The following is a 56,508-nucleotide window of genomic DNA, read 5'->3' on the forward strand; positions in this document are numbered from 1 at the left end:
GGCTGCAGGCTTCGATCTTCGTCGTGCGCGAGCAGAAGCGGGCGACAGGAAAACAGGTGAGCGAGATCGGCCAGCGGCTCGCCGGCGGCGAGATCGTGGTGCTCTTCCCCGAAGGCACGACCTCGGACGGCAACCGCCTGCTTGAGATCAAGACGTCGCTGTTCGGCGCTGCCGCCTCTGCCGTGCCGCATTCCCCGACCGGTCTGGTGCACGTCCAGCCGGTGGCTATCTCCTATACGGGCATTCACGGAATGCCGATGGGGCGCTTCAACCGCCCGATCGCCGCATGGCCCGGAGATACCGGCCTTGCGCCCCATCTGCTCGGCATCTTGCGTGAAGGCGCCATCGAGGTGGATGTCGATTTCGGCGAGGCCGTCGACTACGACCACCACACCAATCGCAAGGAAGTCAGCCGCATCATCGAGCAGCGCATCCGTTCGATGCTGTCGGACCGCCTGCGAGGGCGGGCCGGGCCGAGAGCATCGTGACCGGACGGCCGGTGAAAATACTTCAATTCCGGCCCGCTTTGCACTAAAGAACCGGCATGACCCAGGAAACAGCTCTTCTGACGACGCCCGTAACGGGCGACGAACGCACGCCGGCCCGCAAGGTTTTCGTAAAGACCTACGGCTGTCAGATGAACGTCTACGACAGCGACCGCATGTCGGATGCGTTGACGCGCGACGGCTATGTCTCGACGGATGTGCTTGAGGATGCCGACTTCGTCCTGCTCAACACCTGTCACATCCGCGAGAAGGCGGCAGAAAAGGTCTATTCCGAGCTTGGCCGCCTGCGCGATCTGAAGAAGGCGAAGGCGCTCGAAGGCCGCGAGATGGTGATTGGCGTTGCCGGCTGCGTCGCGCAGGCCGAGGGCAACGAGATCCTGCGCCGGGCGCCGGCCGTCGATCTCGTCATCGGCCCGACCACCTATCACCGCCTGCCGGAAGCGCTGAAGCGCGCCCGCAACGGCGAGCGTGTCGTCCAGACAGATTATGCGGTCGAGGACAAGTTCGAGCATCTGCCGGCGCCCGACAAGGCCAGGACCCGGGCGCGCGGTGTGACGGCGTTCCTGACGGTGCAGGAAGGCTGCGACAAGTTCTGCACCTTCTGCGTCGTTCCTTATACGCGCGGATCGGAGGTTTCCCGCCCCGTCGCCCAGATTCTGTCCGAAGCGCAAAAACTGGTCGAGGCCGGCGTGCGCGAAATCACCCTGCTCGGCCAGAACGTCAACGCCTGGCATGGTCTTGGTCCCGATGGTCGCGAATGGGGGCTCGGCGATCTTCTGCAGTGTCTTGGCGACATCGAGGGGTTGGCGCGGCTGCGCTACACCACCAGCCATCCACGCGACATGGATGACAGCCTGATCGAGGCGCATCGCTCCATGCCGAAGCTGATGCCCTATCTGCACCTGCCGGTGCAGGCGGGCTCCGACCGCATCCTCAAGGCGATGAACAGGCGGCATACGGCGGCCGAATATCTCGCCCTGATCGAGCGTATCCGCGCGGTGCAGCCCGACCTCGCTTTGTCGGGCGATTTCATCGTCGGCTTCCCCGGCGAGACCGACGAGGACTTCGAAGACACGATCCGGCTCATCGAGGCCGTGGGTTATGCACAGGCATTTTCGTTCAAATATTCCACCCGTCCGGGCACGCCCGGCGCCGAACTCGACGAACAGGTTCCAGAGGACGTCAAAGCCAAGCGTCTGGAAAGATTGCAGGCTTTGCTGATTTCCCAGCAACGCGCCTTCGCCGAATCCTGCGTCGGGCGCGAAATCGACCTGCTTCTGGAGAAGCCGGGCCGCATGCCCGGGCAACTCGTCGGTCGTTCGCCCTGGCTTCAGCCCGTGAATGTTGATGCAAAAGCATCGCAAATCGGTGACATTATCAAGGTGCGAATCATCAAGGCAGGATCCAACAGTCTGTTTGCCGAGATGATCGGGTAAGGACCGAAAACAGGAGCCTGAACCGCTTGAACGGACACGAACTGATCTCTTCATCATCGCGCCAGTCGAAAACAACTGCGACAGACGCCAATCACTTCGTGCTCACTTTCGAGAACAACCGGTTCGCGAGCGAACTCTTCGGGCAGTTCGACCAGAACCTGAAGCTCCTCGAGCAGCGGCTTCGGATCGAAGCGCATCCGCGCGGCAATTCCGTTGCGATCTCGGGCGACGTCGTCGCTACCAATCAGGCGCGTCGCGCCCTCGATTTCCTCTATGGACGGTTGCAGAGCGGCGGCTCGATCGATACGTCGGATGTGGAAGGCGCGATCCGGATGGCGGTCGCCGCCGATGATCAGCTACAATTGCCGACCATGGAGAAAAAAGCCAAATTGACGATGGCGCAGATTTCAACGCGCAAGAAGACGATCGTTGCCCGCACACCGACGCAGGATGCCTATATCCGCGCGCTGGAGCGTTCCGAACTCGTCTTCGGCGTCGGTCCGGCCGGTACCGGCAAGACCTACCTCGCGGTTGCCCATGCGGCCCAGCTGCTTGAGCGTGGCGCCGTCGACCGCATCGTGCTTTCCCGTCCGGCCGTTGAAGCCGGCGAGCGCCTCGGCTTCCTGCCGGGTGACATGAAGGAGAAGGTCGATCCCTATCTTCGGCCACTCTATGACGCGCTCTACGACATGATGCCGGGCGACAAGGTGGAGCGGGCCATCACGGCAGGCGTCATCGAAATCGCACCGCTCGCCTTCATGCGCGGTCGAACGCTTGGCAATGCCGCCGTCATCCTCGACGAGGCACAGAACACCACGTCGATGCAGATGAAGATGTTCCTGACCCGTCTTGGCGAAAATGGCCGGATGATCGTGACGGGTGACCCGAGCCAGGTCGACCTGCCGCGCGGCGTCAAGTCGGGTCTGGTCGAGGCCTTGCAGATTCTTCGCGGCGTCGAAGGCGTTTCGGAAATCCGTTTCAAGGACGTCGACGTCGTGCGCCATCCGATGGTGGCGCGCATCGTCAGGGCCTACGAGGCGCAGACGGCCGTGCACGACGAAAGCGAGCAGGGCGACCGCTGATTGGCGGTCGTTGCGATCATGACCGCATTGGATATCCAGATCAGTGTCGAAGAGGGCGATTGGCCCGACGAAGACACGCTTCTCGCCTTTTCGTTGCCGGTGCTTGAGGCAGCGGCGGCCTTCCTGTTGACGGAAGAGCGCCAGCCGTTTCCGAAGATGCAGCCCGAGCTGTCGCTGGTTTTCACCGACGACGCCTCCATTCGCACGATCAATGCCGAATGGCGCAGCCAGGACAAGCCGACCAACGTCCTGTCCTTCCCGGCCTTCCCGATTACACCAGGCAAGATGCCGGGACCGATGCTCGGCGACATCATCGTGGCACGCGAGACGCTGGAGCGCGAAGCTGCAGATCTCGAAAAGACCTTCGATGCGCATCTGACGCATCTTCTCGTGCATGGATTCCTGCATCTTTTCGGTTATGATCATATGGTAGATGATGAAGCCGAAAGAATGGAAAGCCTGGAGACTCGCATTTTAGCGCGTCTTGGCTTATCTGATCCCTACGGGGACCGATCCCCGGATTAACAGTTTGGACCAATGAGCGACTTTAAAACACAGCCCGTCGCAATGGCGACCGAGGAGGCCGATGCCTCCGGAGAGGCGGAGGCGGGCAGTAGTAGCACCGCCACTCGACAAGAGGGCACCAAATCCACTTCGTCCTTCTGGAGCCGTGCGGCGCGCATTTTGCGTGGCGCCAATCCTTCGAGCCTCCGCGAGGACCTTGCCGACGCACTGCTGACGGACGCCGACAGCAACACGGCATTTTCGCCCGAAGAGCGGGCGATGCTAAACAACATCCTGCGCTTCCGCGAAGTGCGCGTCGAGGACGTCATGGTTCCGCGCGCCGACATAGAGGCCGTCGACCAGAGCATCACCATCGGTGAACTGATGGTGATCTTCGAGGAGTCCGGCCGCTCGCGCATGCCGGTCTATAATGAAGGTCTCGACGATCCGCGCGGCATGGTGCACATCCGCGACCTGCTCGCCTATGTCACCAAGCAGGCCCGCAACCGCCGTCGCAACGGCAAGGCACAGACCGCTGCCGCGTCCGGTTCAGCCGAGAAGGCGCCGCGATCGCCCAAGGCGACCTTCGATCTGTCGCGTGTCGATCTCGGCAAGTCGCTGGAGGAGGCGGGCATCATCCGCCAGCTTCTGTTCGTGCCGCCGTCGATGCTCGCGTCGGACCTGATGCAGCGCATGCAGGCGGCCCGCATCCAGATGGCGCTCGTCATCGACGAATATGGCGGGACCGACGGTCTCGTTTCGCTCGAAGACATCGTCGAGATGGTCGTCGGCGACATCGAGGACGAGCATGACGATGACGAGGTCATGTTCGCCAAGACCTCCGAGGATATCTTCGTCGCCGATGCCCGCGTCGAGCTGGAGGAGATCGCCGAGGCGATCGGCTCCGATTTCGACGTGCGCGAACAACTCGAGGATGTCGATACGCTCGGCGGCCTGATCTTCGCCTCGCTCGGACGCATTCCGGTCCGGGGCGAGGTGGTGCAGGCGCTTCCCGGCTTCGAATTCCAGATCCTTGATGCCGATCCACGACGCGTCAAGCGCGTGCGCATCATGCGCAAGCGTCCGCCGGCCCGTCGCCGCGTGGTGCGCCCGGAGGGCGAACTGGCACAGGAACAGCTGCCCGCCAATCGCGGTAACGGCACCGAGCCGCAGCAAGCGTCGGCCAGCGAACAATAGCCCTGTTCACCAACTGCATTCCCAGCGAAGCTCTCGATCTCGATCTCGATCTTCGCCGGGAACGGTAACCGGTCATCGACCGGTGGCGTCCAATGTGTGCATCAAATTCGACGCCTGGTGCTGCAAAGGGGACAAGCAGCTACTTTTTTGGAACACTGCCGGCAACTGATTCGGTTGTTCTTCCCGCGCAGCGTCCGTGTTCTGCGGCCTGCGCCAACAGGAGGCTGCATGGAAAGACTGGCTGGCAGGATCATGCTTCTGTCGGGCGCGCCCCGGCTATTTCTGGCCTTTGTCGCGGGGCTCCTGGCTGTTCTGACACAACCGCCGTTCGGCATCTTTGCGGCCGCCTTCCTCTCCTTTCCGATCCTGGTCTGGCTGCTCGACGGAGCGACCGGTCACCCGGATGGCGGGTTGATCCGCCGGCTCTGGCCGGCGGTGTCCATCGGCTGGGCCTTCGGCTTCGGTTACTTCCTCGGAGGGCTCTGGTGGCTTGGGAACGTGCTGCTGGTGGAGGCGGACAGCTTCGCCTGGGCGCTGCCGCTCGCGGTCGTCGGGCTTCCGGCCTGCCTTGCCGTGTTCTACGCACTCGCAACCCTGATTGCCCGCATCCTGTGGTCGGATGGCGTGGGGAGGATCGCGGCATTGGCATTGGGCTTCGGTCTTGCCGAATGGTTGCGCTCCTTCATCTTCACCGGGTTTCCCTGGAACGCTATCGGCTATGCGGCGATGCCGATGCCGGTAATGATGCAGTCGGCCAGCGTCGTCAGCCTCGCGACCATCAACATGCTGGCGGTATTCGTCTTCGCGGCCCCGGCCCTTGCCGGGACGGGCAAGGGCGGCTGGATTGGTCTCAGCCTTGCCGTCGCGCTCTGTGCCGCACATATCGGCTTCGGATTTTATCGGCTTGCGCTGCCGGCGCCGGCCGGACCGGATCAGCCGTTGGCCGTTCGCCTCGTCCAGCCGGTGATCGATCAGGCCAAGAAGCTCGATGACAACGAGCGCGGCGCGATCTTCGAGGAACATCTCGCCTTGACCGCAGTACCCGCCGAAGGCGGCGCCAGGAAGCCCGACATCGTCGTCTGGCCGGAAACCTCGATCCCTTTCGTCCTCACAGACAGCCCCGATGCGCTCGCGCGCATTGCCGAAGTCCTCGACGACGAGCAGATCCTCATTGCCGGCGCGGTGCGCGCGGAAGATGCAGGAGCCGGCCTGCCGCCGCGCTATTACAATTCGATCTACGTCATCGACGGGCGTGGCCAGATCATCGGCGCCGCCGACAAGGTGCATCTTGTTCCCTTTGGTGAATACCTTCCGTTCGAAGATCTGCTGATGTCCTGGGGCTTGAGTTCGGTGGCTGCCGCCATGCCGGGCGGCTTCTCGGCCGCCAAGACTCGCTCCCTGTTGACCTTGCCGGGTGGTCGCACCTTTTACCCGCTCATCTGCTACGAGGCGATCTTCCCCGGCGAGATCGGCACGGACGCACGCGGCGTCGACGCACTGCTCAACATCACCAATGATGCGTGGTTCGGCGACACGCCAGGCCCGCGCCAGCACTTCCATCAGGCGCAGTTGCGTGCAGTGGAAACGGGAGTACCCCTTATCCGTGCAGCCAATAATGGTATATCAGCGATTGTTGATGCACGTGGGGTTTTAGTGGTAGGATTAGCGTACAATTATAGGGGAGTGGTCGACACAATTCTGCCGGGAAGGCTTCCTACGCCCACGAATGAGGTCATACGTAGCCGAATTTTCGGGTTGTGCGCAATCTTCCTCCTGCTGGTTGCAGTCTTCTCGCGTGTTAGTTTTAATATTAGGAAGAATTGACCTAAAACCCCTAAAATTGCATAGTGGTCCGCACCATCGGTTTCTGCTGTGGCGACTCTTTTGTCTTCACCGTTGCGGTTGCAGCGGTGGGCGGTGTCCCCCTGTCAGTCCGTGGATGATTGAAAACAGCGTGTTTAGGAACGCAGATATGATGGAAAACAAGAAGAAGCCGAACCCGATCGACATTCACGTCGGTAGCCGGATTCGTCTTCGCCGCACGATGCTTGGCATGAGCCAGGAAAAGCTGGGCGAAAGCCTGGGCATCACGTTTCAGCAGATCCAGAAGTATGAAAAAGGCACGAACCGCGTTGGTGCCAGCCGGTTGCAGAACATTTCCGGCATCCTGAATGTCCCTGTTTCCTTCTTCTTCGAAGACGCTCCCGGTGAAAACACCAGCGCTTCCGGCCTGGCCGAAGCCTCGAGCTCGAACTACGTCGTCGACTTCCTCTCCTCCTCGGAAGGGCTTCAGCTCAATCGTGCTTTCGTCAAGATCACCGATCCCAAGGTGCGTCGCAAGCTCGTCGATCTCGTCAAGGCGCTGGCTGCGGAAGCAGAGAGCGAATAGTCCCAAAACCCATCGGAATTGGAAAACAAAGCGGCCATTGGTGCCGCTTTTTTCTTGCCCGCCGTTTCCCTCTGATATTCGAAGTGATTGGCGCCGTTGTTGATATAAAGATATATTTATGTCGTTGTTCGCTTGTTTTTCGGGCGCAAAACCACTAACACGATGCCAGCGCTTATCTTCTTGAGGGGAATTCCCGCATGCGTTCAAACTACCTGTTCACGAGTGAATCCGTGGCCGAGGGCCATCCGGACAAAGTATGTGACCGTATCTCCGACGAGATCGTCGATCTGGTCTACCGTGAAGCTGCCAAGACCGGTGTCGATCCCTGGGGCGTACGCATTGCCTGCGAAACGCTGGCGACGACGAACCGCGTCGTGATCGCCGGCGAAGTCCGTCTGCCGCCGAGCCTTCTGAAGAAGGACAAGAACGGCAACGACGTCATCAACCCCTCGAAGTTCAAGTCCGCCGCGCGCAAGGCGATCCGCGACATCGGCTACGAGCAGGACGGTTTCCACTGGAAGACGGCGAAGATCGACGTTCTCCTCCACTTCCAGTCCGCACATATTGCTCAAGGCGTCGACAACGCGTCTGACAAGCAGGGCGAAGAAGGTGCAGGCGACCAGGGCATCATGTTCGGTTACGCCTGCCGCGAAACCTCTGAGCTGATGCCGGCGCCGCTCTATTATTCGCACCGCATCCTGCATCTGCTCGCTGCGGCCCGCAAGAAGGGCGACGGTGAAGTCGCCAAGCTTGGTCCTGATGCCAAGAGCCAGGTTACCGTCCGCTACGTCGACGGCAAGCCGGCGGAAGTCGTCTCGATCGTTCTGTCCACCCAGCATCTCGACGAGAGCTGGGATTCGGCCAAGGTTCGTGCGGTTGTCGAGCCCTATATCCGCGAAGCGCTCGACGATCTGAAGATCGCCGCCGATTGCACCTGGTACATCAACCCGACCGGCAAGTTCGTCATCGGCGGCCCGGATGGTGACGCCGGCTTGACCGGCCGCAAGATCATCGTCGACACCTACGGTGGTGCCGCTCCGCACGGCGGCGGCGCCTTCTCGGGCAAGGACACGACCAAGGTCGACCGTTCGGCTGCCTATGCAGCGCGCTACCTTGCCAAGAACGTCGTTGCTGCCGGTCTTTCCGACCGTTGCACGATCCAGCTGTCCTACGCCATCGGCGTTGCTCAGCCGCTCTCGGTCTATGTCGACCTGCACGGCACCGGCAAGGTCTCCGAGGACCAGGTGGAAGATGCGATCCGCAAGACGATGGACCTGTCGCCGACCGGCATCCGTCGCCACCTCGACCTCAACAAGCCGATCTACGCCAAGACCGCAGCCTATGGCCACTTTGGCCGCAAGGCCGGCCGTGACGGCTCGTTCTCCTGGGAGAAGCTTGATCTGGTCAAGCCGCTCAAGGAAGCCATCGGGGCTTGACGCTTCGACATTTGCCGGACACAGAACGTCCGGCCGCTAAAGCTGAAAGGCGGATGCCCCCGAAAGGGGTGTCCGCCTTACTCGTTGAAGGAAGTTTGTCATGACTGAACCGCGCCGCAGCCGCGCAACGGAAGCCTTCTTCGGACGCCGCAAGGGCAAGCCCTTGCGCGAGCGCCAGGCGGCCCATCTCGAAACGATCCTGCCGAGGTTGAAGCTCGATCTCGGTGCGGCCGCGCCGCGGGACATGAAGTCGCTCTTTCCCGAGCCGATCGATCGCATTCGGCTGGAGATCGGCTTCGGCGGCGGCGAGCATCTGATCCACCGCGCGGCCGAAGATCCCTCGACCGGTTTCATCGGTGTCGAGCCTTTCGTCAATTCCATGGCGAAGTTGATCGGGCAGATCGAGGAGAAGGGTGTCTCCAACATTCGTCTCTACAATGATGACGCTACGCAGGTGCTGGACTGGATGCCGGCGGCCTGTGTCGATCAGATCGACCTGCTCTATCCGGATCCATGGCCAAAGCGCAAACACTGGAAGCGGCGCTTCGTCTCAGCCGTCAATCTCGACCGCTTCGCCCGCGTGCTGAAGCCTGGCGGTCATTTCTGCTTTGCGTCCGATATCGATACCTACGTCAACTGGACGCTGCTGCATTGCCGCGACCACGCCGCCTTCGAATGGACGGCCGAAGAGGCGTCGGACTGGTTGACGCCGTTCGACGGCTGGCCGAGCACGCGCTACGAGGCCAAGGCACGCAGGGAAGGGCGGAGTTCCGCCTATCTGACGTTCCGCCGCGTTTCAGCGACGGTCCACCTCACAAATTATGCAGTAACCTGAAAGCGTCTGGTGCGCGTCAGATCTGACGCGCGGCGCTTTTGCATTCCCGTGGCGAAGGGTCGCCGCGGTCGACGGTCAGTGCAGGCTGACAGTCCGCAGTTCGTCCTCAGCCGCCTTGTAGAAGGTGCTGGAGCGATTGTCGGTCAGAAGGATCGGCGTGCCGTCCGCACCGAACAGGGCCCACAGATCGATGCCCGGTCCCATTTCCGGCGCTTCCGGGAAGCAACGGGAAACCTCTTCCGATCGCATCTTTCTGATATAGCCGACTTCGCCCTCGCCGAGATGTGCGAGGTCGTTCATGGACAATGACGAGGTGATGGCTTTCAGTCCCATGGTGGTACTCCGTGGTCGCCGGCCAGGGGAAAATCCCGCCGGTTATCCTACTCTGGGACTGAAATGTTAATTTTCTTTACCATACGCACCGGTTCCGGACGAACGAGATCGACCGAAAGCAGGCCGTTACGCAATTCGGCCCCGAGGACCTTCATGCCGTCGGCGAGCACAAATGTGCGCTGGAACTGCCGGGCGGCAATGCCGCGATGCAGGTATTCGCGATCACCGGTGTCGACCTGGCGGCCACGAATGACGAGCTGGTTCTCCTCGGTCGTAACATCGAGATCGTCTTCGGAGAAACCGGCGACTGCAAGGGTAATGCGCAAACGCTCCGGTGCGTCGACCGAATCGTCGCCGCGAATGCGTTCGATATTGTAGGGGGGGTACCCGTCATTTCCCTTGGCGATACGCTCGAGGGTTTTTTCCATCGTGTCGAAACCCAGCAGCAGTGGGCTCGTGAAAGGCGTAATTCGGCTCATTCCCAAGTCCTTGTAAGATCAAGCGACCATTAACCGGACCTGCCAAGCAGCATCCTTCCCTTAATATGGTAGCTGTGCGCAATGAGCGCAAGCCGCTTGCCTCCGGCGTGCACGCAAATCATAGTCCGCCAGCGAGAATCCCAAGGAGGAACACAAGCGTGCCTGCGCCGAGAAAAATAATCATAGACACTGATCCCGGGCAGGACGATGCCGCCGCCATCATGCTCGCTTTCGGGAGTCCGGAAGAGATCGACCTCCTGGGAATCACGACCGTTGCCGGCAATGTTCCCTTGGCAATGACGGCGCGCAATGCCCGCATCATCTGCGAATTGTGCAACAGGACGGACGTCAAGGTCTTCGCCGGCGCCGACCGGCCGATCGCCCGGCCGCTCGTCACTGCCGAGCACGTACACGGCAAGACCGGCCTCGACGGCCCTGATCTCGACGAGCCGACGATGGCGCTCGAAGCCCAGCATGGCGTCGACTTCATCATCGAGACGCTGCGGGCAGAGGCGGAAGGTACGGTGACGCTCTGCACGCTCGGACCGCTGACCAACGTCGCGCTTGCGCTGCAGAAGGCGCCTGACATCGCCCTGAGGGTGCGCGAACTTGTGATGATGGGCGGTGGTTTCTTCGAGGGAGGCAACATCACGCCGGCCGCCGAGTTCAACATCTATGTCGACCCGGAAGCGGCCGACGTCGTCTTCCGCTCGGGCATTCCGATCGTCATGATGCCGCTCGACGTCACCCATCGGGTGCTGACGCACAAGGCGCGCGTCGCAAAGATCCGCGAGATCGGCAGCGCGCCGGCAATCGCCATGGCTGAGATGCTGGAGTTCTTCGAGCGGTTCGACATCGAGAAATACGGCACCGACGGCGGCCCGCTGCACGACCCGACCGTCATCGCCTATCTCCTGCGGCCGGAGCTTTTCATCGGGCGCGACTGCAATGTCGAGATCGAGGTTCAGTCGCCGCTGACGACGGGCATGACCGTGGTCGACTGGTGGCAGGTGACGGGCCGCAAACACAATGCCAAGGTCATGCGCCACATCGACGATCAGGGTTTCTTCGATCTCCTGACGGAGCGGCTGGCGCGCATCTGATCGTTGTATGCCAGGACCACAAATGAAAACGGCGCCCCGAGAGGCGCCGTTTTTTTGTGTTTATGGACTGCCGATCAGAACTCTTCCCAATTGTCCTGGGCGAGCGCGTTGGCGCCGGAGGTCTGCGTTAACGCGCGCTGGGTCGACGGCGTGTAGCTGGCGCGTGCTGCGCTCGAGGCCGGACGGGCGTCGCGGGCAGGGGCCGCGGCGGGAGCGGGGCGCTCCGCCGTGCGCATGCGCTCGGCCGTGCCGCGCAGCATCTCCGCCGAACTCGGCTGAGCCGTCGTTCCCGAACGCTGTGCGACGCGGAAGCGGGCGACCAGCGTGCTCAGCGCACGGGCTTCTTCGTTCAGCGCCATGCCGGCGGCGGTGGTTTCTTCCACCATCGCGGCGTTCTGCTGGGTCACCTGGTCCATCTGGTTGACGGCCGAGTTGATCTCCTTGAGGCCGACGGCCTGCTCGGAGGCCGAACTCGAGATCTGGCGGATGAGGCCGTTGATCTGCACCACCTGGTCGGCGATCTTTTCGAGGGCGCCACCGGCGCGACCGACGAGATCGACGCCTTCGCGCACCTGGCCGGCCGAGGTGTTGATCAGCGTCTTGATCTCCTTGGCGGCGTTGGCGGAGCGCTGAGCGAGTTCGCGGACTTCCTGGGCGACGACGGCAAAGCCCTTGCCGGCATCGCCGGCGCGGGCTGCCTCAACGCCGGCGTTCAGCGCCAGCAGGTTGGTCTGGAAGGCGATTTCGTCGATGACGCCGATGATGCGGCTGACTTCGTGCGACGACTGCTCGATGCCCTTCATCGCGGCAATCGCCTTCTGCACGACTTCACCCGACTGCCCGGCATCGCTGCTCGCCACATCAACCGACTTGGCGGCGACCTTGGCGTTCTCGGCGCTGGCGTTGACCTGCGAAGTCAGCTCGTCGAGGGCTGCCGCCGTCTCTTCCAGGCTCGCTGCCTGCTGTTCGGTGCGGTGCGACAGGTCGTTGGCGGCACTGCTGATCTCGCTGGTGCCGTTGCCGATATTGACGACCGAGTGGTTGACGGTGCGGATCGTCTCTTCGAGGCTGTCCATCGTCGCGTTGAAGTCGCGCTTCAGCTGGGCATATTCACCGGGGAATTCGTCAGTGATGCGGAAGGCGAGATCGCCGGAGGACAGATGCGACAGACCCTTGCCGAGGCGGGCGACGATGTCGCGCTGAAGCGCACTCGATGAGGCCCGCTCGGTCTCGGAACGGCTGCGCTCATGCTCTGCCTGCTCGCGTTCATGGCGGGCTTCGCCCTCGAGGCGTTTGGTGTCGGCCAGCTGGTGGCGGAAGCCTTCGAGCGCCTTTGCGACCTGACCCGTCTCGTCGGAGCGGTCCTGGCCGGTGATCGAATTGCCGTAGTCGCCGTTGCTTAGGTTGCGGACGTCCTTGACGAGGCCTGCCAGCGGCTTCTGAACGAAACCACGGACAGCGAAGTAAAGGCCGAGCAGCACCGCGCCGAGGACGACGAGGCCGCCGACGATCATCATGTAGGTCTGGTCGCGGACCGGAGCGTTGATCGCCGAGCGCGGTACGTCGACGAGCACGATCCAGCTGGTGTTCACGCCGGATAGGGCAAAGGGATAGACGACGCGGTCGAACGGCTCGTTGCCGTCATAGGACAGGTTCTTGATGACGCCCGACGTGCCGGAGGCCAGTGCTTTCTTGACGATCTCGTTGCCTTCGCCGTCATAGTCCTTGAGCAGCAGGTCCGGGATCGGCGCCACCAGCCACTTGCCGGATTCAGAGAGCAGGTAGACGCGGCCGGTATCAAACGGCTTCAGCTTGGAAAGGCCGTCCGCCAGCGAAGCGAGCGAAATGTCGACACCGGAAACGCCGACCAGCTTGCCATTAGACATGACCGGGTAGGCGATCGAGCTCATCGCGGTCGGGACATCGGTGTCCTGCGCGGTGTAGGGCGGTGTGATCGCGCCCTTGCCGCTCTTTGCGGCAAGGCTGTACCACTCCGCAGCGTAGTCGGCGCGGAAGGTCGAGAACTGGATCTCGTTGTTGCGGTTCTTCGACCAATAGGGTGCGAAGATGCCTTCTTCGTTGGCGCCCAGCTCCTTGTTGTTGGCGATTTCCTCCTTGCGGCCGTCGAAGGCCTTCGGCTCCTCGGCGAACCAGCTGCCAAAGGCAAAGGGGTTCTGCTCGAGGTTGGCCCTGAGGACGTTGATCACGCCAGCGCGTTCCATCGATTTTTCTGCGTGGCTGCGGCCAAGAATGCCGGCCATCGAACGCGACGCGCTTGCGAGCTCGCCGATGCCGCCGGCGATATCGGAGGCAATGGCTTTTGCCTCGCCGCTTGCCTGATCGAGCACCAGCGTTTCGACGCGGTCCTGTGTCTGGGAGATGAGAACGAAGTTCGAGGCAAGCAACACGAGCGCAATCGTGCCGCCTGTCACCGCGATCAGCTTGGTCGCCAGCGATTTGGCTTGGAACTTGAACATGAAATCCTCACGTGCTGGGAGGTCCGCAGGCGAAAACCTGCGGCGAACGCATTTCACAATGTGGGTGAAACTCCATCATGGAGCGCCAGATGCCGACCGGCATTAAGGAGGCTGCCCGTCCCCTGGGGAACGGCTTTCTCATGGTCTTGAATAGACGAGCAAATCTTAAGATAGGCCCAACGCAACGGCTAATTCATGCCCTGCTCATGGAGAATCTGGACGCAAAGTTTTACCTCCGCGACAAAGACTGTCCGGATTGCGCAAAGGCGGGCGACGGGGGGATTTTCAACAAGGCCACCCGCTTGAGGTGGAGCTTTCAGTTCGGCAGCTTCGGGAAGGCGCGTCGCACCATACGGCTTTAACACAACGATCGCCAAGGCATGCCGCGACGAGAAAACTGGCGATGGGCTGCCTGCGCCGAAAGGCAGAGCTTGAAGTGCGATCAACGAGGGATCGCACTTCAAGCTCGAAGCGGCGAGGTCAGATGCGCGGCTCTACTTCCGAGGCGAGCGGGATCGATGGCTGTGCACCCCGCTTGAGGCAGGCTAGCGATCCGGCAACGGCGGCGCGGCGGAGCGCGTCGGGAAATGCGAGCTTCTCGTCGAGACTTGCGGCGAGATAGCCGCAGAACGTATCGCCGGCGCCGACGGTATCGACCGGATCGATCTTCAGGCCGCGGGCGCGATGGACCTCGCCCTCGTGCACGGCGACGACGCCTTCGGCACCCAGCGTGACGATAACCGTATGACCGGTTTCGGCATGCAGTTTCTTCATCGCCTCTTCCCGCTCGGCGCTTTCGATGCCGGTCTTGCCGGCCAGAAGTTCGAACTCCGTCTCGTTGGCGATGACGATATCGGCCAATCTGCCGAGACGTGCGGCCTCTGGGGTCAGGGGCGCGATGTTGATGACCGAGCGGATGCCCTTGCGCCGCGCCTCGCCGAGCGCCTTTTCCACCGACGCCGCCGGTATTTCCAGCTGCAGCATCAAGGTATCGCCGGCGTGCATGCCATCGACTGCGGCAACGGCGTCAGCTTCGTTGACGGTCGCGTTGGCGCTGGCAACGACGACGATGACATTCTCGCCGTCATCGCCGACGAGGATGTGGGCCGTCCCTGTCGGCTCGTCCACCGTTTTGGTGAGCGACAGATCGGCGCCAGCTTCCTTCAGCAGTTCGAGCGCACCATCGGCAAAGCTGTCCGAGCCGACGGCGCCGGCCATATGAACGATGGCGCCGGCGCGCCGGGCGGCCAGCGCCTGGTTGGCGCCCTTGCCGCCGGCGGCGGTCGAAAAACCCGATCCGGCAACGGTTTCACCCGGTTTGGGCAGGCGCGCGGTCGTGGCGATCAGGTCCATGTTGATAGACCCAAAAACAGTGATCATGTGAGGATGTCCCGTCGATTTGCTGATTTTGGCCGGAGAGTGCCCGAGACCGTCAGTCCTCGTCAACCACCCTGAGCCGCAATTGCCCGACGCGACCGTCGACGGCGTGGCGCGGTTCTTCCGGTCGCGTCGCACCTTCCGCCTCGAGTTCCAGCGCTTCGATCTTGGCGCCGCGGCGGGAAAGCTTGCCCGAGGAGATGAGTATCTCTTCGACATCCTTCTGGCTCATGGCGAAGTGGCCCTGCAGCTTGCGTACCCTTTCGTCGAGGCGTGTCAGGTCCTCCATCAGTCGCGCGACCTCGCCCTGGATGAGATGCGCCTGCTCGCGCATGCGGGCGTCCCGCAGGATCGACTGGATAACCTGGATCGACAGCAGCAGCAGCGATGGCGAGACGATGACGATGCGCTGCCGGTGCGCTTTCTGGACGATCGCTTCGAAGTGCTCGTGAATCTCGGCGAAGATCGATTCGGAGGGAACGAAGAGGAAAGCCGTCTCCTGCGTCTCGCCGGGGATCAGGTATTTGCTGGCGATATCGCGGACATGCACCTCCATGTCGCGGCGGAAGAGCTGCACCATCTGCTGGCGCCGCTCCGGGGCGGCCGCGTCGCGCATGCCGTTCCAGGCTTCGAGCGGAAACTTTGCGTCGATCACCAGCGGCGGCTGGTCGTTGGGCATGCGGATGGTGCAATCCGGGCGGGCACCGTTGGAAAGTGTCGTCTGGAAGGCAAAGGCCCCCATCGGCAGGCCGTCGGCGACGATCGTTTCCATGCGCGACTGGCCGAAGGCACCGCGCGTCTGCTTGTTCGTTAGGATGGCCTGCAGCCCGGCCATGTCCTTTGCCAGAGACTGGATGTTGTTCTGGGCGGTGTCGATCACCGCCAGGCGCTCCTGCAGTCGCCGCAGGTTTTCATGCGTCGCCTTGGTCTGTTCGCTGATCGAGGCGCCAATCCGATGTGTCATGCCGTCGATCCGCTGGCTCAGCGTCTGGTTCAACTCCGCCTGGCGGGTGCCGAAAACGTCGGCCATGGCCGCGATCCGGCCCTGCATTTCCGTCTGCGCTGCCAGAAGCATGGCCATCTGTTCATGGCGTTCGTCGTCACCCGCCCTGCGCCGCCGAGAAGCCGACATCAGCACGAGGCCGACTGCGAGCGCCGCCAGGATCATGCAGAGATAAGCGACGGTCACGGGTGTTGTGCCGATGAGAAAAACGGGCTGATCGAGCGAAATGGGCGCAGGTTCCATGCGGCGAGCCTAACAGATTCTCTTTTGAAGACTAGATCAAACCAAGAACATTCGCGTCGAGCGGTTAACGAGATCCGGGCATTGGCGCTGAGCACTTGGGAGTGCGCGCCAATTTTCTTGCACCGGCAAGGAAAGATCGGTTATGGGAGCAATATGACGATCAAGCCGCTAATCATTCTCCCCGATCCTGTCCTGCGTCAGGTCTCGACCCCGATCGAAACCATCGACGCCGACATCCGTCGCCTGGCCGACGACATGCTCGAGACCATGTATGATGCCCCGGGTATCGGGCTCGCCGCCATCCAGATCGGCGTGGCGAAGCGCATGTTGGTGCTCGACGTCTCCAAGGAAGGCGACGAGAAGACCCCGCACGTCTTCATCAATCCCGAGATTGTCGCTTCGTCCGACGACTTCTCGGTCTATGAGGAAGGCTGCCTTTCCATTCCGGATTATTATGCCGAAGTGGAGCGCCCGGCGGAGGTGACCGTCAAGCATCTCGATCGTGACGGCAAGGAACAGATCGTCAAGGCCGATGGCCTGCTTGCGACCTGCCTGCAGCACGAGATCGATCACCTGAACGGCGTACTGTTCATCGACCATATCTCCAAGCTCAAGCGCGACATGGTGATCCGCCGGTTCACCAAGGCCGCCAAGACCCGCGGCGCCAAGGCGATCTGATCCCCGAGCAAAGGGCGGCAGCAGCGCTTTGTCATTGAAGGGCTTGATTTGAGGCGCGTAAACCCGTTTGAAGGGGCCTGATTTCAAACGGTCGGAGTACGCGCCTTGTCGCTTCGCATCATCTTCATGGGAACACCGGAGTTTTCCGTGCCGACGCTGGCAGCCCTTGCGGGCGCCGGTCACCAGATCGTTGCCGTCTATACCCAACCGCCAAGGCCGGGCGGACGCCGGGGCCTCGATCTGCAGAAATCGCCGGTGCACCAGGCGGCAGAGCTGCTCGGCATTCCCGTGCTGACCCCCGTTAATTTCAAGGACGAGGCCGACCGACAGACGTTTCGCGAATTCGATGCGGATGTCGCCGTCGTCGTCGCCTATGGCCTGTTGCTGCCCGAGGCGATCCTCACCGGAACGCGGCTCGGCTGTTACAACGGCCACGCATCGCTGCTGCCGCGCTGGCGCGGTGCGGCTCCGATCCAGCGCGCCATCATGGCTGGCGACCATGAGACCGGCATGATGGTGATGAAGATGGACAAGGGGCTCGACACCGGCCCGGTCGCGCTCACCAAGACGGTGCAGATCGGCGAGGCGATGACATCAGGCGAGCTGCACGACAAGCTGATGCAGGTCGGCGCGACGCTGATGAAGGAGGCGATCGGCAAGCTCGAAGCCGACGATCTGCCACTAACCGCGCAACCCGAGGAAGGCGTCGTCTACGCCCAAAAAATCAGCAAGGCCGAGACCCGTATCGAATTTGCCAAGAGCGCGCGCGAAGTGCACGACCACATTCGCGGCCTGTCGCCCTTTCCCGGTGCCTGGTTCGAGCTTGAGATCGCCGGCAAGCCGGAGCGCGTTAAGGTTCTGAATTCTGAGCGTGTGGCGGCCGAAGGACCTGCAGGAACCATGCTCGACGACCACTTGACCATTGCCTGTGGCGAAGGGGCCGTTCGGCCGACGCGGCTGCAGCGGGCAGGCGGCAAGGCGCTTGGGCTTGCCGACTTCCTGCGCGGAACACCTGTTGCCGTCGGCACGAGGATCGGCTGATGCCGCGTTTTCGGCTGACCGTCGAATATGACGGCTCGAATTATGTCGGCTGGCAGCGGCAGGACAACGGCGCCTCCGTCCAGGGCGCCATCGAAAAGGCGATCCTGTCCCTGACCGGGGAAACCGTCTCGATCCGCGGTGCCGGGCGCACCGATTCCGGGGTCCATGCCGTCGGCCAGGTGGCGCATGCGGACCTCACGCGCCAGTGGAAGCCCCACACGCTGCGCAACGCCCTGAACGCCCATCTGGGCATGGCCGGCGAGGGCGTCTCGATCCTCGAGGCCGAGGAGGTCACAGACGCCTTCGATGCGCGGTTTTCGGCGCTGCGTCGCCACTACCTCTATCGCATCATCTGTCGGCCGTCGCGGCTGGCTCTGGAGGAGAAACGCGCCTGGTGGGTGACGAAGCCGCTCGATCACGAGGCGATGCACGAAGGCGCGCAGCGGCTCGTCGGTCATCACGACTTCACCACCTTCCGCTCCGTCCATTGTCAGGCGACGAGCCCGATGCGCACGCTCGATCGGCTGGACGTGACCCGCACCGGCAATCTGATCGAGATTCGCGCCACGGCCCAGAGCTTCCTGCACAATCAGATCCGCTCGTTTGCCGGCTCGCTGAAGCTGGTGGGCGAGGGCAAATGGACGCCGGACGACCTGCAGGCGGCGCTCGAAGCGCGCGATCGCAAGGCCTGCGGCCCGGTGGCGCCGCCCGACGGGCTCTATTTCATGCAGGTCGATTACTGAGAAAGAGACCGCCGCGCGGACGTCGAGGTTGGCGTACTGTTTGTCAGCTCGGGATCAGGCCGAAAAACCGCTGCAGCAATTCACCCAACATCATCGACGGCAGCAGGAAGAGTGCCGTCAGCGCCGTGGCCAGCAGGGTCTGGTTTCCGGTGATGATGCGCATCAGCCGGAAGAGCACACCAATGCTGACGAAGAGAAGCACCAGCCAGATCAGGCTCGTCAGCCCCTCGCTGCCGGGAATGACGAGGCGGATCGCGGCCGGCACCGCCATCGCGTAGGACAGCGGTACGGACAGCCAGTTGGTGGTGACGACGATCGGCACGACGGCGGCGGCAAAACCGAGTGGGCGCGCAAGCATGAAAATCAGCACGAGTGGCAGCAGCCAGCTGACGAGATCGACGACCAGAAGCTTGACGACGAAGCCGAAACCGACCGTAGTTCCCGACGGCATCGCCGAGAGGTAATAAAGCCGCCAGGACGCCCAGGTGACGGCGATCGCCGGCAGGCACCAGAGCATCGCCGCAAACGAGCGCCAGAGGCCGCTCTCGCTGAAATCGAGCCAGCGGAACCCTTCGCCATTGCCCTGGATCAGCAGCCAGAGCCCCTTGATATAGGCGAGAACCTCCTCAAGCAGCGGCATGGCCGAACCAGCTGGAGATGAAGGTTTCGTAGATTTGCGTCAGCGTTTCGAGGTCGGCGACGGCGACGCGCTCGTCGACCATGTGCATGGTCTGGCCGACAAGGCCGAATTCGACGACGGGGCAATAGTCTTTGATGAAGCGCGCGTCCGAAGTGCCGCCGGTGGTCGAAAGCTTCGGCTGCTTTCCGGTGACCGTTTCGACGGCGCCCGACAGCGATGAGATCAGCGCATTGTTGCGTGTCAGGAAGACATGGCTAGGCCGCTCGTTCCAGGTGATGTCGTATCGGACCGGATCGCGGCCTGGTCGCAATGCGCCGTCGGCCGCCGCGCGGTCGAGCCGGGCGATGATCTCTGCCATCAGGCTATCGGCGGTCCAGGTGTCGTTGAAGCGGATGTTGAAGGCGGCACTTGCCTTTGCCGGGATGACGTTGACGGCGCCGTTGCCGACGTCGATCGTCGTCACTTCCAGGTTCGACGGCTGGAAGTTTTCCGTGCCGGCGTCGAAGGGCGGGTCCATCAGCGCCTGGGTCAATTGCAGGATGCCACGCACCGGGCTGTCGGCGAGATGCGGATAGGCGGCATGGCCTTGAACGCCGTGGACGGTGATCCGGCCCGAAAGCGAGCCGCGCCGGCCGATCTTGATCATGTCGCCGAGCCGGTCCGGGTTGGTCGGTTCGCCGACAAGGCAGGCATCCCAGCGCTCGCCTTTGGCGGCCGCCCAGTCGAGAAGTTTCGTCGTGCCGTTGATCGCAGGTCCTTCCTCGTCGCCGGTGATGAGGAAGGAGACCGAGCCCTTCGGCAACCCATGCTTTTCGATATGGCGGGCGACGGCTGCGACGAAGCAGGCAATGCCGCCCTTCATGTCGACGGCGCCGCGGCCATACATTTCGCCGCCGGCGACGTCGGCCGAGAAGGGGCCGTGGGTCCATGCACTCTCATCGCCAACCGGCACCACATCGGTATGGCCGGCAAACATCAGGTGTGGGCCATCGCTGCCGAGCCGGGCATAGAGGTTCTCGATATCGGGCGTGCCCGCTTCTGTCGCTGTGACTCGGTCGACGGTAAAGCCGAGTGGCTTCAGCATCGCTTCGAGCGCGGAGAGCGCGCCGCCTTCGGCAGGGGTAACGGAGGGGCAACGGATGAGGGTGGCGAGATTGGCGATCGGATCGGTCGAGGTCATGTAGCGATATGCCGTCTGCGTGGCGCTTAGGCCAATGGGATTGAGCGTGCTGGTTTATCCGATCGTTGCGCGGCTGTCACGCAGGATGCAACGCGGCGCTGCACCGGGGGCGGAGGTGCAGCGCCGCAGCGTCAGCGGGCCGGATTGGATCCGGCCCGCCCGAAACGCATATGGGGCAGGGTTACCTCATTCTCCGGGTGCGAGATGAGGCGCTTCGATATGCGCTCCGGCGTGCTTCAAAGGCCGCTCGCCCGAAAGCTTGCGGATCAGCACGTAGAACACCGGGGTCATGAAGATCCCGAAGGCGGTGACGCCGATCATGCCGGCAAAGACCGCAACCCCCATGGCCGAGCGCATTTCCGCGCCGGCACCGGTGGAGATCACCAGGGGCACGACACCCATGATGAACGCCATCGATGTCATCAAGATCGGACGCAGCCGCAGCCGGCTGGCCTCGATCGCCGCCTGGACGGCGTTGCTGCCGGATAGTTCCAGTTCGCGTGCGAACTCGACGATCAGGATCGCGTTCTTGGCCGATAATCCGACGAGCACGATCAAGCCGATCTGGGTGAAGACGTTGTTGTCGCCTCCCGTCAGCCAGACGCCGGCGAGCGCGGCCATGATACCCATCGGCACGATCAGGATGATCGCGATCGGCAGCGTCAGGCTCTCATACTGGGCGGCAAGCACCAGATAGACCAAGAGCAGCGCCAGCGGGAAGACGAGCATGCCCGAATTGCCGGCAAGGATCTGCTGGTAGGTGAGGTCCGTCCACTCGAAGGCGATGCCCGGCGGCAGCGTTTCGGCTGCGATCTTCTCGATTGCCGCCTGGGCCTGGCCCGAGGAGAAGCCCGGTGCCGGTCCGCCGTTGATATCGGCCGACAGGAAGCCGTTGTAACGGATCGCCCGCTCGGCGCCGACCGCCTGCTCGACCTTCAAGAGCGCCGACAGCGGGATCATCTCGCCCGATTGCGACCGCACCTTCAGCTTGCCGATGTCGTCGGCATGGCTGCGGTAGTTGGCATCGGCCTGGACGCGGACGCTGTAGGTGCGGCCGAAAGCGTTGAAGTCGTTGACGTAGAGCGAACCCAGATAGATCTGCAGCGTCTCGAAGACATCGGTCACCTCGACGCCGAGCTGGCGCGCCTTGACGCGGTCGAGATCGGCATAGAGCTGCGGCACGTTGATCTGGAAGCTCGAATAGATGCCGGCCAGTTCCGGCGTCTGGTAGGCCTTGGCAAGGAACGCCTTGGTGGCCTCGTCGAGCGCCTGGTAGCCGAGGCCGTTCTTGTCCTCGATCTGCAGTTTGAAGCCGCCGGTGGTGCCGAGACCCTGGACGGGCGGCGGCGGGAACATGGCGATGAAGGCATCCTGGATCGCGCCGAATTCCTGGTTCAACTGCATGGCGATCGCCCCGCCCGAAAGTTCGGGCGTCGTGCGCTCCTCGAACGGCTTCAGCGCCACGAAGACGATGCCGGAGTTCGACGAGTTGGTGAAGCCGTTGATCGAGAGGCCCGGGAAGGCGATGGCGTTTTCGACGCCGGGATGCTTGAGCGCAATATCGCTCATGCGGCGGATCACGTCTTCCGAGCGGTCAAGGGTTGCTGCATCCGGCAGCTGGGCAAAACCGATCAGATACTGCTTGTCCTGGGCCGGCACGAAGCCGCCGGGAACGGCGCGGAAGAGCACGAAGGTAACGCCGAGCAGCAGGACATAGACGCCCATGATCAGCGACTTGCGCGTCAGGATGCGGCCGACGCCGCGGCCATAGGCTTCCGAGCTCCGACCGAAGAACCGATTGAAGCCACGGAAGAACCAGCCGAACACCTTGTCCATGGCACGGGTCAGCCAGTCCTTCGGCGCGTGGTGATCGCGAAGGAGCAGGGCTGCCAAGGCCGGGGAGAGCGTCAGCGAGTTGATAGCGGAGATCACCGTCGAGATCGCGATCGTCAGTGCGAACTGGCGATAGAACTGCCCGGTGAGGCCGGTGATGAAGGCGAGCGGCACGAAAACGGCGACGAGCACCAGCGCAATGGCGATGATCGGCCCCGATACTTCCTGCATCGCGCGGTAGGTCGCCTGGATTGGCGACAGGCCCTGCTCGATGTTGCGCTCGACGTTTTCGACCACGACGATGGCGTCGTCGACGACGATGCCGATCGCCAGCACCAGGCCGAACAGGCTGAGTGCGTTGATCGAGAAGCCGAAGACGTACATCACCGCGAAGGTACCGACGATCGAGACGGGAACGGCAACGAGCGGGATGATCGAGGCGCGCCAGGTCTGCAGGAAGACGATGACGACGATGACGACCAGCGCGATCGCTTCGAGCAGGGTATGGATGACCGACTCGATCGAGGCTCGCACGAACTGCGTCGTGTCGTAGACGATCTCGTAGTCGACGCCTTCGGGCATGGTCAGCTTCAGCTCGGCCATGGCCTTGTGGACGTTTTCCGAGATCTGGATCGCGTTCGAGCCCGGCGCCTGGAAGACGCCCATGCCGACGGCGGCCTTGTTGTCGAGCAGCGAGCGCAGCGAGTAGTCGGCAGCGCCCATTTCGACGCGCGCGACGTCGCCGAGGCGGGTCACTTCGCCGCCGGCGCCGGACTTGACGACGATGTCGGCAAAGTCCTCAGGCGTCTGCAGGCGGCCTTGCGCATTGACGGAAAGCTGCAGGTCGAGGCCCGGAACCGATGGCGAGGCACCGATAACGCCGGCAGCCGCCTGGACGTTCTGCGCCCGGATGGCGTTGGCGACGTCGCTTGCCGCAAGACCGCGCTCGGCCGCCTTCTGCGGGTCGATCCAGATGCGCATCGAATAGTCGCCGCCACCGAAGATCTGAACCTGGCCGACACCTTCGATGCGCGCCAGGCGATCCTTGACATTGAGCACGCCGTAATTGCGCAGGTAGTTGATGTCGTACTGACCGTTGGGCGACAGCAGATGCACCACGAGCGTCAGGTCCGGCGAACTCTTGACGGTGGTGACGCCGAGACGGCGCACTTCCTCAGGCAGGCGCGGTTCGGCCTGCGACACGCGGTTCTGGATCAACTGCTGGGCCTGGTCCGGGTCGGTGCCGAGTTCAAAGGTGACGGTCAGCGTCATCAGACCATCGGCCGTCGCCTGGCTTTGCATGTAGAGCATGCCTTCGACGCCGTTGATCTGTTCTTCGAGCGGGGTTGCCACCGTCTCGGCGATAACAGCTGGGTTGGCGCCTGGGTACTGCGCCCGCACGACGATTTGCGGCGGCACGACTTCGGGATATTCGGAGATCGGCAGGCCGGTCATGCCGAGCAGGCCGCCCACGAAGATCAGGACCGAAAGAACGCCCGCGAAGACCGGGCGGTCGACGAAAAAGCGTGAGAAATTCATTGACGTATCCCCCTTGGGACGAGTTCGGGCAAACCTCCGGCAATCGCGGCAAGAACACTCGCCACGCACCGGGATTTGCTAAGTGATGTCTGGGCGGCCGATCCCGCCTCGGCGCGTGCCGAAGCGGGTGCCGTCATGTCCTACTTGGTGGCGATCGACGCCGTCGTCTCTTCCACCTGCTGCGGTGCCACGAGCACGCCTGGGCGCACCCGCTGCAGGCCGTTGACGACGATGTTCTCGCCGGTCTTCAGGCCGCTTTCGACGATGCGCAACCCGTCGGAATTCGGGCCGAGCGTCACCTGGCGGTACTCGACCTTGTTGTCGGCGCCGACGACGAAGACGAACTTCTTGTCCTGGTCGGAGCCGATGGCGCGATCGCTGATGACAAGCTTTTCTTCCGGCTCGGGTTCGCCGATGCGAATGCGCACGAACTGGCCGGGGATCAACCGCCCGTCGGCATTTTCAAGTGCTGCGCGAACGCGGATCGTTCCGGTTGCCGCATCCACCTCGTTGTTGATGAGCTGGATATGGCCTGAGATCGGCGTGCCCTCGTCGGCAGCGGTGCCGATCTGCACCGGGATTCGCTCGATGGCGTTGCCGCCGGCCGAGGCCTGGAGCCGGGCAAGAGCCGTCGTGACAACCTCTTCGCTGGCGCTGAAGCTTGCATAAATCGGGTCGACCGAAACCAGCGTCGTCAGCACGGGCGAGGCGGAGCCGGCGGCCACGAGATTGCCGGCCGTCACTTCCAGCCGGCCTACGCGGCCGGAGATCGGTGCACGGACCTCCGTGTATTGGAGATCAAGCTCGGCCGTGCGCAACGCCGCCTTGGCGGAGCGCACGCTTGCCTGCGCCTCGTCGAAGGCGCTAAGGCGCTGGTCGACGCCACTCTGCGGGATCGCGCTTGTCGTGACGAGCTTTCGTCCGCGATCGAGTTCTGTCTTGGCGAGCGCGACGCGTGCTTCTGCTGCCGAGACTTGGGCTGCGGCCCGGTCGACGGCTGCCGCATAGGGCTCGGGGTCGATGGTCAGCAGCAGGTCGCCCTTCTTCACCAGGGCGCCCTCGCGGAAGTGGCTTTCAAGAATGGCGCCGCCGACGCGGGGACGGATCTCGACGCGCTCGATCGCTTCCAGCCGCCCGGAAAAGTCCTCCCAGGTGGTGATGCGGCGCGACTGGGCCTTGGCCACCGAAACCGGAACGGCCGGCGGCGGTGCCGCTGCCGTTTCGGTTGCGGCGTCCGCTTCGAAGTGCTGGGGCAGGCCGAGAAGAACGGCGGCTGCGCCGGCAGTGGACAATAGGATGCTCAGGCCGGCGCCCCAGAGGGCCCGGCGGGTCACTGTCGATGTCATTTTTCTCTCCTTGCCGGTTGGGAGCCGGCGCTTTACTGCTGTCGTCAACGAAGGGGAAGGCCCGCGGCCTTGTCGCCCTTTGCTAACGCATCGTCATTTCCGCCGGCTTTGCCCCTGCCTGTTGAAAGAAGCGGGAAAAGATGCCGGTAATCGTTTCTTCCTGGGCGGCCCAGGTTTCAGCGTTCACGGTATTTTGCGGTATCCACCCGGCCCGGCCGGGAAGAATTTGGGATTGAACGCTCACACCCGCCTGGCGCAGGCGGTCTGCATAGGCAGCGGTCTCGTCGCGCATCGGGCATTCCTCGCTGGTCAGGATCAGCGCGGGAACAAGGCCGGCCAGCCGCGTGCAGTGTGCCGGAGCGGCATAGGGATGCGTGAAGCCACCGCATTCACCGAGATACCGTTGCCAGCCCTCGGCGATCGACTGCACCGATGTCTCGGGACAGTATTTGCGAAACGATGCCGTCGCCAGGCACGGATCCAGCATCGGCGACAGCAGGATTTGCCCTTTGAGGTCGGTCAGGAACTGGTCGCGGGCCATCAGCGCCACGCCGGCGGCGATGTTGCCGCCCGCCTCTTCGCCGGCGATGAACAGCATCGACTTCTTGTGGGCGAACTGCGGGCAACGCGCCCTCATCGAGGACAGCATCGAATAGGTGACGTCGAGTGCCGCGGGAAACGGATTGAGACAGGCGGAGGAATATTCCGGCGAGATGACGATGGCGCCGGCCGCCGCAAGCGCCTTGGCCACACGCTCGCCGGCAGCGATCGAGCCGCCGACGAAGGAGCCGCCATGCAGATGCAGAACCACCGGCGGCGGATTGAGCAGCGTGTCGCCACTATAGACACGTGCCGGGCACGAGCCTTGGCCCGTCTGCATCGTCTCTAGTGTAAAGCGTTCACCCATCTCTCTTGCCTTTGCCACGGGGTCATCCCACATGAGGCGACAACCCGCCATGATGGGAGAATAACATTGTCTTCTGTCTGGAATAGTCAGTTCAATCCGACTACACTATTCATTATCTCGAACAATCACGGCTATTGAAAATGGACCAGCTTACGGCCATGCGCGCGTTTCTCCGCGTTGTCGAAACCGGCAATTTCACACGCGCTTCCGCTTCGCTCAATATGCCCAAGGCAACCGTCACCAATCTTATCCAGGGATTGGAAGCGCATCTGCGCACCAAGCTGCTCAACCGAACGACCCGCCGGGTTCTCGTCACGCCGGACGGCGCACTTTATTATGAACGCGCCGCTCGGCTCGTCACCGATCTCGATGAACTCGATGGCAGCCTGTCGAGCGCACAGACCCTGCCGAAGGGGCGCCTGCGCGTGGAGATGGCCAGCGCCATTGCCAACCTCATTGTTATCCCGGCGCTGCCGGAATTTCACAAGCGCTACCCTGACATCCAGATCGACCTCGGCGTCTCGGACCGAACGATCGACTACGTCGCCGAGAATGTCGACTGCGCCATTCGCGCCGGCACCCTGACCGACCAGTCGCTGATTGCCCGCCGTATCACCGACATGAGCTTCATCGCCTGCGCGGCACCCGATTACCTCGACCGCTGCTCGACGCCGCAACACCCGTCTGACCTTTCGAAGAATTGTTATGTCGTCGGCTATTTCCGTCCGCAGACCGGTCAGCAGATGCCGTTCTATTTCAAGCGCGGGGCGGAGGAGATCGAGGTTCACGGCCGTTATGCGGTGGCCGCCAACGAATCGACCACCTATCTTGCCGCCGCTCGGGCTGGTCTCGGTGTCATCCAGGCGCCACGCTTCATGGTGCGGGATGATCTGCAGACCGGCGCCATGCGACCGGTGCTCACGGACTGGCAGATCGACCCGATGCCGATCTATCTGGTCTATCCGCCCAACCGGCACTTGAGCAGCCGCCTGCGCGTTTTTGCCGATTGGGTGGTGAAAGTCATCGCTCAGTCGCAGCTCGACGGCGAATAGACCTATTTTCCCCGCTCGGCGTCGTACCGTTCACGCGCCGCATCGAGCGCACCGAAATGTGTCTCGGCCCAGCGATCGAGCACCAGCAGTGTTTCGCTGAGGGAGCGGCCGACCGGGCTCAAGCTGTATACCACATGCGGCGGCACCGTCTTCCTGTCCTCGCGGATGACGAGGCCGTTGCGTTCAAGCTCCTTCAGCGTCTGCGTCAGCATCTTCTGCGAGACATCGCCGAGGCGGCGCATCAGTGCGGCGTTGCGCATCGGCCCTTCCTCGAGTGCAGAAATGATCAGCATCGCCCATTTGCTGGCGATCAGCTCCAGAGCGTGACGCGACGAGCAGGTCGGGTCGAAGACATCGGGTATGGAGGCAGCGGGTGCTTTCGGCAGGTCTCTCGACATTTCCATAGTTACCAAAAGGTGCGTAATTGCTCTTCGGTGCCTATCCTACCAGATTGGTCTCCAGATGGAAATTTCGATGGAGACGGCAATGGCATGGATCATCCTGATAGCGGCGAGCCTGATTGAAATCATCATGGGCCTGGCGCTCAAATATGCGGAGGGCTGGACGAAACTGGTGCCGAGCGTCATCGGCATCGCAGCGGCACTCGGCAGCGTCTACCTCCTGACGATCGCCATGCGCGACCTTCCGGCCGGCACCGCATACGCTGCCTGGACCGGCATCGGCTCGGTCGGCATCACCGTGCTCGGCATCGTGCTGTTCGGCGATCCCGTCTCCTGGATGCGGATAACCTGCATCGCCATGATCATCGTCGCCGTCGCAGGCCTTCGTTTTCTTGAAGCCTGAGGCGGAAAGCGCCGGCAACCTTCCACGAAAAAAGCGCCGCGATCGGATCACGGCGCTTTCTGATTGGTTTTGGCGATGTGCCTGGATCGAGCTTAGCTCTGGCGGTTCTTGGCGTTGTTGCCCTTGGGCTTCGGCTTGAAACCGCTGTCCTTGCCGGCGTTCGGCTTGGCCTTCTTCTTGGTCCAAGCCTCGCGGTTCTCCGGTGGCTTGTCGTCGGTGTGGGCCGGGGCGGCGGCGTAGGCCGGCTTCTTGTCGAACTTGCGCTTCGGCTTGAAGTCGCCGTCGTTGCGTGCCGCGTCGTCGGAATAGGGGCGCTTCTTGGCGAAGGCCGGCTTGTCCTTGGAATAGGCGGGCTTGTCCTTGGAGAAGTTCGGCTTGTCTTTCGAGAAACTCGGCTTTTCCTGGCGCTGCTGCGACAGGTCCGGCGCGCCCGGAAGCGTCTTCACCCGGATGCCCTTTTCCAGCATGCCTTCCTTGCCGATCGACGACAGGAAGCGCTCGGCGCCGTCGGAGGTCATCTCGACGAAGGTTTCGTCCTGCTGCATGCGGATCGCGCCGATGTCGCGCTTGGTGAGCTTGCCGTGACGGCACAGCATCGGGATCAGCCAGCGCGGTTCGGCGCTCTGCTTGCGGCCGACCGAAAGCGAGAACCAGCTGCCATCGCTGAAATCGGCGCGCGGCGCGTCATAGTCTTCGCGCGGTGCGGATTTCTCGTCGCGGCGCGGCTTGGCGCGGCTGTCGCCGACGGCAACCTCGATCAGGTCTTCCGGGGCCGAGCGGCCCGAGCGGAACTGGCGCACGAAGGCGGCAGCCATCTGTTCGGCGCCATGAAGCTCGATCAGGGCGCGAACGATCTCTTCTTCGTCTTCGCGGATCGGCTCGGCAAAACTGGTATCGGCAAGCAGGCGCTCGTCGTCGCGGCGGCTGACCTCGTCGGCTGACGGCGGACGGGCCCAGTTGGCGGTGATGCGGGCGTTTTCGAGCAGGCGTTCGGCCTTGCGACGCTGGCTCACCGGCACGATCAGGGCGCTGACGCCCTTCTGGCCGGCGCGTCCGGTACGGCCGCTGCGGTGCAAAAGCGTGTCCGGGTTGGTCGGCAGGTCGGCGTGGATGACCAGCTCCAGGCCGGGCAGGTCGATGCCGCGGGCGGCAACATCGGTGGCGATGCAGACGCGGGCGCGACCGTCGCGCATGGCCTGCAGCGCGTGGGTGCGTTCGTTCTGGCTGAGCTCGCCCGAGAGCGCCACGACCGAGAAACCGCGATTGTTGAAGCGGGCGGTCAGATGGTTGACGGCTGCACGGGTCGAGCAGAACACGATGGCGTTCTTGGCTTCATAGTAGCGAAGCACGTTGATGATCGCGTTTTCGCGATCGTTCGAGGCCACGGTCAACGCGCGGTACTCGATGTCGACGTGCTGCTTCTGCTCCGAAGCGGTGCTGATGCGCACGGCGTCGCGCTGGTAGTTCTTGGCAAGCGTCGCGATCGAGCGCGGCACGGTTGCCGAAAACATCAGCGTGCGGCGATCGTCAGGGGATTCCTCGAGGATGAATTCGAGGTCTTCGCGGAAGCCGAGGTCGAGCATCTCATCGGCCTCGTCGAGCACGACGGCGCTGAGCGACGAGATGTCGAGCGAGTTGCGGCGGATGTGGTCGCAAAGGCGCCCAGGCGTGCCGACGACGATGTGGGCGCCGCGCTCCAGCGCACGCTTCTCGGTGCGCATGTCCATGCCCCCGACGCACGAAATGATCGTCGCGCCGGTCTGTTCATAGAGCCATTCGAGCTCGCGCTTGACCTGAAGCGCCAGTTCGCGCGTCGGTGCGATGACCAGCGCCAGCGGCGCGCCGGGCGCGCTGAAGCGACGCTCGTTGCCGAGCAGGGTCGGGGCCAGCGCCAGGCCGAAGGCGACGGTCTTGCCGGAGCCGGTCTGGGCCGATACCAGCGCATCCTTGCCCGCAAGCTCGGGATCGCGCATCGCCTTTTGAACCGGCGTCAACTCGTTGTAACCGCGTTTTGCCAACGCCTCGGCGATCGCAGGCGCGATCCCTTCGAATTCTGTCATCTCTCGTCTTTCGGATTTCGGTTTTCGCGCCGGTAAACGAACAAGACCTTGGATCAGGTCGTCATCAGGCGCCGATTGCCGCGGCCAGCATCTTGTCGCCGGCCTGTTCATGGCGCGCTACATACCCGTTCGGGCCGTAAATGTACAGTGCGCCGCTCAGGCGCCTGGTTCGTCGCCGCGCAGGCCGAATTCGTTCGGCCCGTTGACGCCCGGCCAGAGACAGAGTGCGATGAAAACGATGGGGCTGAGGACCGGGATGAACAGGCAAAGCGCCAGCGGTCCGGGATAACCGATGTCGTGCAATCGCTTGATGGCCAGCATGGCGATCGACAGGGTGGAAACGAGGCCGGAGACGATCAGCGCCAGCGTCCACAGTGCCAGCGCGGTGTCGTGGTTTTCGTTGGCGAACATCCGCGCGACGACAAAACCGCCGACCAGAAGCCAGAAGAGCCAGGACAGGAAAAAGGGCAGGCGGGTGATGCGACCGGAGGGGCTGAAGAACAGCCAGGTCATGTTCGGCTGCCGCCCCTCCGATGTCATCCGATCAATCTCGAAGCAGTTCGTTGATGCCGGTCTTGGAGCGGGTCTTCTCGTCGACGCGCTTGACGATGACGGCGCAATAGAGGTTCGGCGCCGGCTGGCCATTGCCCATGGTCGAGCCCGACGGCATCGATCCGGCGACGACGACCGAGTAGGGTGGCACTTCGCCATAGGTCACTTCGCCGGTGGCGCGGTCGACGATCTTCGTCGACTTGCCGATGAACACACCCATGCCGAGAACCGAGCCTTCGCGCACGATGCACCCTTCCACGACCTCGGAGCGGGCGCCGATGAAGCAGTTGTCCTCGATAATTGTCGGGCCGGCCTGCATCGGCTCCAGTACGCCGCCGATGCCGACGCCGCCGGAGAGATGCACGTGCTTGCCGATCTGGGCGCAGGAACCGACCGTTGCCCAGGTGTCGACCATCGTGCCTTCGCCGACATAGGCGCCAAGGTTGACGAAGGACGGCATCAGGATGGCATTCGGCGCGATATAGGCCGAACGGCGCACGACGCAGTTCGGCACGGCGCGGAAGCCGGCCTTCTCGAATTCATTGACGCTCCAGCCGTCGAACTTGGAGGCGACCTTGTCCCACCAGACGGATTCTCCCGGGCCGCCCCGCACGATCTCCATCGGGTTGAGACGGAAGGAGAGCAGGACGGCTTTCTTCAGCCATTGATTGACGGTCCAATTGCCGTCGGCGCCGCGCTCCGCCACCCGCACCTTGCCGCTGTCGAGCAGGTTCAGCGCCGTCTCCACGGCGTCGCGCACCGCGCCGCGCGTTCCGGTGTTTACGGAATCGCGGTCGTCAAAAGCGGTGTCGATCGTCTGCGACAGGGAGGCTAGGTCGTGGTTCGTCATCGGAATTCCTTAAAGTTCGGCGGTTATCCTGGCAAAGCTCTACTGCATAATTCCGCAAATCGGAATCGATTTAAGGACAAAATTAAGCAGCGACGCGATCTGCGGCGATGGGTGTTCATTGCCGGCTGAAGTGCGTGGTGCCCGAGGCCGTTCCGGAAAAGTTGAACCGCTTTTCGCGGCGACCGTTCCGCCAGGGCTTGGCAAGCTCGGACGACTCCGGCATCAGGGGCATTCATGACCGATGAAACAGGATAGGACGCGTCCGCCCGAGATGCCGATTGTCCGGAACGCGACGGGAAAGACGATAGCATGGCACGCATGAAGAAGCGCAATCTGCGCCGTAAGGATGGGGTTTGGGATCCGCTGGCCGACAGCTCGCAGAGCCGGCAACGGGCGCAGACCGTTCCGCTGACGCCGCAATCGGCCTCTCCCTCCTACCGCCTTGCCTATATCGACGACGATTTTCTCTGCCGCGAAGAACTGCGCCCGGTGCGGCTGCAGCTCGAACTGTTGAAGACAGAGATGATGCTGGAAGAGCACGGCATCAACTCGACCGTGGTGATGTTCGGCGGCGCCCGTATTCCCGAGCCCGGCGGTGACGCCTGGGCGGCCAAGAACGATACCCAGCGCAAGAATCTGGAGGCCGCTTCGGTCTATTATGACGAGGCGCGCAAGTTCGCGCAGATCGTCTCGGAGCATTCCGCCAAGCTGCACCACAAGGAGTATGTGGTCGTCACTGGTGGCGGGCCGGGCGTGATGGAGGCGGGCAACCGCGGCGCCGACGATGTCGGCGCGCCGTCGATCGGCCTCAACATCGTGCTGCCGCACGAGCAGGCGCCGAACCGCTTCGTGACACCGGAGCTGTCGTTCAACTTCCACTATTTCGCCATCCGCAAGATGCATTTCCTCTTGCGCGCCAAGGCGGTCACGGTGTTTCCGGGCGGCTTCGGCACGCTGGACGAACTGTTCGAAACCATGACGCTCATGCAGACGGGCCGTCTGGCGCTGGTTCCGCTCATTCTCTTCGGGGAAAAGTTCTGGCGCTCGATCGTCAACTTCGAGGCGCTTGCCGAATTCGGTACGATCGCGCCGAACGATATCGATCTGGTCCAGTTCGTCGAAACCGCCGACGAGGCCTGGGATATCATTTCGCGTTTCTACGAGACCGTCGATCCGAAATCGGTGCCGATGGCCAACGGACGACGCTAGAGAGCTTTTCTCGTTCGGGAACAAACAACGCCGCGTGCCATATCTGGCGCGCGGCGTTGTCGTATCGGGGGGGCTGAAATTCACGCCTCCCCCTTGCGATCGTGTCCGATGCCAGGGGGAGGCGCCACGCAGACGACACGCTCCACCGGGGGAGGGAGAGTGTCGTCATCCGGGTTGGATTTTCCTGGCTTAGACCTTCTTGCTGAAGTCGGCGGCATCGATGACGCCATCGCCATTCTTGTCGCGACGCTTGAACATTTTTTCGGAGGCACTTGCGACCTCGGCAGCGCTCAGGGAGCCGTTGCCGTCGGTGTCCACACGTTTGAAGGTCTTGGGCCGCATGCCGGGGACCATGGCCGGGCGTGCTTCCTTGAGATGGGCAAGCGCCGCATCGCGCTCCTTGCCGTCCTTGCTCTTGGCATCCTGCCAGGCCTTGCGGGCCTCGCGGAATGCCTCGCGCTTGGCCTTCATCTCGTCGGCGCTGATCTGGCCATCGCCATTGGTGTCGAACGTCTTGAAGTTCGTGGTCATGCGCGCCTGAAACTCGTCGAGCGAGACCTTGTTGTCGCTGTTGGTGTCCAGTCGCTTGATCATGCGCTCGGCGCGCTGTTCGGGCGTCATCTTGTCTCTGGCGGCAAAGGATGGCGCCGCCATTCCGGTGATGGCGACGGCAAGGGCGGTCACGCCAAGGACCAAGGTTCTGTTCCGCATCATGCTTCCTTTCGATCGGGTTATCCCTGAACGAATGATAGGCAGCTGAACGGCAGGCGCCAGTTAAACTTTGGTAATTTAAGTCTTTGGCGCGAAAGGGGTTTTTCCCTGTCCAAATTGTGTCAGAGGTCGGCGATCACGCGCCTGAGGAAGCCGGCGAGATCCTCGGTGACGTAGTCGATCTGCTCGTCCTCGTCGCCCGACTGCTCCCAGGATTCGGCGAACTCGTACTCGAAGTTGCGCGGCACCAAGAGCACCGTTTTCATGCCCAGCGTCTTGGGCACGAGCAGGTTGCGCGGCAGGTCCTCGAACATCGCCGCATTGCGGGTATCGACCCGGTGCAGGCTCATGAACTTGTCATAGGTTTCGCCCGCCGGCTTCGGCACGAAATCGGCAGCAACGATATCGAAGATATCGTTGAAGTGATCGAGGATCCCGAGCGCGCGAGCGGTCATTTCCGCATGTGCGACGCTGCCATTGGTGAAGATGAACTTGCGCCCCGGCAGCGCCTTGATCGCCTCGCCCAGCGTCGGATCCGGCGGCACGATGCTGTAGTCGATCGCGTGGGCCTTTTCGAGGAATTCGTTCGGGTCGATGCCGTGGTGGATCATCAGGCCTTTGAGCGTCGTGCCGTGATCGCGGTAGTAGTCCTTCTGCAGCTTCTTCGCATCCGCCGGCTCCAGCGACAAAAGCGCCGAAACATAGGCCGTCATGTTGCGGTCGATCTGCGAGAACAGATTGACATGGTGCGGATAGAGCGTGTTGTCCAGGTCGAAAACCCAGTCGGTGACATGGGAGAATTCGTCGTGGGTCGGCAGGCGATCGAGCTTTTTCATGACTGCCTTATGACATGGCGGTGATGGGCGGCAAACGACAAAATGCAAAGTCGCAGCCCGGTTGTCCTTCCGGCGAAAACATTTCCACTTTGAATTGACAAAACCGCATGGCATCTTTCGCTTGGGGGCGGTTCTTCACGCGGGACGGCAGATGCACATGTCGGACGAAGTGTTCTATCTGCTGTTTCTGTTCGGGTTTTACACAACGACCGTCGTCACCTATTTTGCTTTCGGCTATGGTCTGACCTGGTTCAACGCGCGCAATCCGGAGCGAAAGATCCAGAAGGGCCGCGGCTCCGACAGGCGCCGCAAGGCGGAGATCCGCCAGAGCCTTGCGTCGATGTTCAGCGCGTGCCTGCCGCTGACCATCGGTCTTTACGCTCAGCAGAAAGGCTGGGCGCCCGCGCCCTGGGCTCTGCGATGGTGGGCGGCGGTGCCGCTCTTCGTGCTTTGCATGTTCCTCTACGATACCTGGTTTTATTTCATGCATCGGCTGCTGCACACCCGATGGCTCTACCCGCTGCACGCCCTTCATCACAGGAGCGTGGCGCCGACGATCTGGAGCACCTATTCGGAGGATGTCGTCGACAATTTCCTTTTGCAGAGTTTTTCGGCCGTCATCGTTTTCGTCGTTCCGTTTCCGCCGGCAATCCTCATCGGGCACCGATTGTTCGAACATTTCAACGGCATGATCGGCCACTGCGGCTTTGAGTATTTCGCCGCGTCGACAGCGCGCTATCCGTCGCCCCTGTTGTGCACGACGTTCCATGACCAGCACCATTCCAGCTTCCGGTACAACTACGGAAACTACTTCTCCTTCTGGGATCGCCTGCTCGGCACGATCGCGCCGACCTACGACCAGAGCGTGAAGATTTTCGAAGAAGATGGCCCGCCGCTCACCCTCCGGCGGGCTGGCGAACTGGCGGACGTTCAGGAAAAGCCGGACTAATATCGACGCGTTGGGATAATTCGCCTTCGCTGTACGGAGTCCTTGGCAATCTTCGGACCGGCATGCTAGCTCGCAGCCATGGAAACCTGGGTCCTCATCACCGTCGCTGCGGCATTCCTTCAGAATGTCCGCTCCGCCATGCAGAAACACCTGAAGGGCGTCATGGGCACGACCGGCGCAACCTTCGTGCGCTTCGGGTTCGGCCTGCCTTTTGCTCTTCTGTATCTCTTCGTGCTCTGGCAGGTGGTGGGGCGTCCGTTGCCGGTGCCGAACGGCACCTTCTTCCTCTGGGCGGTGATCGGCGGGCTTGCGCAGATCGCCGCGACCTTCCTGCTCGTCCATCTCTTCTCCTTCCGCAACTTTGCGGTCGGCACCGCCTATTCGCGCACCGAGCCGGCCCAGGCCGCCCTCTTTGGTCTCATCTTCCTCGGAGAGCACGCGAGCCAGGGCACGCTGGTGGCGATCGCCATCTCCGTCGTCGGCGTCATGCTGATCTCGGTCGCGCGCACGACGCTGAGCCCCCGCTCGCTGGTCACGTCGGTCTTCAGCCGCACCGCCGGCATCGGTCTTCTTTCGGGGACGTTCTTCGGGCTTTCGGCCGTCGCCTATCGTTCGGCCTCGCTGGCGCTGGCGCCCAGCCTGCCGGCGCCCGATTACATGATGCAGGCGAGTTTCACCCTCGGCTTCGTTATTCTGCTGCAGACGGTGGTGATGCTGATCTGGATCGTGCTCCGCGAGCCGGGCGAGTTGAAGCTGATCGCCGCCGCATGGAAGCCCGCCTTCGTCGTCGGTTTCGTCGGTGCCTCCGCCTCCTTCGGGTGGTTCATGGCGATGACGCTGCAGCAGGCGGCGATCGTCAAGGTGGTGGCGCAGGTCGAGATGCTGTTCACATTCGCCTCGTCCTTCTTCATTTTCCGCGAATGGATAAACCGTCTCGAACTTCTCGGCTGCCTGCTGATCGTGCTCGGCGTGGTGACCCTCGTGCTCATCTAGGCCGGCGGGAAAAAATACACGCCCGAAAACCGGCGCCCGCCCAATCGCAGGCATGGTAGAAGGGCAGCATGTTGTTCGACCTTCCTTCTGATGAAACGCTCTACGATGCGCTGATCGCGCGCAGCACCGAATACGAGGGTGCCGCCTTCGTCTGCGTCAAGACGACCGGCATCTTCTGTCGGCTCTCCTGTCCCGCCCGCAAACCGAAGCGCGAGAACACCATTTTCGTCGGCTCGATCGGCACCTGCCTCGAGAGCGGCTTTCGCCCGTGCCAGCGCTGCAGGCCGCTTGAAAGCGTCGGCGCCAGGAATTCGTTGGTCGACGATCTCCTGCAGGCGCTGGAGGGAGCACCGGAGCGGCGCTGGACGGAGGATGACCTCGTCAGGCGCGGCTATGACCCGTCGACTGTCCGCCGCGCCTTCAAGCGCAATCTCGGCATAACCTTTCTCGACCTTGCCCGCCACCGGCGTCTGGGGCTTGCCGCAAGACAGCTTGCCGAGGGCGGCCGGGTCATCGATGCGCAGATCGATGCCGGATACTTGTCGCCGAGCGGCTTTCGCGCCGCCTTCGCCAAATTGCTCGGCGAGGCGCCGGCGACGGCGCAGGGGCGAGAACTCCTGTTTGCCGACCGCATCGACACGCCGCTCGGACCGCTGGTGGCGGTCGCGGACAGGACCCATCTGCATATCCTCGAATTTCATGACCGAAAGGCGCTGCCGAGCGAGCTTGAAAAGCTGAAGCGGCAGACCCGGTCCGCCGTCGTTCCCGGACGCACGGCGCCCATCGACCAGATGGAGGAGGAGCTGAAGGCCTATTTTTCGGGCGAGACCAAAGAATTCCGCACACCGCTGGCGCTCGGCGGCACGGCCTTCGAACGTGCTGTCTGGGCAAAGCTCATGAAAATTCCCCCCGGCGAAACACGTTCCTATGGTGACATCGCCCGCGAGGTCGCTACCATCCAGGCCGTGCGTGCCGTCGCCAAAGCCAATGGGTCCAATCAGATCGCCATCGTCATTCCCTGCCACCGCTGCATCGGCGCCGATGGCTCGCTGACGGGATACGGCGGCGGCTTGTGGCGCAAGCAATGGCTGCTCAGGCACGAGGGCAAGATGAAACCTGTGGGATTGTTTGCGGAGGACATGCAATGAACCAGACTGAAAAGGCCGCCGAATTCGCCGCTCTGCATCGCAAGGGCGATCCGGTGGTGCTCTACAACATCTGGGACGCCGGCAGCGCCAAGGCCGTGGTCGAGGCCGGAGCCAGGGCGCTTGCCACCGGAAGCTGGTCGATTGCCGCCGCCCATGGCTTCGGCGATGGCGAGAAGGTGCCGCTGGCGCTGTTGATCGATATCGCACGACTGATCGTCGTCTCGACGGAACTGCCGGTGACGGTCGATTTCGAGGGTGCCTATTCCGACGATCCGGCAACGGGGGCGGCCAATGTCTCGCGTCTGATCGACGCCGGCGCCATCGGCATCAATTTCGAGGATCAGGTGGTCGGCCAGTCGGGCGTGCATGCACTCGAGAAGCAGGCCGCGCGCATTCGCGCAATCCGCGAAATGGCGGACCGCCGCGGCGTATCTTTGTTCATCAATGCCCGCACCGACCTGTTCCTGCAGGCAAGCGATGCGGCCCAACATGCCGGCCTCGTCGATGAGGCAATTGCGCGCGGAAAGGCCTTTGCCGAAGCGGGCGCCAGCGGTTTCTTCGTGCCGTGGCTGGTCGACGCAGACCTGATCGCTAAGGTCTGCGCCGCCTCGAGCCTGCCGGTCAATGTGATGATGCGGCCAGGTGCGCCTGACCTGAAGACGCTGGCTGCAGCCGGCGTCGCCCGCGTCAGCTATGGGCCGTTCCCCTATCGGGCGATGATGGAAAAGTTGAAGCAGGAGGCTCAGGTCGTCTATCAGGCCTGAACCAGGGCCAAAACGAAACGGGACACAAGCCGAGGGCTGTGTCCCGTTTTTTCATACGTCGTGTCGAGCTGTCGATCAGGGAACGATCAGCGTGCCGGCGCCGCGCTCGGTGAAGATTTCGAGCAGCACCGAATGGGCCGTCTTGCCGTTGAGGATGACGACGCCCTGAACGCCGGCCTTGATCGCTTCGATGCAGGTCTCGACCTTGGGGATCATGCCGCCCGAGATGGTGCCGTCGGCGATCAGGGCGCGCGCCTGCGCCACCGACAGCTCCTTGATCAGCTTGCCGTCCTTGTCGAGCACGCCCGGAACGTCGGTCAGGAACAAGAGGCGTGTGGCGTTGAGCGCGCCGGCAATGGCGCCGGCAAAGGTGTCGGCGTTGATGTTGTAGGTGTGTCCGTCACGGCCGGGTGCGACCGGCGCGATTACCGGGATCATCTCCGAGCGGGCGAGCAGGTCGATCAGCGTGCGGTCGACTTCGACCACTTCACCGACGAAGCCGAGATCGAGCACGCGCTCGATGTTGCTGTCCGGGTCCTTTATGGTCTTGCGCGCCTTTTCGGCGAAGACCATGTTGCCGTCCTTGCCGCAAAGGCCGATCGCCCATTCGCCGGTCTGGTTGATCAGCGCGACGATTTCCTTGTTGATCGAGCCGGCGAGCACCATCTCGACGATCTCGACCGTCTTTTCGTCGGTGACGCGCAGGCCGCCTTCGAACTTCGATTCGATGCCCATCTTCGTCAGCATCGCGCCGATCTGCGGGCCGCCGCCGTGTACGACGATCGGGTTGACGCCCGACTGCTTCAACAGCGCGATGTCGCTGGCAAAGGCGCGGCCGAGTTCGGCATTGCCCATGGCGTGACCGCCATATTTGACGACGATCGTCTTGTTCTCGTAGCGCTGCATGTAGGGCAGGGCCTGCGTCAGCAGGCGTGCCTGGATTTCACTTTCATTGGCGGACATGGCGGACCCTCGAAAAATACCGGCTGCTGTGTAACGCAAGTTTCCGGCTGATGGAATGATCGACGAGCAACATAAAACAGCAATGACGATGCCCGCTGGCGGATGGCGATTTGTGCCCTATGTCCTGTCTCAACAATGCATCGGGTCGGGTAGGCAATGATCGACGAGGAAATTTCCGGACTGCTCGGCCGTGTTTCGCTCCGGGATCGCGCGGCCTTTGCCGAGCTTTACCGGCTGACCAGCCCGAAACTTTTCGCCATTTGCCTGCGTATCCTTAGAGATCGAAGTGAAGCGGAAGAAGCGCTGCAGGAAATCTACGTCAAAATATGGCAGCATGCCGACCGTTTTTCTCCAGGCCAGTCAACGCCGATGTCCTGGTTGGCGGCAATTGCGCGCAACCGCGCCATCGACCTGATCCGGGCGCGCAGACCCGTCGCCAACGCGATTGACGAAGCCTATGATTTGGCTGATCCTGCTGCCGATCCTGAAAAGACGGCAGTGGTGAAAGCGGAGGGCAGGCGGATCGATGCGTGCATGCAGGAGCTCGAGACCGATCGGGCCGATGCCGTGCGGCGTGCCTATGTCGAAGGCCTGAGTTATCAGGAACTGGCCGAAGTGTATGCTGTGCCGCTGAACACGATGCGAACCTGGTTGAGGCGCAGCCTGTTGAAGTTGAGAGAGTGCATGGAGCGATGACAGCGTCCACACCCGACAAAGGAGATTTCCGCCGCGACGAGGTAATCGCCGGGGAATATGTGCTGGGCGTGCTGTCCGCCGACGACCGCCGCAAGGTAGAGGCTCGTCTTGCCTCCGACCGCAACTTCGCCGCCATGGTCACGCGCTGGCAGAACAACCTGTCGACCTTCGACGAAGCCTATGACCCCGTGGCGCCGCCCGCACGCACCTTTGCCGCGATCGAGCGCAGGCTGTTCGAAACCGGGTCCCCTGCCGTGGCCCCGGTGCGTGCGGGTATATGGCAATCGCTGGCGCTCTGGCGTGGCCTGGCACTCGCCTCGCTGGCCGTCGCCGCGATGATGGGCGCCTCGCTGGCCGGTTTGTTTGCGCCGCCATCGGGCGGTCGGCCGCTTGTCGCGGAAATGGTCGGCAAGGGCATCTCTGTCGATCTCGTGGCCCGTTTCGATCGGGACACGGGCCACCTCCGGGTGACGCCCGTTGCCACGCGGCAGGCCGAAGAGAAATCGCTGGAGCTCTGGCTTATCAACGGCGACAACCCGGCCGTTTCGCTTGGCGTGCTGCCTCAGACGGGCGAGGGCGAAATCCTCATTGCCCCGGCGCTGCGCGAGAAGTTCTCGCGCGGCTCGGTCCTCGCCGTCAGCATCGAGCCGCTTGGCGGCTCGCCGACCGGTTCTGCCACCGGCCCGATCATCGCGCTCGGCAAGGCGCGCGACCTCTAGCTCCGCACGCGCTCTTCTTCTCGCGCCTGCGCCGCGTTCAGGGCGAGTTTTCGCCCGGTCGACCGACAATCTGAAAAATTCCTGAAACTCTTTTTCGAAGCCTTCCGTTGCTTGTCATGTTCCCGAGGAGGGAACGGCAGTTTCAACGGGGCGGCTTGTGTGTCGCCTCCCTGACAGGTTCAACAGGAAGGAAGTTTAAGATGTTCACCTCTGGGTTCCGTTCGTTCGCCACTATTGCTTTGCTGACGGCAAGCGCCGCAATCGCTCATGCCGAGAACCCGATGGTCGGTGGCGCGGCGATGTATGCGGACAAGAATATCGTCGAAAACGCCGTCAACTCGAAGGATCACACGACCCTGGTCGCAGCGGTCAAGGCCGCCGGACTGGTCGAAACCCTTGAGGGCAAGGGCCCGTTCACCGTCTTCGCGCCGACGAACGAGGCTTTCGACGCCCTGCCGGCCGGCACGGTCGACACGCTGCTGAAACCGGAAAACAAGGACAAGCTGACGACGGTCCTCACCTGCCATGTCGTCTCGGCCGATGCGATGTCCTCGGCAATCGCCAAGATGGTCAAGGACGATGGCGGCGAACATGACGTCAAGACGGTCGGCGGTTGTGTTCTGAAAGCCAAGGATGACGGCGGCAAGATCACGCTCACCGACGAGACCGGCGGTACGGCCACGGTCACCATCGCCGACGTCAAGCAGTCGAACGGCGTGATCCATGTGATCGACAAGGTTCTGCTGCCCAAGGGCTGAGGGCTCCCTTCCTCCGGATCGCCGCGGCAGTCATTCGCAGGTGATCCGTCGCCGGAAGTCTCATCCGTGGTTCCGGCGCTCCTGCCACCGATCGCTTGCGATCGGTGGCCTTTTCAACCCGGTGCCTTCACGGCGCTTTGATCGGTCTTGTTTTGCCGCGTGACCGGCCGGTGGTTATCTTCGAAGTCGGCAGCGTCAGGGGCATGAAAAGGAGGGTTCGATTGTGAACCGGCGGAACTTTCTGATCTTCGGCGGAACGCTGAGCGTGATCGCGATCGCGGCGGCCAAAGGGTTTCCGCACCCGGCGCGCGCGGCCTCAGGCGAAGCCTTCGCGGTCACCAGGACCGATGCCGAATGGCGCGCAATCCTGACGGACGAGCAGTACCGGATCCTGCGCCATGAGGACACCGAGCGGCCGTTTACCAGCGCGCTCAACAACGAGAAGCGCAAGGGCATCTTTCAATGCGCTGGCTGCGCGCTCCCGGTCTATTCGTCCGAAGCCAAGTATGACAGCGGCACCGGTTGGCCGAGTTTTTGGCAATCCCTACCCGGTGGCGTGGCAACGCGCGACGACAAGTCGCTGTTCATGACGCGCACGGAATGTCACTGCCATCGTTGCGGCGGGCATCTCGGCCACGTCTTCGACGATGGCCCGCCGCCGACCGGCAAGCGCCACTGTATCAACGGTTTCGCGCTGACATTCGTGCCGGCCAGCGCCTAGCGGGCTGTTCCTGCGGGCGACTGGCACCCGCAGGAAAGATCGCGTCAGAACGTGCCAGCTTGCGGCGAAGGCGTCTGGGCGTCGGAGAGAGCCGCCTGGAGCTTCTGCTCCTGCTCCGGAGACAGCGATGTTTTCAGCACGCGACCGCGCAGGCCCGAGAATTCCGCGAGTACCTTCTCCGGCTGTACCTTGCGCACCAGGACGAACAGCGCCGACGAATTGTTCGGAATGGTGTTGCCCAGCGATTTGATGAAGTCGTCATCGATGCCGTAGTCGGTCAGCGAGCCGGAGAGCGCGCCGGCGCCGGCGCCAAGCGCGCCGCCGATGGCAAAGCCGGCGAGCGGATTGAGGAACAGGAGCCCGACGAGCCCGCCCCAGATGGAGCCGGACAGGAGGCCGGATGTCGCCCCGATCGCGGTGAGGTTGAGGCTCTGCTTCAGGTGAATCTTGCCTTCGGCGTCGCGCACGACGACGACGGCATCCTCGAGGTCGATCAGATATTCCTTCTTGAGGCCGGCGAGCTTGACGAGAACCTTGTCGGCTTCGTCAGGCGTATCGAATCCCACAACGATCAAATCGGACATGTGTCTCTCCTATCCTTGGCGCCATCGCGCAAGGAAAAGCGCGACCGCAGGGCAGAGATAGAGCGGTTTGCATGTCAGGGTAGTGACGGAGATCAAAGACTTGTCGGGGCTTTGCGCTCTCAGCGCGAAAGTGCAAGCTCGATCGTCGCGCGAAGCTCGTCGATGCCTTCGCCCTTTTCCGACGAGGTGAAGAGGACCTCTGGAAATGCGGCGGGATGCTTCTTGATCTTCTCAAGCGTTTCGGCAACCAGCCGCGGCACGCCGGCGGCCTTGATCTTGTCCGTCTTGGTCAGGATGATCTGATAGGAGACGGCCGCCTTGTCGAGCAGCGACAGCACGTCCTCGTCGTTCTTCTTGATGCCGTGGCGGGAATCGATCAGCACGTAGACGCGCTTCAGCGTCGCCCGACCGCGCAGGTAGTCGAACACCAGCTTGGTCCACGCATCCACCTGTTCCTTCGGCGCCTGGGCATAGCCGTAGCCGGGCATGTCCACCAGCGCCATCGGCGGCAGGTCACCCGCTTCGCCGGAAAATCCGTCGGGCACGAAGTAGTTGAGTTCCTGGGTGCGTCCGGGGGTGTTGGACGTGCGCGCCAAGCCCTTCTGCCCGACCAGCGCATTGATCAGCGACGACTTGCCGACATTGGAGCGGCCGGCAAAGGCGATTTCGGTCGGGCCTTCCGGCGGCAGGAACTTCATCGCCGGGACGCCGCGAATGAAAATCCACGGCCGGCCGAACAGCGGCTTGTCGTCTTTTGTCTTTGTGTCGGCCATCGATGTCAGTTCCTTCGTCGAGATTGGACTTGGCTTCACGGTTTTGGCCGGCGATGTCAAGCTTTCGGCTTGCCGCCGCTATCGAACCGGCCGGATTTGCTCGCGCAGGAGCTCTATCGTCAGGTAAACAACGAGGGCCGAAAGGACGATCAGTCCGCCGACGATGGTGTTGGTGCGCGGAATCTCGCCGTGGATCACGGCGACCCAGAGCGGTGCCAGCACGGTCTCGAGCGTGCCGAGCAGAGCGGCAAGGGCGGCGGGAAGGAGCCGTGCGCCGGTGACGAACAGTGCAAGGCCAAGGCCGAAGTTGAGAGCGCCGAAGGCGACAAGGATGGCAAGCTCGCTCGTGGTGACGGCAAAACCGGAAGCCTGCGTCGCGGCAATCGTGCCGGCGACGATGGTGCCGAAACAGGCGGCCGGTGCCATGCGCACATGGGCGTAGCGGCGGGTGATCACAGTGGCCGAGGCAAAGGCGAAGGCAATCAAGAGCGCCAGCGCATCGCCGACCGGCGAGACGCCGCCACCAATCGAATCCGACACCATCACGACGACGCCGGCAATGACGGCGGCGATTGCCGCCCAGGTGGTGGTCGAAATCCGCTCGCGGAAGAGCAGCCAGCCGATGAGGGCTGCGATCAGCGGTACGCCGGCCTGGATGAGCACGATATTGGCGACCGTGGTATAGGCGAGCGCGAGAATGAAGCTGGTTGAGGCGATCGCAAAACAGCAGCCGACCGCTATGCCCGGCCATCCCATCTCGCGGAACAGCCGCGCCATGTTGGCGGCGCCATCGCGCACCAGCATGAAACCGATCAGGAACAGGGCCGCGAAGGTCGATCGCCAGAAGACGATCGTCCAGCCATCGGCGATGTCGAGGAACCGCGCCAGCGTGCCGCCGAAGCTCCAGACGATGGCCGAGCCAAGGACGAGCAGAACACCGCCTGTACGGCTGTGGAGAGGCGTCGTCGCTGGGCGGAGGGTCGACTGCGACATCGTCAGGATCCGGATGGCGATGGTCGGAGCATAAGGCGCGATGTGCAGGCGCGCTCGGGTATTCGCGACAAAGGCTCGTCGCAAACAGGGATAAAGACCAAAAGAAAAAGCCCCGGATCTTTCGATCCGGGGCCTTGCAAGCGCTCTGTCCGCCGGCGTCACTCCGCCGGCTTGGGTTTCTTCGTAAACAGGTTCTTCAGATTGTCGAACAGCTCGATCTTCACGCCCTGGCGCTTCATGATGATCGACTGCTGCAGCACCGAAAGCGTGTTGTTCCAGGCCCAGTAGATCACCAGACCGGCCGGGAAGGAGGCCAGCATGAAGGTGAAGACCACGGGCATCCAGGTGAACAGCATCGCCTGGGTCGGGTCCGGCGGTGTCGGGTTCATGCGCATCTGCACGAACATTGTGATGCCCATGATGATCGGCCAGACGCCGAGGTGCAGGAACGACGGCGCGTCGAACGGCAAGAGGCCGAAGAGGTTGAAGATCGTCGTTGGATCCGGCGCAGACAGGTCGTGGATCCAGCCGAAGAACGGTGCGTGACGCATCTCGATGGTGATGTAGATCACCTTGTAGAGCGCGAAGAACACCGGGATCTGGATGAGGATCGGCCAGCAGCCTGCGAGCGGATTGATCTTCTCGTCCTTGTAGAGCTGCATCATTGCCTGCTGCAGGCCCATGCGGTCGTCGCCGAACTTCTTCTTCAGCTCTTCCATCTTCGGCTGAACCTTCTTCATGTTCGCCATCGAAGAGTACTGCTTGTTGGCGAGCGGGAAGAACAGGAGCTTGACGACGATCGTCGTGATCAGGATGGCGATGCCGAAATTGCCGAACAGACGATAGAAGTAATCCATCATTTTGAACATCGGCTTGGTGATGAAGTAGAACCAGCCCCAGTCGATCAGCTTGTCGAAGTTCGGAATGGAATAGGCAGCTTCATAGTTGTCGACGACGGGAACTTCCTTGGCGCCGGCAAAAACGAGGTTCTTGAGTTCGGAGGACTGGCCCGGTGCGATGGTGATTGCGTCGCTCTTGTAGTCGCTCTGGTAGCGGGCGCGGCCGTCGGTGAAGTGCGAGAAACGGGTTTCGTAAGGTGTTGCCTGCGGCGGAACGACCGCGGCAGCCCAGTATTTGTCCGTGATCCCCAGCCAGCCGCCGGTCGCCTTGCCGGGCTCGATCGCCTTGTCGTCCTCGATCTTGGAATAGCCGACTTCCTGCAGCCCGTGCTCGCCGATAACGCCGATAAAGCCTTCATGCAGAACGTAGACGCTCGGTGTCGTCGGCTTGTTGAAGCGCGTCACACGGCCGTAGGACGACAGCGATACCGGTTCAGCCGTGTCGTTCTTGATGCTGTCGACCACCTGGAACATGTAGCGGTCGTCGATCGAGATCGTGCGGTTGAAGGTGATGCCCTTCTCGTTGGTGTAGGTGAGCGTCACCGGTGTCGCGGGGGTCAGCTTGTCGCCGCCCGAAAGCGTCCAGACGGTCTGCGGGCCGGGCACGCTGCCGCTTGCCGCATCGCCGACATAACCGATTTCGGTGAAGTAACCGTCGGTGGTCTCGGCCGGGCTGAACAGGGTGATGATCGGGCTCTGCTTGCTGACGGTCTCGTGGTAGGCCTTGAGCTTGAGATCGTCGAAGCGCGCGCCGGTCAGGTTGATGGAACCGGAAACCGCAGGCGTGTCGATCGCAACGCGGGCCGACTTGGCCAGCGCCTGGTCGCGGTTTTCGCCGGTTCCGGGAACTGTGCCGCCAGGCAGAGCCTGTCCGGTCGCGGGCTGTTGCGCCGTTGCACCCGGCTGCGATTGGGCCTGCTGAGCCTGTTGGGCCTGCAGCGCTTCCGCAGCGATGCGTTCCTTTTCAATCTTTGGATTGACGTAGAGGAACTGCCAGGCGACGAGGATCAGCACGGACAGGCCAATCGCCACGAAATAGTTGCGGTTTTTTTCCATCATTGTTTCCTGGAACCGGCCGGCGGCCGCTTCTGTTTCGGCTTGTTTTCGATGCGCTCGCCAAGCCCCCGGGTCAAGGCGTCGAAGGGGGCATTCAGGAGATCGCGTCGGGCGACAATCACATAGTCGTGTCCGGGTTTCATTGCAAACCCGGCGGAAAGCCGCACCGCCTCTTTCAGGCGTCGGCGCATCCGGTTTCGCTCGACGGCATTGCCGTGTTTCTTGGTGACGGTGAAGCCGACGCGGGCCTCGCCCTCCGGATCTTTGCGGTCGAGCACTTCGAGGAGAAACAGCGGGCCTCTACGGCTTTCTCCTGCCCGAACGGCCAAAAACTGCGGACGGCTTTTCAGCCGCCCGACAGTCGTTTTGTCTTTATCTGACGTCATGTGCCCGGACACTGGTTTCGGGCAACTTCGGCTTAAGCCGAAAGACGCTTGCGGCCACGAGCCCGGCGGGCTGCGAGGACCTTCTGGCCACCGGCGGTGGACATGCGTGCGCGGAAGCCGTGACGGCGCTTGCGAACAAGCTTGGACGGTTGGTAAGTACGCTTCATTTATTTAATACCGCGGTGTGCGGCCCTTCTTGGGTTTGCATGTAGCAAGGAGCGTTTACGTTCAGGACACAGCTCCGCCTGTCGGGCAGGCAGGCTTGGCCGGACGTGGGCGGCTTATAAAGGCAAATTTCCCGGAAAGTCAATCACGCGGGCCGGTCCGACAGGCAAAAGTGATCGAATCCCGGTGTCGGCGCGACCTCGATCTCGCGCGCATGCACCCCGACGCGCTATCTCAGGCTGGTAAACAGAGAGCTAACACGCCCTCCCTAGAATGCCTGCTGTCCACGATGATCTTTATTAACCATGGATGTTTTAGCGTGGCCGCGGTGCAATAGCCGCGACCTTCCGATAACCGGGCAAGTCTCGCGGTGTCGTGGAGGCAGGGATGAAAATACGTGGTAAGATCAATCTGATCGTTGGGGTCATGAGCCTCCTGGCGATCGCGGTGACCGGCATGTCACTGTTGGTCGTTTCTCAATACAACAGCCGGTTCCATCAGTATCAGAACGCCTCAGAGCGTGCCTTCAACGGCGAGCACCTCAATCGACTGGTCACCGGCGTCGTCATGGAAGCGCGCGGAATTTACGCAGCGCCGACCATCGAAAAGGCAAAGCCGTTTGCCGACGGCATTCTCAAAAACCTCGAAAAGATCGATGCGCTGTTTGCCGAGTGGCGCCCGCTGGTGCCGGCCGACAAGCTCGGCTCGTTCGATGCGCTGACCAAGCGCGCCGACGAATTCAAGGCGTTCCGCGTTGAAACAGCGCGTCTGAGCCAGGAAGTTTCGCCGAAGGCGGCCAACGAACAGGGCAACAACGACGCCAACCGCGCCAACCGCAAGGCCTTCCAGGCCGAGATCGACGCCGTCGTCGAGGCGAACCTCGCAACGCTCGAGATCGTCCAGGCCGACATCGCCTCGTTCGAGCGCTCGGTCATCGTCATCATTCTCGGCATTGCCGGGCTTGGGCTGGCCGTCGGTATCGGCACTGCCTTCTATATCGGCACGAACCATCTGAGCCGGCCGATCCTCGATCTGACGGGCAAGATGAAGCTTCTCGCCGGCGGCGACCTTTCCGCCGACGTGCCTTTTGCCGACCGCAAGGACGAAATCGGCGAGATGGCTGCGGCCGTACAGATCTTCAAGCAGAACGGCCTCGCCGTCCGCGATCTCAACGCCCAGGAAGCGGCGCTGCGCGAAAAGAGCGCCGACCTGCAGACGAGCATTGGCGTCGTCGTCTCGGCTGCCGCCGCCGGCGACTTCACCAAGCGGATCGGCAAGGATTACGAGAACGAAGATCTCAACCGCTTCGCCTCGAGCGTCAACGAACTCGTCGGCAGCGTCGATGCCGGCATCGCCGAAACGCGCCGCGTCATCGCCAGCCTTGCCGGCGGCGACCTGACCCAGAGCATGAACGGCCAGTTCCAGGGCGCCTTCGCCGAACTGCAGAAGAACGTCAACGAGACGCTGTCGACGCTGCAGAAGACGCTGCGCGAAGTGCGTGTCACCACGGACTCGATCAACGGCAACTCATCCGAGCTTCGCTCCGCTGCCGATGACCTGTCGAAGCGCACCGAGCAGCAGGCGGCAGCCCTTGAAGAGACGTCGGCCGCCCTCGACGAGATCACCGTGGCAGTGCGCAGTTCGACCGAGCGGGCGCAGGAAGCGACCGTGATGGTCAACGAAGCCAAGGAGAGCGCTGCCGAATCCGCTGCCGTCGTGCGCAATGCGGTCGAGGCGATGGGCCGCATCGAGCAGGCATCGAGCGAGATCGGCCAGATCACCAACGTCATCGACGAGATCGCCTTCCAGACCAACCTGCTGGCGCTGAATGCGGGCGTGGAAGCAGCGCGTGCCGGTGATGCCGGCAAGGGCTTTGCCGTCGTCGCCCAGGAAGTGCGCGAGCTTGCCCAGCGTGCGGCAAGTGCGGCCAAGGACATCAAGTCCCTGATCTCGAAGTCCGGCTCGGAAGTGGCAACCGGCGTCCGGCTGGTGCAGGAAACCGGCTCGGCGCTTGGCGAGATCGAAGAGCGCGTGCTCAAGATCAACGACCATATCCACTCGATCGCCACGGCCGCCCGCGAACAATCGACCGGCCTTGGCGAGGTCAGCACCGCCGTCAACCAGATGGACCAGGTCACCCAGCAGAACGCCGCCATGGTGGAAGAGGCCAATGCCGCGACCCACAAGCTGTCGGCGGAAGCCAACAACCTCGCGAGCCTGATCGCCTACTTCAAGCTCGATGGGACGCAAGCCGCCCGCACGATCGCACCGGCGCGGGAAACCAGCCGTCCGGTGGAATCGCCAGCGCGCCGAATGATGGGCAACGTCGCCCGCGCCTTCAGCGGCGGATCCTCGGCTGCCGTCGCCAGGGACAACTGGGAAGAGTTTTGATCGGCGCGGCGTAGTCGTCGCGCAATGAACTGAACAAGGACGCCCGCGGACGACTGACGTCTCCGCGGGCGTTTTTCGTGGATAAACGGCGATCAGGGTGCCGCCGCCGCCAGAACGGCTTTCGTCTCACGGCAACGTGAGTTGTCTTGCCGGCCCGTTCACGCTGACGTTTTGCGACGCGACCATTCGTTATTGGTCGCCGGCGCGGATTGCCGATACTGCAAGGACAGAGTTTTCCTAGAAACGAAATCACATGTACCGAAGCGCCACCAACAGAGCCGGGGATACCCCTCCAACGCCATCACAGGCGCTTGACGAGGGTTCGTCCGAAGACCGTGGCAGGATTGTGTGGCGACTGGTACTGCTGATGCTTCTCGTCGCCGGCGGTTTTGCCGCCTACGCGTTCGGTCTGCAGCGCTATTTGTCGCTGGGCGCACTCGTCCATCACCGCGAGGCGTTGCGTCTCTATGTCGAAGCCTATCCTGCCCAGGCGGCCGGTCTGTTTTTCCTCGTCTACATCGCGGTGGTCGTGTTTTCGATCCCGGCCGCTTCGGTCCTTACGATCTTTGCCGGCTTTCTCTTCGGCTGTGCCGGCGGCGGGCTCCTTGCCGTGGCCGCCGCGACGCTCGGCTCCTGCCTCCTGTTTGTGGCGGCCCGCAGCATGTTCGGCGATCTCTTGCGCCGACGAGCCGGGCCATTCCTCGCACGCTTTGCCGACGGGTTCTGCCGCAATGCGTTTGTCTACCTTCTCGTGCTGCGGCTGGCGCCGATCTTTCCCTTCTTCATCGTCAATATTGCGCCGGCGTTCTTCGAGGTGAGATTGCGGACGTTCGCCATGGCGACCTTGATCGGCATCGTACCCGCCACCTTCGCCTATGCCTGGCTCGGCGGCGGGCTCGACGAGGTGATCGCGCGCTCGGCCGCCGTCGGTCGAGAGCTGTCTCTGTCGGATTTTGCAACGCCGAAGCTGACCCTGGCGCTCGTGGCGCTTGCGCTCATTGCGGCATTGCCACTCGCCTTCAAGTGGGTATGGTCGCGCCGCAAGGCTGTTTGAAGGGCATGGGGCAGGGTGGCGAAGATCATCAAACCGGATATCTGCGTGATCGGTGGCGGTGCCGCCGGACTTTCCGTGGCGGCTGGTGCCGCCGCCTTCGGCGTTCCGGTGGTCCTGATCGAGCGGGGCCTGATGGGCGGCGATTGCCTGAACCACGGGTGCGTGCCGTCGAAGACGCTGATTGCCGCTGCCAGGCACGCCCAGGCGATCCGCACGGCCGGCCGGTTCGGCCTGACGGCAAGCGAGCCCGCGGTCGACTATGAACGCCTGCATGCCCGCATCCATGAGGTCATCGCCGGCATCGCCCCGCACGATAGCGTCGAGCGCTTCACCGATCTCGGTGTCGAAGTGCTGCAATCCTCCGCTCGGTTCGTCGATGAAAACACCGTGGCAGCCGGCGACCACCTCATCCGCGCCCGGCGGTTCGTGATCGCCACCGGCTCGTCGCCGGCGATCCCTGACATTCCCGGTCTCGACAACGTGCCGTTCCTGACCAACGAAACGCTGTTCGATCTGACTCGGCTGCCGGCTCATCTGCTCGTTGTCGGTGCAGGTCCGGTCGGCATCGAGATGGCACAGGCCTATCGCCGGCTCGGTGCCGAAGTGACCGTGATCGAAACCCGACGGGCGCTATCGGGTGCCGATCCGGAACTGGCCTCGATCGCGATTGCCGCCCTTCGCGCAGAGGGCGTGGTCCTGCACGAGGCAACGACGATCCTGGCGGTCGAGCAAGGTGGCGGGAAGGTCGTTCTGCGATGCAAGAATGGCACCGGCGCTTTCCTGGTCGAAGGCAGTGATCTCTTGATCGCCGCAGGCCGTCGGCCGAACCACGCATCGCTCGGCCTTTCGGCGGCCGGCATAGACCACAATGCGAAGGGCATCGAGGTCGGGTCGAACCTTCGCTCCAGCAATCGCCGCGTCTATGCCATCGGCGATGCTGCCGGCGGGCTGCAGTTCACCCATGTGGCGAGCTACCACGCACGGCTCGTGCTGCAGCAACTGCTGTTCCGGTTGCCGGCGCGGGAAGACCGGGCGATCGTGCCGAAGGTCACCTATAGCGATCCTGAGATCGCTGAGGTCGGATGGAGCGAGGCCGAGGCACGGGAAAAATTCGGTGCAGTCGAGGTCATCAGGGCCGACCTTGCCTTGAGTGACCGCGCCCGCACGGACGGGGTCGAAGCGGGCCTGATCAAGATCGTCGTCGGTAGCCGTGGACGCATCCTCGGCGTCGGGATTGCAGCGCCTAGCGCGGGAGAGTTGATCAACATGTGGTCGCTTGCCGTCGCCAATGGCATGACGCTCAAGCAGGTCCGCGGCTATGTCGCACCCTATCCAACCCTTTCCGAGATTGGAAAACAGGCGGTCATCTCCTATTATGCGCCCCTGGCGAAGAATGCTGTCGTGCGGTCCGCCATCAGGGCCTTGCGGGTTTTCGGCTGACGGACAGGGAATTTCGGAACGATGAGTGAAGAGGCGCAGCCGACGATGGGGAGGGAAGCGCCGCGGGCCGCCGCGGGCTTCTTCCGCGGGCTCTCGGGCAAGCTGCTGCTTTTGACGATCGTTTTCGTCATGCTGGCCGAAGTGCTGATCTTCGTGCCCTCGGTTGCGAACATGCGCATTCGCTGGCTGCAGGACCGGCTGAACACGGTTGCTGCCGCCGCCGTCGTCGTCGACGGCCTGCAGAATGTCGAGTTGCCGCGAAACGTCCAGGACGACACGCTGATGGCGACGGGCACCAAGGCAATCGTCATTCGCCGCAAGGACGCCTCGCGTATGATCGCCGCCGCCGACATGCCGTCCGAGATTGAAGGCGAATACGACACCGCCAATTTCACTGCCTTTGCGGCGATCCGCGATGCATTCGATACGCTGCTGTTCGGCGGTAACCGGGTGGTGCGGGTCTACGGACCACTCGGTGAAAGCGACGCGGTGATCGAACTGGTGATGGCTGACGCCAGCCTGCACAAGGCGATGCTGGTCTATTCCCGCAACGTCTTCTTCTTGTCGATCATCATCTCGCTGATCACCGCGACCCTGATCTTCCTTGCGATCAACCGGATGCTGATCGTGCCGATCCGCCGAATGACGGCGAGCATGCAGGAATTCTCCGACGATCCCTCCAATCCGGCGCGCGTGCTCGTTCCGCCGGAAGGGCGCGACGAACTGGCGGTCGCCGGCCAGCATCTGGCCAGCATGCAGCGTGAGCTGCAGAAGACGCTGAAGCAGCAGAAGAGCCTTGCCGAACTCGGCCTCGCCGTGTCGAAGATCAACCACGACATGCGCAATATCCTGTCGTCGGCGCAACTGATCTCCGACCGTCTCGCCGATGTCGACGATCCCGTCGTCAAGCGCTTCGCGCCGACGCTGCTGCGGGCGATCGATCGCGCCGTCGGCTATACCCGCGAAGTGCTCTCTTACGGCCGCACCACGGAGGCAGAGCCGCATCGCCGTTTCGTCGCGCTGAAGCCGTTGGTCTCGGATGTCGCCGAACTGCTTTCGATCGATCCGCAATCCGGTATCGAGTTCCAGATCCAGGTGCAGGACGACCTTGAGGTCGACGCAGACAGCGAGCAATTGTTCCGTGTGGTGCACAATATCTGCCGCAACGCCGTCCAGGCGCTGACGAATCACGAGGCGGAGGATGGTCGGCCGCGAATCGTCAGCGTTTCAGCGATGCGGATGGGCAGCGTCGTCACCATTTCCGTCGACGATACCGGCCCGGGCATGCCGCCAAAGGCGCGCGAAAACCTTTTTGCCGCTTTTCGCGGCTCGGCACGCTCCGGCGGCACCGGTCTCGGGCTGGCGATTGCCCGCGAATTGGTGCTCGCCCATGGCGGCACGATAGCCCTTGTGGAAAAGCCGACGCCCGGAACGCTTTTTCGCATCGAACTACCGGATCGTCCCGTTCCTCTCGATGCATTTCGCTCGAAAGCCCGGCACTGAAGGGGGTTGCGGGCGAGGGCGCGTGCCGATTTCGCGTTGAGAATCCACAGCTTCGGACCCTGTCGTCGTAAAAATGAATCTTTTTTGCCGAACGGCGCTTGCAATCCCCGAAAGGACTCTTTAGAGAACCGCTCACGCAAGCGGTTCGCCGCTTCGAGACGCACCCGTAGCTCAGCTGGATAGAGCACCAGACTACGAATCTGGGGGTCAGGAGTTCGAATCTCTTCGGGTGCGCCATTCTTCTCAATAACTTGGCAGTTCAAGTGATAGCGCCGCAAGGTGCGGTGGCGGCGCGTTTGCGCCCGGGGTTCTGCCAACATTCCATTCCGTCTACCTCTCCAAGCTAATCCACTTGAGCGTGATACGTCTTTCGGTCGGCGGGCAAAAACGCCTGTGACAATCCTATATATATTAGTATAATGTGATTTATAAAAGTCGATTGCGTCGCGCCTAAGCAAGGGGCGGGCGGATACGATCCGGAGGCGCTTGCAGCGACCGGAAAAGGGAAGCGACCTCACAATTTTTTGAAGTCGGCGTGTCAAAACCGCCGCGTGCGATTCCCATATAGAGGGTGACGCATCGCGGCTGCGTGAGTCTTCAGATCGGTATCGATTGGAAGAAAAAATCATGCAGCGGGTGGAGCGTTGCCGTATCCGTCGCATTGGTTTTGCCGTGCGACGGCGGAATGGAAAGGAGGTGCCCGATGTATCGTTACATGATGAAAGAGCTGCTGGTGATTGTTGCCGGGCTATCTGTCTGCGCTTTCGTGATCCTGTTCTTCCTGGCGAGCGCCGCGCACGGCGTCTGACGGGACTGCGGGCCTGACGCTCCTTGCGCTTGTGCGCGCTCATGCCTGGGGCTGGCCGAGCAGGTCGAGCGTCCGCCGATCCATTTCCCCCGCGAAGTAAAGCTTGAGTGCCTGGTTGAAGACGCTGCCGGCGGCCGAGGCCTTCGAAAACAGTGTCATCGACGAGCGAAACTTCATGTCGTCGGGGCTGGAGAAGATCTCGTGTGCCGAACGCCCGGTAATGCCGTTGACGGTCTCGGTGCAGTCGATCAGCCTTGCTCCGAGGATCGGGTGGGCAAGGTACGCGCGGGCCTCCGGAAGGTTCGCAATGGCATAGCGCTGGGCCATGGGCGAATGTCCGAGGCCGGCGAGCTGGGGGAAGACGAACCACATCCAATGGGTCTCCTTGCGGCCGCGCCGCAGCTCGTCGAGCGCCGCCGCGTAAACGCGGTCCTGGGCGTCGACGAATCGCTGCAGCGTGAAAGGGTCGGTCATGGTCCCTTCTTTCGCCCTGGCGCGTCTCAGTGCCCGCCAGGGCCATGTCAATTGCCGCCGGTCACGCCCATTGGCAGCCGCGGTGCGTCCTACCAGCGATGATGAACATGAACCTTGACCAAGCGCTCGTAAAGCGCAGCTATTGCGGCCCTGGTTTTCTCGTCGAAGGCAGGCAGCGCGCTTGCGGCCGCATTGGATTGCGCCTGCGCCTCATTGCGGGCTCCGGGGATGACGACGGAGACCGCCTCCTGCTCCAGGATCCAGCGCAGTGCGAACTGTGCCATCGGCACGCCTGCGGGCACCAGCGGGCGCAGCTGCTCGACCGCGTCCAGTGCCGCATCGAAAGGCACGCCGGCAAAGGTCTCGCCGACATCGAAGGCTTCGCCGTGGCGGTTGAAGTTGCGGTGATCGTCGGCGGCAAAGGCCGTGTCGCGGCCAATCTTGCCCGACAGTAGGCCGGAGGCGAGCGGCACGCGCACGATGACGCCGACATTCTTCTTTTTCGCTTCGCCGAAGAACAGGTCCTGCGGCCGCTGGCGGAAGATGTTGTAGATGATCTGGACGGTGGCGACACCCGGATATTCGATCGCCTTCAGCGCTTCCTCGACCTTCTCGACCGAGACGCCATAGTGGCGGATCTTGCCCTTGGTGATCAGCTGGTCAAGCGCGCCGAACAGATCCGGACGGTAGTAGACCTCCGTCGGCGGGCAGTGGAGCTGCACGAGATCCAGCGTCTCGACACCGAGATTGCTCAAGCTGCGGTCGATGAACGCCTCGATATTGGCGCCGGTGTAGCCTTCTGTCACGTGCGGGTTCAACCGGCGCCCTGCCTTGGTGGCGACGAACGGTTTTTCGCCGCCGCGCTCCTTCAGGACAGCGGCGATGATCTTTTCGGACCGGCCATCGCCATAGACATCGGCGGTGTCGACCAAGGTGACGCCGCTGTCGAGCGCTGCATTCAGCGCCCGCTTGCCGTCCGCCTCGCTGACGTCGCCCCAGGAACCACCGATCTGCCAGGCGCCGAAACCAATCTCGGAAATCGTCGCACCCGTCTTGCCCAGAACTCTCGTTTTCATGCTGATCATCTCCTTGGCGAAGCTGTTATCGGACTAAGTATTGTCGATTTTATCGGTTGTTTTTATGATGATTTGGCGGCCAAAGGGAAGCCGGTCAATCGTCGGTCGATATGACAGCACGGCCGCGGCTGAGATCCGTAACCATGGCAAGGATATCGTCTGCCTCATCCTTGCGCATGTCGACCGTCATCACCGGCCCCTTGTCGGTGAAGCTTTCGCCGACGAGCGTGACGTCGCGGGCAAGCAGCCGGGCCTTGATCAGTGCCAGGTCGGCAAAGTCGCAGGCGATGGTGGCGCGCACCGTCTCGATCATCTCGATCTTCTCGGCTGCCCGCAGACAGAGCGCGGCCGTGCCGCCATAGGCGCGGATCAGGCCGCCGCTCCCGAGCAAAACGCCGCCGAACCAACGGGTGACCACAACGACGACGCGGTCGAGCGACTGGCCGTCGATTGCCGCCAGGATCGGCTTTCCCGCGGTGCCGCTCGGCTCGCCGTCGTCGTTGAAGCGATAGGCCTGGCCGATGCGCCAGGCCCAGCAATTGTGGTTGGCGGTCGGGTCGGAATGCTCCGCGAGAAAAGCCTTTGCCGCCTGCTCGTCGGGCACGGGGGCGCAGATTGCCGCAAACCGGCTCTTCTTGATTTCCTGCGTCGAGGTTTCCGTGCGCTTGAGGGTGAACATCCGCTGCTTCCGTTTGGATAACGCTGATAACGGATTGTGCGGATTGGCGCCACCGTGGTTCGGCTTCAACCGGACGCGGGCATGCACATCAGCCTCACCAGCCCCCATTGCTGTGCTTGTCACAGGAATCCAGTC

The 56,508-nt window shown here is 62.7% G+C and carries 54 protein-coding genes and 1 tRNA gene (1 of these 55 cut by a window edge); 29 read left to right on the plus strand and 26 right to left on the minus strand.

Annotated elements, in window-relative coordinates; translation table 11 throughout:
* The 9 genes from olsA to trmB all read left to right on the plus strand — a co-directional run.
* Nucleotides 1-488, plus strand: the 3' portion of a protein-coding gene (gene olsA / locus HT585_RS01705) for a lyso-ornithine lipid O-acyltransferase (RefSeq protein ID WP_176351345.1). It extends 319 nt beyond the left edge of the window; 488 of the gene's 807 nt are visible here — the last part of the coding sequence; its start codon lies beyond the left edge, outside the window; its stop codon occupies nt 486-488.
* A 56-nt stretch (nt 489-544) separates the two neighbouring features.
* Entirely contained in the window at nt 545-1,942 is a 1,398-nt protein-coding gene (gene miaB, locus HT585_RS01710) for a tRNA (N6-isopentenyl adenosine(37)-C2)-methylthiotransferase MiaB (RefSeq protein ID WP_176351346.1), read from the plus strand.
* A gap of 26 nt (nt 1,943-1,968) precedes the next feature.
* Nucleotides 1,969-3,024, plus strand: coding sequence for a PhoH family protein (locus HT585_RS01715; RefSeq protein WP_176351347.1), 1,056 nt, complete (start codon nt 1,969-1,971; stop codon nt 3,022-3,024).
* An 18-nt stretch (nt 3,025-3,042) separates the two neighbouring features.
* Nucleotides 3,043-3,549 carry an rRNA maturation RNase YbeY gene (gene ybeY, locus HT585_RS01720; protein ID WP_176351348.1) on the plus strand — a complete coding sequence of 169 codons (507 nt, stop codon included), beginning with the start codon at nt 3,043-3,045 and terminating at the stop codon, nt 3,547-3,549.
* 12 nt (nt 3,550-3,561) lie between these two features.
* Entirely contained in the window at nt 3,562-4,725 is a 1,164-nt protein-coding gene (locus HT585_RS01725) for a hemolysin family protein (protein ID WP_176351349.1), read from the plus strand.
* Between the two features lie 228 nt (nt 4,726-4,953).
* Nucleotides 4,954-6,549, plus strand: a complete 1,596-nt coding sequence (gene lnt / locus HT585_RS01730; protein ID WP_176352152.1) for an apolipoprotein N-acyltransferase — start codon at nt 4,954-4,956, stop codon at nt 6,547-6,549.
* Nucleotides 6,550-6,697: 148 nt separating this feature from the next.
* Nucleotides 6,698-7,114 (plus strand): helix-turn-helix domain-containing protein, encoded by a 417-nt coding sequence (locus tag HT585_RS01735; protein ID WP_077502973.1) that lies wholly within the window; start codon nt 6,698-6,700, stop codon nt 7,112-7,114.
* 197 nt (nt 7,115-7,311) lie between these two features.
* Nucleotides 7,312-8,550: a methionine adenosyltransferase gene (gene metK, locus HT585_RS01740; protein WP_173418827.1), complete on the plus strand. Its 1,239-nt coding sequence runs from the start codon at nt 7,312-7,314 to the stop codon at nt 8,548-8,550.
* 100 nt (nt 8,551-8,650) lie between these two features.
* Complete coding sequence (gene trmB, locus HT585_RS01745; RefSeq protein ID WP_176351350.1) at nt 8,651-9,385, plus strand: tRNA (guanosine(46)-N7)-methyltransferase TrmB; 735 nt, start codon at nt 8,651-8,653, stop codon at nt 9,383-9,385.
* Nucleotides 9,386-9,460: 75 nt separating this feature from the next.
* On the opposite strand, the gene HT585_RS01750 is transcribed toward trmB, so the two are convergent.
* Both HT585_RS01750 and HT585_RS01755 read right to left on the minus strand, forming a co-directional pair.
* The gene (locus HT585_RS01750) at nt 9,461-9,718 is read right to left on the minus strand and encodes a BQ00720 family protein (RefSeq protein WP_053248868.1); all 258 of its coding nucleotides are present in this window, start codon (nt 9,716-9,718) and stop codon (nt 9,461-9,463) included.
* Between the two features lie 47 nt (nt 9,719-9,765).
* Nucleotides 9,766-10,197, minus strand: coding sequence for an Hsp20 family protein (locus HT585_RS01755; RefSeq protein ID WP_077502970.1), 432 nt, complete (start codon nt 10,195-10,197; stop codon nt 9,766-9,768).
* 158 nt (nt 10,198-10,355) lie between these two features.
* On the opposite strand from HT585_RS01755, the gene HT585_RS01760 reads away from it, so the two are divergent.
* On the plus strand, nt 10,356-11,300 hold the full coding sequence (locus HT585_RS01760) for a nucleoside hydrolase (protein WP_176351351.1): 945 nt from the start codon (nt 10,356-10,358) through the stop codon (nt 11,298-11,300).
* A 74-nt stretch (nt 11,301-11,374) separates the two neighbouring features.
* Here the strand turns inward: HT585_RS01760 and HT585_RS01765 are convergent, their stop codons facing one another.
* From HT585_RS01765 to HT585_RS01775, 3 genes are all read right to left on the minus strand, one after another.
* Complete coding sequence (locus tag HT585_RS01765; protein ID WP_176351352.1) at nt 11,375-13,777, minus strand: methyl-accepting chemotaxis protein; 2,403 nt, start codon at nt 13,775-13,777, stop codon at nt 11,375-11,377.
* Nucleotides 13,778-14,257: 480 nt separating this feature from the next.
* The gene (locus tag HT585_RS01770) at nt 14,258-15,157 is read right to left on the minus strand and encodes a ribokinase (RefSeq protein WP_176351353.1); all 900 of its coding nucleotides are present in this window, start codon (nt 15,155-15,157) and stop codon (nt 14,258-14,260) included.
* A gap of 52 nt (nt 15,158-15,209) precedes the next feature.
* Nucleotides 15,210-16,400 carry a DNA recombination protein RmuC gene (locus HT585_RS01775; RefSeq protein WP_176351354.1) on the minus strand — a complete coding sequence of 397 codons (1,191 nt, stop codon included), beginning with the start codon at nt 16,398-16,400 and terminating at the stop codon, nt 15,210-15,212.
* A gap of 153 nt (nt 16,401-16,553) precedes the next feature.
* Between HT585_RS01775 and def the strand changes: the two genes are divergently transcribed.
* The 3 genes from def (at nt 16,554) to truA (ending at nt 18,862) form a co-directional block, all read left to right on the plus strand.
* Complete coding sequence (gene def / locus HT585_RS01780) at nt 16,554-17,078, plus strand: peptide deformylase (protein WP_112816523.1); 525 nt, start codon at nt 16,554-16,556, stop codon at nt 17,076-17,078.
* 105 nt (nt 17,079-17,183) lie between these two features.
* Nucleotides 17,184-18,119 (plus strand): methionyl-tRNA formyltransferase, encoded by a 936-nt coding sequence (gene fmt, locus HT585_RS01785; protein WP_176351355.1) that lies wholly within the window; start codon nt 17,184-17,186, stop codon nt 18,117-18,119.
* Nucleotides 18,119-18,862: a tRNA pseudouridine(38-40) synthase TruA gene (gene truA / locus HT585_RS01790; RefSeq protein WP_176351356.1), complete on the plus strand. Its 744-nt coding sequence runs from the start codon at nt 18,119-18,121 to the stop codon at nt 18,860-18,862. The genes fmt and truA overlap by 1 nt, the downstream gene beginning before the upstream one ends.
* Nucleotides 18,863-18,905: 43 nt before the next feature.
* Here truA and HT585_RS01795 read toward each other — a convergent pair whose 3' ends face one another.
* From HT585_RS01795 to HT585_RS01815, 5 genes are all read right to left on the minus strand, one after another.
* The gene (locus HT585_RS01795; protein WP_176351357.1) at nt 18,906-19,502 is read right to left on the minus strand and encodes a hypothetical protein; all 597 of its coding nucleotides are present in this window, start codon (nt 19,500-19,502) and stop codon (nt 18,906-18,908) included.
* Nucleotides 19,489-20,682 (minus strand): succinyl-diaminopimelate desuccinylase, encoded by a 1,194-nt coding sequence (dapE, locus tag HT585_RS01800; protein ID WP_176351358.1) that lies wholly within the window; start codon nt 20,680-20,682, stop codon nt 19,489-19,491. Before dapE ends, HT585_RS01795 begins: the two co-directional genes overlap by 14 nt.
* A gap of 186 nt (nt 20,683-20,868) precedes the next feature.
* Nucleotides 20,869-24,054, minus strand: coding sequence for an efflux RND transporter permease subunit (locus HT585_RS01805; protein ID WP_176351359.1), 3,186 nt, complete (start codon nt 24,052-24,054; stop codon nt 20,869-20,871).
* Between the two features lie 140 nt (nt 24,055-24,194).
* Nucleotides 24,195-25,400, minus strand: a complete 1,206-nt coding sequence (locus HT585_RS01810; RefSeq protein ID WP_176351360.1) for an efflux RND transporter periplasmic adaptor subunit — start codon at nt 25,398-25,400, stop codon at nt 24,195-24,197.
* An 82-nt stretch (nt 25,401-25,482) separates the two neighbouring features.
* Entirely contained in the window at nt 25,483-26,307 is an 825-nt protein-coding gene (locus HT585_RS01815; protein WP_176352153.1) for an alpha/beta hydrolase, read from the minus strand.
* A 140-nt stretch (nt 26,308-26,447) separates the two neighbouring features.
* On the opposite strand from HT585_RS01815, the gene HT585_RS01820 reads away from it, so the two are divergent.
* On the plus strand, nt 26,448-27,359 hold the full coding sequence (locus HT585_RS01820; RefSeq protein WP_176351361.1) for a LysR family transcriptional regulator: 912 nt from the start codon (nt 26,448-26,450) through the stop codon (nt 27,357-27,359).
* 2 nt (nt 27,360-27,361) lie between these two features.
* On the opposite strand, the gene HT585_RS01825 is transcribed toward HT585_RS01820, so the two are convergent.
* Nucleotides 27,362-27,757 (minus strand): winged helix-turn-helix transcriptional regulator, encoded by a 396-nt coding sequence (locus tag HT585_RS01825; protein ID WP_176351362.1) that lies wholly within the window; start codon nt 27,755-27,757, stop codon nt 27,362-27,364.
* A gap of 88 nt (nt 27,758-27,845) precedes the next feature.
* On the opposite strand from HT585_RS01825, the gene HT585_RS01830 reads away from it, so the two are divergent.
* Nucleotides 27,846-28,163, plus strand: a complete 318-nt coding sequence (locus tag HT585_RS01830) for a DMT family transporter (protein WP_053248943.1) — start codon at nt 27,846-27,848, stop codon at nt 28,161-28,163.
* 92 nt (nt 28,164-28,255) lie between these two features.
* Here HT585_RS01830 and HT585_RS01835 read toward each other — a convergent pair whose 3' ends face one another.
* From HT585_RS01835 to dapD, 3 genes are all read right to left on the minus strand, one after another.
* A complete protein-coding gene (locus tag HT585_RS01835; protein WP_176351363.1) occupies nt 28,256-30,223 on the minus strand; it encodes a DEAD/DEAH box helicase in 1,968 nt (655 codons plus the stop codon).
* A 156-nt stretch (nt 30,224-30,379) separates the two neighbouring features.
* Entirely contained in the window at nt 30,380-30,763 is a 384-nt protein-coding gene (locus HT585_RS01840; protein WP_176351364.1) for a DUF805 domain-containing protein, read from the minus strand.
* A 4-nt stretch (nt 30,764-30,767) separates the two neighbouring features.
* Nucleotides 30,768-31,625, minus strand: coding sequence for a 2,3,4,5-tetrahydropyridine-2,6-dicarboxylate N-succinyltransferase (gene dapD / locus HT585_RS01845; protein ID WP_176351365.1), 858 nt, complete (start codon nt 31,623-31,625; stop codon nt 30,768-30,770).
* Between the two features lie 309 nt (nt 31,626-31,934).
* On the opposite strand from dapD, the gene HT585_RS01850 reads away from it, so the two are divergent.
* A complete protein-coding gene (locus tag HT585_RS01850) occupies nt 31,935-32,834 on the plus strand; it encodes an LOG family protein (protein WP_176351366.1) in 900 nt (299 codons plus the stop codon).
* 189 nt (nt 32,835-33,023) lie between these two features.
* Here HT585_RS01850 and HT585_RS01855 read toward each other — a convergent pair whose 3' ends face one another.
* Both HT585_RS01855 and HT585_RS01860 read right to left on the minus strand, forming a co-directional pair.
* The gene (locus tag HT585_RS01855) at nt 33,024-33,545 is read right to left on the minus strand and encodes an EF-hand domain-containing protein (RefSeq protein WP_176351367.1); all 522 of its coding nucleotides are present in this window, start codon (nt 33,543-33,545) and stop codon (nt 33,024-33,026) included.
* 122 nt (nt 33,546-33,667) lie between these two features.
* Nucleotides 33,668-34,381, minus strand: coding sequence for a pyrimidine 5'-nucleotidase (locus HT585_RS01860; RefSeq protein ID WP_176351368.1), 714 nt, complete (start codon nt 34,379-34,381; stop codon nt 33,668-33,670).
* A 157-nt stretch (nt 34,382-34,538) separates the two neighbouring features.
* On the opposite strand from HT585_RS01860, the gene HT585_RS01865 reads away from it, so the two are divergent.
* From HT585_RS01865 to HT585_RS01880, 4 genes are all read left to right on the plus strand, one after another.
* Entirely contained in the window at nt 34,539-35,330 is a 792-nt protein-coding gene (locus HT585_RS01865; RefSeq protein WP_176351369.1) for a sterol desaturase family protein, read from the plus strand.
* A gap of 78 nt (nt 35,331-35,408) precedes the next feature.
* Nucleotides 35,409-36,323: a DMT family transporter gene (locus tag HT585_RS01870; protein WP_176351370.1), complete on the plus strand. Its 915-nt coding sequence runs from the start codon at nt 35,409-35,411 to the stop codon at nt 36,321-36,323.
* Nucleotides 36,324-36,391: 68 nt separating this feature from the next.
* A complete protein-coding gene (locus HT585_RS01875) occupies nt 36,392-37,471 on the plus strand; it encodes a bifunctional transcriptional activator/DNA repair enzyme AdaA (protein ID WP_176351371.1) in 1,080 nt (359 codons plus the stop codon).
* Complete coding sequence (locus HT585_RS01880; RefSeq protein WP_176351372.1) at nt 37,468-38,235, plus strand: isocitrate lyase/PEP mutase family protein; 768 nt, start codon at nt 37,468-37,470, stop codon at nt 38,233-38,235. Before HT585_RS01875 ends, HT585_RS01880 begins: the two co-directional genes overlap by 4 nt.
* A gap of 75 nt (nt 38,236-38,310) precedes the next feature.
* Here HT585_RS01880 and argB read toward each other — a convergent pair whose 3' ends face one another.
* Nucleotides 38,311-39,198 (minus strand): acetylglutamate kinase, encoded by an 888-nt coding sequence (gene argB / locus HT585_RS01885; RefSeq protein ID WP_077502945.1) that lies wholly within the window; start codon nt 39,196-39,198, stop codon nt 38,311-38,313.
* A gap of 156 nt (nt 39,199-39,354) precedes the next feature.
* Between argB and HT585_RS01890 the strand changes: the two genes are divergently transcribed.
* The 4 genes from HT585_RS01890 to msrB all read left to right on the plus strand — a co-directional run bounded on the left by HT585_RS01890 (nt 39,355) and on the right by msrB (nt 42,092).
* Nucleotides 39,355-39,894 carry a sigma-70 family RNA polymerase sigma factor gene (locus HT585_RS01890; protein WP_176351373.1) on the plus strand — a complete coding sequence of 180 codons (540 nt, stop codon included), beginning with the start codon at nt 39,355-39,357 and terminating at the stop codon, nt 39,892-39,894.
* Nucleotides 39,891-40,613 (plus strand): anti-sigma factor, encoded by a 723-nt coding sequence (locus HT585_RS01895; protein WP_176351374.1) that lies wholly within the window; start codon nt 39,891-39,893, stop codon nt 40,611-40,613. Before HT585_RS01890 ends, HT585_RS01895 begins: the two co-directional genes overlap by 4 nt.
* Before the next feature lie 200 nt (nt 40,614-40,813).
* Entirely contained in the window at nt 40,814-41,371 is a 558-nt protein-coding gene (locus HT585_RS01900; RefSeq protein ID WP_176351375.1) for a fasciclin domain-containing protein, read from the plus strand.
* A gap of 220 nt (nt 41,372-41,591) precedes the next feature.
* Nucleotides 41,592-42,092, plus strand: coding sequence for a peptide-methionine (R)-S-oxide reductase MsrB (gene msrB / locus HT585_RS01905; protein ID WP_176352154.1), 501 nt, complete (start codon nt 41,592-41,594; stop codon nt 42,090-42,092).
* A 44-nt stretch (nt 42,093-42,136) separates the two neighbouring features.
* Here the strand turns inward: msrB and HT585_RS01910 are convergent, their stop codons facing one another.
* The 6 genes from HT585_RS01910 to rpmH form a co-directional block, all read right to left on the minus strand.
* Complete coding sequence (locus HT585_RS01910) at nt 42,137-42,676, minus strand: DUF1269 domain-containing protein (protein WP_176351376.1); 540 nt, start codon at nt 42,674-42,676, stop codon at nt 42,137-42,139.
* Nucleotides 42,677-42,795: 119 nt separating this feature from the next.
* A complete protein-coding gene (yihA, locus tag HT585_RS01915) occupies nt 42,796-43,449 on the minus strand; it encodes a ribosome biogenesis GTP-binding protein YihA/YsxC (RefSeq protein WP_077502939.1) in 654 nt (217 codons plus the stop codon).
* A gap of 78 nt (nt 43,450-43,527) precedes the next feature.
* The gene (locus HT585_RS01920; RefSeq protein WP_176351377.1) at nt 43,528-44,442 is read right to left on the minus strand and encodes a DMT family transporter; all 915 of its coding nucleotides are present in this window, start codon (nt 44,440-44,442) and stop codon (nt 43,528-43,530) included.
* A gap of 158 nt (nt 44,443-44,600) precedes the next feature.
* Nucleotides 44,601-46,397 (minus strand): membrane protein insertase YidC, encoded by a 1,797-nt coding sequence (gene yidC / locus HT585_RS01925; RefSeq protein WP_176351378.1) that lies wholly within the window; start codon nt 46,395-46,397, stop codon nt 44,601-44,603.
* Complete coding sequence (rnpA, locus tag HT585_RS01930) at nt 46,397-46,783, minus strand: ribonuclease P protein component (RefSeq protein ID WP_210270297.1); 387 nt, start codon at nt 46,781-46,783, stop codon at nt 46,397-46,399. The genes yidC and rnpA overlap by 1 nt, the downstream gene beginning before the upstream one ends.
* A 32-nt stretch (nt 46,784-46,815) precedes the next feature.
* Nucleotides 46,816-46,950 carry a 50S ribosomal protein L34 gene (gene rpmH, locus HT585_RS01935; protein ID WP_077502936.1) on the minus strand — a complete coding sequence of 45 codons (135 nt, stop codon included), beginning with the start codon at nt 46,948-46,950 and terminating at the stop codon, nt 46,816-46,818.
* 385 nt (nt 46,951-47,335) lie between these two features.
* Between rpmH and HT585_RS01940 the strand changes: the two genes are divergently transcribed.
* The 5 genes from HT585_RS01940 to HT585_RS01960 all read left to right on the plus strand — a co-directional run bounded on the left by HT585_RS01940 (nt 47,336) and on the right by HT585_RS01960 (nt 53,573).
* On the plus strand, nt 47,336-49,339 hold the full coding sequence (locus tag HT585_RS01940) for a methyl-accepting chemotaxis protein (RefSeq protein ID WP_176351380.1): 2,004 nt from the start codon (nt 47,336-47,338) through the stop codon (nt 49,337-49,339).
* A gap of 253 nt (nt 49,340-49,592) precedes the next feature.
* Nucleotides 49,593-50,393 (plus strand): TVP38/TMEM64 family protein, encoded by an 801-nt coding sequence (locus tag HT585_RS01945; RefSeq protein WP_176351381.1) that lies wholly within the window; start codon nt 49,593-49,595, stop codon nt 50,391-50,393.
* A 15-nt stretch (nt 50,394-50,408) separates the two neighbouring features.
* Nucleotides 50,409-51,833: an FAD-dependent oxidoreductase gene (locus tag HT585_RS01950; protein ID WP_176351382.1), complete on the plus strand. Its 1,425-nt coding sequence runs from the start codon at nt 50,409-50,411 to the stop codon at nt 51,831-51,833.
* Between the two features lie 21 nt (nt 51,834-51,854).
* Nucleotides 51,855-53,336, plus strand: a complete 1,482-nt coding sequence (locus tag HT585_RS01955) for a sensor histidine kinase (RefSeq protein WP_176351383.1) — start codon at nt 51,855-51,857, stop codon at nt 53,334-53,336.
* 160 nt (nt 53,337-53,496) lie between these two features.
* Nucleotides 53,497-53,573: transfer RNA gene (locus tag HT585_RS01960), tRNA-Arg, on the plus strand.
* A gap of 610 nt (nt 53,574-54,183) precedes the next feature.
* On the opposite strand, the gene HT585_RS01965 is transcribed toward HT585_RS01960, so the two are convergent.
* The 3 genes from HT585_RS01965 to HT585_RS01975 form a co-directional block, all read right to left on the minus strand.
* Nucleotides 54,184-54,618: a DUF1810 domain-containing protein gene (locus tag HT585_RS01965; RefSeq protein ID WP_176351384.1), complete on the minus strand. Its 435-nt coding sequence runs from the start codon at nt 54,616-54,618 to the stop codon at nt 54,184-54,186.
* A gap of 89 nt (nt 54,619-54,707) precedes the next feature.
* On the minus strand, nt 54,708-55,694 hold the full coding sequence (locus HT585_RS01970; RefSeq protein ID WP_176351385.1) for an aldo/keto reductase: 987 nt from the start codon (nt 55,692-55,694) through the stop codon (nt 54,708-54,710).
* A gap of 94 nt (nt 55,695-55,788) precedes the next feature.
* Entirely contained in the window at nt 55,789-56,373 is a 585-nt protein-coding gene (locus HT585_RS01975; RefSeq protein WP_176351386.1) for an IMPACT family protein, read from the minus strand.
* Between the last annotated feature and the right edge of the window lie 135 nt (nt 56,374-56,508).

Origin of the sequence: Ensifer oleiphilus, assembly GCF_013371465.1 — a bacterium.
Taxonomy (GTDB): Bacteria; Pseudomonadota; Alphaproteobacteria; order Rhizobiales; family Rhizobiaceae; genus Ensifer; species Ensifer oleiphilus.

Bases quoted from the DNA above. Each gene is read 5' to 3' on its own strand.
- miaB (WP_176351346.1), top strand. From the start codon at position 545: ATGACCCAGGAAACAGCTCTTCTGACGACGCCCGTAACGGGCGACGAA.
- ybeY (WP_176351348.1), top strand. From the start codon at position 3,043: ATGACCGCATTGGATATCCAGATCAGTGTCGAAGAGGGCGATTGGCCC.
- HT585_RS01725 (WP_176351349.1), top strand. From the start codon at position 3,562: ATGAGCGACTTTAAAACACAGCCCGTCGCAATGGCGACCGAGGAGGCC.
- lnt (WP_176352152.1), top strand. From the start codon at position 4,954: ATGGAAAGACTGGCTGGCAGGATCATGCTTCTGTCGGGCGCGCCCCGG.
- HT585_RS01735 (WP_077502973.1), top strand. From the start codon at position 6,698: ATGATGGAAAACAAGAAGAAGCCGAACCCGATCGACATTCACGTCGGT.
- metK (WP_173418827.1), top strand. From the start codon at position 7,312: ATGCGTTCAAACTACCTGTTCACGAGTGAATCCGTGGCCGAGGGCCAT.
- trmB (WP_176351350.1), top strand. From the start codon at position 8,651: ATGACTGAACCGCGCCGCAGCCGCGCAACGGAAGCCTTCTTCGGACGC.
- HT585_RS01750 (WP_053248868.1), bottom strand. From the start codon at position 9,718: ATGGGACTGAAAGCCATCACCTCGTCATTGTCCATGAACGACCTCGCA.
- HT585_RS01755 (WP_077502970.1), bottom strand. From the start codon at position 10,197: ATGAGCCGAATTACGCCTTTCACGAGCCCACTGCTGCTGGGTTTCGAC.
- HT585_RS01765 (WP_176351352.1), bottom strand. From the start codon at position 13,777: ATGTTCAAGTTCCAAGCCAAATCGCTGGCGACCAAGCTGATCGCGGTG.
- HT585_RS01770 (WP_176351353.1), bottom strand. From the start codon at position 15,157: ATGATCACTGTTTTTGGGTCTATCAACATGGACCTGATCGCCACGACC.
- HT585_RS01775 (WP_176351354.1), bottom strand. From the start codon at position 16,400: ATGGAACCTGCGCCCATTTCGCTCGATCAGCCCGTTTTTCTCATCGGC.
- def (WP_112816523.1), top strand. From the start codon at position 16,554: ATGACGATCAAGCCGCTAATCATTCTCCCCGATCCTGTCCTGCGTCAG.
- truA (WP_176351356.1), top strand. From the start codon at position 18,119: ATGCCGCGTTTTCGGCTGACCGTCGAATATGACGGCTCGAATTATGTC.
- HT585_RS01795 (WP_176351357.1), bottom strand. From the start codon at position 19,502: ATGCCGCTGCTTGAGGAGGTTCTCGCCTATATCAAGGGGCTCTGGCTG.
- dapE (WP_176351358.1), bottom strand. From the start codon at position 20,682: ATGACCTCGACCGATCCGATCGCCAATCTCGCCACCCTCATCCGTTGC.
- HT585_RS01805 (WP_176351359.1), bottom strand. From the start codon at position 24,054: ATGAATTTCTCACGCTTTTTCGTCGACCGCCCGGTCTTCGCGGGCGTT.
- HT585_RS01810 (WP_176351360.1), bottom strand. From the start codon at position 25,400: ATGACATCGACAGTGACCCGCCGGGCCCTCTGGGGCGCCGGCCTGAGC.
- HT585_RS01815 (WP_176352153.1), bottom strand. From the start codon at position 26,307: ATGGGTGAACGCTTTACACTAGAGACGATGCAGACGGGCCAAGGCTCG.
- HT585_RS01820 (WP_176351361.1), top strand. From the start codon at position 26,448: ATGGACCAGCTTACGGCCATGCGCGCGTTTCTCCGCGTTGTCGAAACC.
- HT585_RS01825 (WP_176351362.1), bottom strand. From the start codon at position 27,757: ATGTCGAGAGACCTGCCGAAAGCACCCGCTGCCTCCATACCCGATGTC.
- HT585_RS01830 (WP_053248943.1), top strand. From the start codon at position 27,846: ATGGCATGGATCATCCTGATAGCGGCGAGCCTGATTGAAATCATCATG.
- HT585_RS01835 (WP_176351363.1), bottom strand. From the start codon at position 30,223: ATGACAGAATTCGAAGGGATCGCGCCTGCGATCGCCGAGGCGTTGGCA.
- HT585_RS01840 (WP_176351364.1), bottom strand. From the start codon at position 30,763: ATGACATCGGAGGGGCGGCAGCCGAACATGACCTGGCTGTTCTTCAGC.
- dapD (WP_176351365.1), bottom strand. From the start codon at position 31,625: ATGACGAACCACGACCTAGCCTCCCTGTCGCAGACGATCGACACCGCT.
- HT585_RS01850 (WP_176351366.1), top strand. From the start codon at position 31,935: ATGGCACGCATGAAGAAGCGCAATCTGCGCCGTAAGGATGGGGTTTGG.
- HT585_RS01855 (WP_176351367.1), bottom strand. From the start codon at position 33,545: ATGCGGAACAGAACCTTGGTCCTTGGCGTGACCGCCCTTGCCGTCGCC.
- HT585_RS01860 (WP_176351368.1), bottom strand. From the start codon at position 34,381: ATGAAAAAGCTCGATCGCCTGCCGACCCACGACGAATTCTCCCATGTC.
- HT585_RS01865 (WP_176351369.1), top strand. From the start codon at position 34,539: ATGTCGGACGAAGTGTTCTATCTGCTGTTTCTGTTCGGGTTTTACACA.
- HT585_RS01870 (WP_176351370.1), top strand. From the start codon at position 35,409: ATGGAAACCTGGGTCCTCATCACCGTCGCTGCGGCATTCCTTCAGAAT.
- HT585_RS01875 (WP_176351371.1), top strand. From the start codon at position 36,392: ATGTTGTTCGACCTTCCTTCTGATGAAACGCTCTACGATGCGCTGATC.
- HT585_RS01880 (WP_176351372.1), top strand. From the start codon at position 37,468: ATGAACCAGACTGAAAAGGCCGCCGAATTCGCCGCTCTGCATCGCAAG.
- argB (WP_077502945.1), bottom strand. From the start codon at position 39,198: ATGTCCGCCAATGAAAGTGAAATCCAGGCACGCCTGCTGACGCAGGCC.
- HT585_RS01890 (WP_176351373.1), top strand. From the start codon at position 39,355: ATGATCGACGAGGAAATTTCCGGACTGCTCGGCCGTGTTTCGCTCCGG.
- HT585_RS01895 (WP_176351374.1), top strand. From the start codon at position 39,891: ATGACAGCGTCCACACCCGACAAAGGAGATTTCCGCCGCGACGAGGTA.
- HT585_RS01900 (WP_176351375.1), top strand. From the start codon at position 40,814: ATGTTCACCTCTGGGTTCCGTTCGTTCGCCACTATTGCTTTGCTGACG.
- HT585_RS01910 (WP_176351376.1), bottom strand. From the start codon at position 42,676: ATGTCCGATTTGATCGTTGTGGGATTCGATACGCCTGACGAAGCCGAC.
- yihA (WP_077502939.1), bottom strand. From the start codon at position 43,449: ATGGCCGACACAAAGACAAAAGACGACAAGCCGCTGTTCGGCCGGCCG.
- HT585_RS01920 (WP_176351377.1), bottom strand. From the start codon at position 44,442: ATGTCGCAGTCGACCCTCCGCCCAGCGACGACGCCTCTCCACAGCCGT.
- yidC (WP_176351378.1), bottom strand. From the start codon at position 46,397: ATGGAAAAAAACCGCAACTATTTCGTGGCGATTGGCCTGTCCGTGCTG.
- rnpA (WP_210270297.1), bottom strand. From the start codon at position 46,783: ATGACGTCAGATAAAGACAAAACGACTGTCGGGCGGCTGAAAAGCCGT.
- rpmH (WP_077502936.1), bottom strand. From the start codon at position 46,950: ATGAAGCGTACTTACCAACCGTCCAAGCTTGTTCGCAAGCGCCGTCAC.
- HT585_RS01940 (WP_176351380.1), top strand. From the start codon at position 47,336: ATGAAAATACGTGGTAAGATCAATCTGATCGTTGGGGTCATGAGCCTC.
- HT585_RS01945 (WP_176351381.1), top strand. From the start codon at position 49,593: ATGTACCGAAGCGCCACCAACAGAGCCGGGGATACCCCTCCAACGCCA.
- HT585_RS01955 (WP_176351383.1), top strand. From the start codon at position 51,855: ATGAGTGAAGAGGCGCAGCCGACGATGGGGAGGGAAGCGCCGCGGGCC.
- HT585_RS01965 (WP_176351384.1), bottom strand. From the start codon at position 54,618: ATGACCGACCCTTTCACGCTGCAGCGATTCGTCGACGCCCAGGACCGC.
- HT585_RS01970 (WP_176351385.1), bottom strand. From the start codon at position 55,694: ATGAAAACGAGAGTTCTGGGCAAGACGGGTGCGACGATTTCCGAGATT.
- HT585_RS01975 (WP_176351386.1), bottom strand. From the start codon at position 56,373: ATGTTCACCCTCAAGCGCACGGAAACCTCGACGCAGGAAATCAAGAAG.